Origin of the sequence: Nonomuraea terrae, from assembly GCF_044465245.1 — a bacterium.
GTDB lineage: Bacteria > Actinomycetota > Actinomycetes > Streptosporangiales > Streptosporangiaceae > Nonomuraea > Nonomuraea terrae.
In genome coordinates this window covers 1,083,736-1,139,127 of the sequence record NZ_JBITLL010000005.1, presented here as the reverse complement: position 1 = coordinate 1,139,127, position 55,392 = coordinate 1,083,736, and the positions used below count along the sequence as shown (strand labels likewise).

Annotated in this window: 53 protein-coding genes and 2 tRNA genes (1 of these 55 only partly in view); 39 read left to right on the top strand and 16 right to left on the bottom strand. The window is 71.7% G+C overall.

Annotated features, from left to right (window positions below; translation table 11 throughout):
* Both nhaA and ACIBP6_RS29000 read right to left on the bottom strand, forming a co-directional pair.
* Positions 1–1,570, bottom strand: the 5' portion of a protein-coding gene (gene nhaA / locus ACIBP6_RS29005; protein ID WP_397057040.1) for a Na+/H+ antiporter NhaA. 227 nt of this gene lie to the left of the window's left edge; 1,570 of the gene's 1,797 nt are visible here — the first part of the coding sequence; its start codon is at positions 1,568–1,570; the stop codon falls past the left edge of the window.
* 27 nt (positions 1,571–1,597) lie between these two features.
* Complete coding sequence (locus ACIBP6_RS29000) at positions 1,598–2,284, bottom strand: GAP family protein (protein ID WP_397057039.1); 687 nt, start codon at positions 2,282–2,284, stop codon at positions 1,598–1,600.
* A 159-nt stretch (positions 2,285–2,443) separates the two neighbouring features.
* Here ACIBP6_RS29000 and ACIBP6_RS28995 point away from each other — a divergent pair, with 159 nt between their 5' ends.
* Positions 2,444–2,824, top strand: coding sequence for a hypothetical protein (locus ACIBP6_RS28995; protein WP_397057038.1), 381 nt, complete (start codon positions 2,444–2,446; stop codon positions 2,822–2,824).
* Here the strand turns inward: ACIBP6_RS28995 and ACIBP6_RS28990 are convergent.
* On the bottom strand, positions 2,800–3,294 hold the full coding sequence (locus ACIBP6_RS28990) for a DUF523 domain-containing protein (protein ID WP_397057037.1): 495 nt from the start codon (positions 3,292–3,294) through the stop codon (positions 2,800–2,802). The two genes, ACIBP6_RS28995 and ACIBP6_RS28990, sit on opposite strands and share 25 nt — an antisense overlap.
* Before the next feature lie 163 nt (positions 3,295–3,457).
* On the opposite strand from ACIBP6_RS28990, the gene ACIBP6_RS28985 reads away from it, so the two are divergent.
* From ACIBP6_RS28985 to ACIBP6_RS28965, 5 genes are all read left to right on the top strand, one after another.
* Complete coding sequence (locus ACIBP6_RS28985; RefSeq protein ID WP_397057036.1) at positions 3,458–3,820, top strand: hypothetical protein; 363 nt, start codon at positions 3,458–3,460, stop codon at positions 3,818–3,820.
* Entirely contained in the window at positions 3,817–4,194 is a 378-nt protein-coding gene (locus ACIBP6_RS28980; protein WP_397057035.1) for a hypothetical protein, read from the top strand. Before ACIBP6_RS28985 ends, ACIBP6_RS28980 begins: the two co-directional genes overlap by 4 nt.
* Before the next feature lie 31 nt (positions 4,195–4,225).
* Positions 4,226–4,852 carry an SRPBCC family protein gene (locus ACIBP6_RS28975; protein WP_132616269.1) on the top strand — a complete coding sequence of 209 codons (627 nt, stop codon included), beginning with the start codon at positions 4,226–4,228 and terminating at the stop codon, positions 4,850–4,852.
* A gap of 155 nt (positions 4,853–5,007) precedes the next feature.
* Positions 5,008–6,222: a CynX/NimT family MFS transporter gene (locus ACIBP6_RS28970; RefSeq protein WP_397057034.1), complete on the top strand. Its 1,215-nt coding sequence runs from the start codon at positions 5,008–5,010 to the stop codon at positions 6,220–6,222.
* Between the two features lie 12 nt (positions 6,223–6,234).
* The gene (locus ACIBP6_RS28965; protein WP_397057033.1) at positions 6,235–7,062 is read left to right on the top strand and encodes a metal-dependent hydrolase; all 828 of its coding nucleotides are present in this window, start codon (positions 6,235–6,237) and stop codon (positions 7,060–7,062) included.
* A gap of 6 nt (positions 7,063–7,068) precedes the next feature.
* Here ACIBP6_RS28965 and ACIBP6_RS28960 read toward each other — a convergent pair whose 3' ends face one another.
* Entirely contained in the window at positions 7,069–7,959 is an 891-nt protein-coding gene (locus ACIBP6_RS28960; protein ID WP_397057032.1) for an RNA polymerase sigma-70 factor, read from the bottom strand.
* A 74-nt stretch (positions 7,960–8,033) separates the two neighbouring features.
* On the opposite strand from ACIBP6_RS28960, the gene ACIBP6_RS28955 reads away from it, so the two are divergent.
* A tRNA-Ala gene (locus tag ACIBP6_RS28955) sits at positions 8,034–8,106 on the top strand.
* 20 nt (positions 8,107–8,126) lie between these two features.
* Here the strand turns inward: ACIBP6_RS28955 and ACIBP6_RS28950 are convergent.
* The 4 genes from ACIBP6_RS28950 to pdxR form a co-directional block, all read right to left on the bottom strand.
* A complete protein-coding gene (locus ACIBP6_RS28950; RefSeq protein ID WP_397057031.1) occupies positions 8,127–8,654 on the bottom strand; it encodes an AAA family ATPase in 528 nt (175 codons plus the stop codon).
* Between the two features lie 11 nt (positions 8,655–8,665).
* A complete protein-coding gene (locus ACIBP6_RS28945) occupies positions 8,666–10,117 on the bottom strand; it encodes a pyridoxal-dependent decarboxylase (protein ID WP_397057030.1) in 1,452 nt (483 codons plus the stop codon).
* A 111-nt stretch (positions 10,118–10,228) separates the two neighbouring features.
* On the bottom strand, positions 10,229–10,435 hold the full coding sequence (locus tag ACIBP6_RS28940) for a DUF4236 domain-containing protein (protein ID WP_132616258.1): 207 nt from the start codon (positions 10,433–10,435) through the stop codon (positions 10,229–10,231).
* A 21-nt stretch (positions 10,436–10,456) separates the two neighbouring features.
* On the bottom strand, positions 10,457–11,854 hold the full coding sequence (pdxR, locus tag ACIBP6_RS28935; protein WP_397057029.1) for a MocR-like pyridoxine biosynthesis transcription factor PdxR: 1,398 nt from the start codon (positions 11,852–11,854) through the stop codon (positions 10,457–10,459).
* A gap of 76 nt (positions 11,855–11,930) precedes the next feature.
* Here pdxR and ACIBP6_RS28930 point away from each other — a divergent pair, with 76 nt between their 5' ends.
* On the top strand, positions 11,931–12,677 hold the full coding sequence (locus ACIBP6_RS28930; RefSeq protein ID WP_397057028.1) for a metallophosphoesterase: 747 nt from the start codon (positions 11,931–11,933) through the stop codon (positions 12,675–12,677).
* Between the two features lie 60 nt (positions 12,678–12,737).
* Here the strand turns inward: ACIBP6_RS28930 and ACIBP6_RS28925 are convergent, their stop codons facing one another.
* On the bottom strand, positions 12,738–16,139 hold the full coding sequence (locus ACIBP6_RS28925; protein WP_397057027.1) for an alpha-L-arabinofuranosidase C-terminal domain-containing protein: 3,402 nt from the start codon (positions 16,137–16,139) through the stop codon (positions 12,738–12,740).
* A 272-nt stretch (positions 16,140–16,411) separates the two neighbouring features.
* On the opposite strand from ACIBP6_RS28925, the gene ACIBP6_RS28920 reads away from it, so the two are divergent.
* The 11 genes from ACIBP6_RS28920 to araA all read left to right on the top strand — a co-directional run bounded on the left by ACIBP6_RS28920 (position 16,412) and on the right by araA (position 30,106).
* Positions 16,412–17,404 carry an ABC transporter substrate-binding protein gene (locus tag ACIBP6_RS28920; protein WP_397057026.1) on the top strand — a complete coding sequence of 331 codons (993 nt, stop codon included), beginning with the start codon at positions 16,412–16,414 and terminating at the stop codon, positions 17,402–17,404.
* A gap of 169 nt (positions 17,405–17,573) precedes the next feature.
* The gene (locus ACIBP6_RS28915) at positions 17,574–19,082 is read left to right on the top strand and encodes a sugar ABC transporter ATP-binding protein (protein WP_397057025.1); all 1,509 of its coding nucleotides are present in this window, start codon (positions 17,574–17,576) and stop codon (positions 19,080–19,082) included.
* A complete protein-coding gene (locus tag ACIBP6_RS28910) occupies positions 19,083–20,096 on the top strand; it encodes an ABC transporter permease (RefSeq protein WP_397057024.1) in 1,014 nt (337 codons plus the stop codon).
* Entirely contained in the window at positions 20,093–21,076 is a 984-nt protein-coding gene (gene yjfF / locus ACIBP6_RS28905) for a galactofuranose ABC transporter, permease protein YjfF (protein ID WP_397057023.1), read from the top strand. Before ACIBP6_RS28910 ends, yjfF begins: the two co-directional genes overlap by 4 nt.
* Before the next feature lie 194 nt (positions 21,077–21,270).
* Entirely contained in the window at positions 21,271–22,389 is a 1,119-nt protein-coding gene (gene chvE, locus ACIBP6_RS28900; protein ID WP_397057022.1) for a multiple monosaccharide ABC transporter substrate-binding protein, read from the top strand.
* Positions 22,390–22,449: 60 nt separating this feature from the next.
* A complete protein-coding gene (mmsA, locus tag ACIBP6_RS28895; protein WP_397057021.1) occupies positions 22,450–23,979 on the top strand; it encodes a multiple monosaccharide ABC transporter ATP-binding protein in 1,530 nt (509 codons plus the stop codon).
* A gap of 5 nt (positions 23,980–23,984) precedes the next feature.
* Positions 23,985–25,244, top strand: a complete 1,260-nt coding sequence (mmsB, locus tag ACIBP6_RS28890; RefSeq protein ID WP_397057020.1) for a multiple monosaccharide ABC transporter permease — start codon at positions 23,985–23,987, stop codon at positions 25,242–25,244.
* Positions 25,245–25,309: 65 nt separating this feature from the next.
* Positions 25,310–26,293, top strand: a complete 984-nt coding sequence (locus ACIBP6_RS28885; RefSeq protein ID WP_397057096.1) for a LacI family DNA-binding transcriptional regulator — start codon at positions 25,310–25,312, stop codon at positions 26,291–26,293.
* Between the two features lie 68 nt (positions 26,294–26,361).
* A complete protein-coding gene (araB, locus tag ACIBP6_RS28880) occupies positions 26,362–28,011 on the top strand; it encodes a ribulokinase (protein ID WP_397057095.1) in 1,650 nt (549 codons plus the stop codon).
* Complete coding sequence (locus tag ACIBP6_RS28875) at positions 28,008–28,655, top strand: L-ribulose-5-phosphate 4-epimerase (protein ID WP_397057019.1); 648 nt, start codon at positions 28,008–28,010, stop codon at positions 28,653–28,655. Before araB ends, ACIBP6_RS28875 begins: the two co-directional genes overlap by 4 nt.
* Complete coding sequence (gene araA / locus ACIBP6_RS28870) at positions 28,652–30,106, top strand: L-arabinose isomerase (protein WP_397057018.1); 1,455 nt, start codon at positions 28,652–28,654, stop codon at positions 30,104–30,106. Before ACIBP6_RS28875 ends, araA begins: the two co-directional genes overlap by 4 nt.
* 6 nt (positions 30,107–30,112) lie before the next feature.
* Here araA and ACIBP6_RS28865 read toward each other — a convergent pair whose 3' ends face one another.
* A complete protein-coding gene (locus ACIBP6_RS28865; protein ID WP_397057017.1) occupies positions 30,113–30,460 on the bottom strand; it encodes a PLD nuclease N-terminal domain-containing protein in 348 nt (115 codons plus the stop codon).
* Positions 30,461–30,518: 58 nt separating this feature from the next.
* On the opposite strand from ACIBP6_RS28865, the gene ACIBP6_RS28860 reads away from it, so the two are divergent.
* From ACIBP6_RS28860 to ACIBP6_RS28815, 10 genes are all read left to right on the top strand, one after another.
* A complete protein-coding gene (locus ACIBP6_RS28860) occupies positions 30,519–31,763 on the top strand; it encodes an FAD-binding protein (protein WP_449595271.1) in 1,245 nt (414 codons plus the stop codon).
* Positions 31,764–31,853: 90 nt separating this feature from the next.
* Positions 31,854–32,636 (top strand): LLM class flavin-dependent oxidoreductase, encoded by a 783-nt coding sequence (locus tag ACIBP6_RS28855; protein ID WP_397057015.1) that lies wholly within the window; start codon positions 31,854–31,856, stop codon positions 32,634–32,636.
* Between the two features lie 36 nt (positions 32,637–32,672).
* Positions 32,673–33,065 (top strand): DUF3224 domain-containing protein, encoded by a 393-nt coding sequence (locus tag ACIBP6_RS28850; RefSeq protein WP_397057014.1) that lies wholly within the window; start codon positions 32,673–32,675, stop codon positions 33,063–33,065.
* A gap of 200 nt (positions 33,066–33,265) precedes the next feature.
* On the top strand, positions 33,266–34,351 hold the full coding sequence (locus tag ACIBP6_RS28845) for a methyltransferase (protein WP_397057013.1): 1,086 nt from the start codon (positions 33,266–33,268) through the stop codon (positions 34,349–34,351).
* Between the two features lie 142 nt (positions 34,352–34,493).
* A complete protein-coding gene (locus tag ACIBP6_RS28840) occupies positions 34,494–35,513 on the top strand; it encodes a type III polyketide synthase (RefSeq protein WP_397057012.1) in 1,020 nt (339 codons plus the stop codon).
* A complete protein-coding gene (locus ACIBP6_RS28835) occupies positions 35,513–36,022 on the top strand; it encodes an isoprenylcysteine carboxyl methyltransferase family protein (protein WP_397057094.1) in 510 nt (169 codons plus the stop codon). The genes ACIBP6_RS28840 and ACIBP6_RS28835 overlap by 1 nt, the downstream gene beginning before the upstream one ends.
* On the top strand, positions 36,019–36,561 hold the full coding sequence (locus ACIBP6_RS28830; RefSeq protein WP_397057011.1) for a TIGR03086 family metal-binding protein: 543 nt from the start codon (positions 36,019–36,021) through the stop codon (positions 36,559–36,561). Before ACIBP6_RS28835 ends, ACIBP6_RS28830 begins: the two co-directional genes overlap by 4 nt.
* 161 nt (positions 36,562–36,722) lie before the next feature.
* Positions 36,723–38,144, top strand: coding sequence for a vWA domain-containing protein (locus ACIBP6_RS28825; RefSeq protein ID WP_397057010.1), 1,422 nt, complete (start codon positions 36,723–36,725; stop codon positions 38,142–38,144).
* A gap of 29 nt (positions 38,145–38,173) precedes the next feature.
* The gene (locus tag ACIBP6_RS28820; protein WP_397057009.1) at positions 38,174–39,019 is read left to right on the top strand and encodes an alpha/beta fold hydrolase; all 846 of its coding nucleotides are present in this window, start codon (positions 38,174–38,176) and stop codon (positions 39,017–39,019) included.
* Between the two features lie 46 nt (positions 39,020–39,065).
* Positions 39,066–39,138, top strand: a tRNA-Ala gene (locus ACIBP6_RS28815).
* A 143-nt stretch (positions 39,139–39,281) separates the two neighbouring features.
* On the opposite strand, the gene ACIBP6_RS28810 is transcribed toward ACIBP6_RS28815, so the two are convergent.
* The 3 genes from ACIBP6_RS28810 to ACIBP6_RS28800 form a co-directional block, all read right to left on the bottom strand.
* Positions 39,282–40,142, bottom strand: coding sequence for a pyridoxamine 5'-phosphate oxidase family protein (locus ACIBP6_RS28810; protein ID WP_397057008.1), 861 nt, complete (start codon positions 40,140–40,142; stop codon positions 39,282–39,284).
* Complete coding sequence (locus ACIBP6_RS28805) at positions 40,142–40,585, bottom strand: VOC family protein (protein WP_397057007.1); 444 nt, start codon at positions 40,583–40,585, stop codon at positions 40,142–40,144. Before ACIBP6_RS28805 ends, ACIBP6_RS28810 begins: the two co-directional genes overlap by 1 nt.
* A gap of 85 nt (positions 40,586–40,670) precedes the next feature.
* Positions 40,671–41,240: a CGNR zinc finger domain-containing protein gene (locus ACIBP6_RS28800; protein ID WP_397057006.1), complete on the bottom strand. Its 570-nt coding sequence runs from the start codon at positions 41,238–41,240 to the stop codon at positions 40,671–40,673.
* 106 nt (positions 41,241–41,346) lie between these two features.
* Here ACIBP6_RS28800 and ACIBP6_RS28795 point away from each other — a divergent pair, with 106 nt between their 5' ends.
* Both ACIBP6_RS28795 and ACIBP6_RS28790 read left to right on the top strand, forming a co-directional pair.
* Complete coding sequence (locus ACIBP6_RS28795; RefSeq protein WP_397057005.1) at positions 41,347–41,958, top strand: acyl-CoA-like ligand-binding transcription factor; 612 nt, start codon at positions 41,347–41,349, stop codon at positions 41,956–41,958.
* Positions 41,959–41,968: 10 nt separating this feature from the next.
* On the top strand, positions 41,969–43,426 hold the full coding sequence (locus tag ACIBP6_RS28790; protein WP_397057004.1) for an FAD-dependent monooxygenase: 1,458 nt from the start codon (positions 41,969–41,971) through the stop codon (positions 43,424–43,426).
* Here ACIBP6_RS28790 and ACIBP6_RS28785 read toward each other — a convergent pair.
* Both ACIBP6_RS28785 and ACIBP6_RS28780 read right to left on the bottom strand, forming a co-directional pair.
* On the bottom strand, positions 43,423–44,250 hold the full coding sequence (locus tag ACIBP6_RS28785; protein ID WP_397057003.1) for an SAM-dependent methyltransferase: 828 nt from the start codon (positions 44,248–44,250) through the stop codon (positions 43,423–43,425). The genes ACIBP6_RS28790 and ACIBP6_RS28785 overlap by 4 nt on opposite strands.
* A 45-nt stretch (positions 44,251–44,295) precedes the next feature.
* Positions 44,296–45,243 (bottom strand): GlxA family transcriptional regulator, encoded by a 948-nt coding sequence (locus ACIBP6_RS28780; RefSeq protein WP_397057002.1) that lies wholly within the window; start codon positions 45,241–45,243, stop codon positions 44,296–44,298.
* 71 nt (positions 45,244–45,314) lie between these two features.
* Here ACIBP6_RS28780 and ACIBP6_RS28775 point away from each other — a divergent pair, with 71 nt between their 5' ends.
* Together ACIBP6_RS28775 and ACIBP6_RS28770 are read left to right on the top strand one after the other, a co-directional pair.
* Positions 45,315–46,580 (top strand): MFS transporter, encoded by a 1,266-nt coding sequence (locus ACIBP6_RS28775; protein ID WP_397057001.1) that lies wholly within the window; start codon positions 45,315–45,317, stop codon positions 46,578–46,580.
* Positions 46,577–47,233, top strand: a complete 657-nt coding sequence (locus ACIBP6_RS28770; RefSeq protein WP_397057000.1) for a peptidyl-tRNA hydrolase — start codon at positions 46,577–46,579, stop codon at positions 47,231–47,233. Before ACIBP6_RS28775 ends, ACIBP6_RS28770 begins: the two co-directional genes overlap by 4 nt.
* On the opposite strand, the gene ACIBP6_RS28765 is transcribed toward ACIBP6_RS28770, so the two are convergent.
* Positions 47,223–48,191 carry a DUF3616 domain-containing protein gene (locus ACIBP6_RS28765; protein ID WP_397056999.1) on the bottom strand — a complete coding sequence of 323 codons (969 nt, stop codon included), beginning with the start codon at positions 48,189–48,191 and terminating at the stop codon, positions 47,223–47,225. The genes ACIBP6_RS28770 and ACIBP6_RS28765 overlap by 11 nt on opposite strands.
* A 167-nt stretch (positions 48,192–48,358) precedes the next feature.
* On the opposite strand from ACIBP6_RS28765, the gene ACIBP6_RS28760 reads away from it, so the two are divergent.
* The 6 genes from ACIBP6_RS28760 to ACIBP6_RS28735 all read left to right on the top strand — a co-directional run bounded on the left by ACIBP6_RS28760 (position 48,359) and on the right by ACIBP6_RS28735 (position 54,951).
* Positions 48,359–49,186 (top strand): hypothetical protein, encoded by an 828-nt coding sequence (locus tag ACIBP6_RS28760; RefSeq protein ID WP_397056998.1) that lies wholly within the window; start codon positions 48,359–48,361, stop codon positions 49,184–49,186.
* 35 nt (positions 49,187–49,221) lie between these two features.
* Positions 49,222–51,204, top strand: coding sequence for an ATP-dependent zinc metalloprotease FtsH (ftsH, locus tag ACIBP6_RS28755; protein ID WP_397056997.1), 1,983 nt, complete (start codon positions 49,222–49,224; stop codon positions 51,202–51,204).
* Positions 51,205–51,271: 67 nt separating this feature from the next.
* Positions 51,272–51,874, top strand: coding sequence for a DUF937 domain-containing protein (locus ACIBP6_RS28750; protein ID WP_397056996.1), 603 nt, complete (start codon positions 51,272–51,274; stop codon positions 51,872–51,874).
* Positions 51,875–51,890: 16 nt separating this feature from the next.
* A complete protein-coding gene (locus ACIBP6_RS28745; RefSeq protein ID WP_397056995.1) occupies positions 51,891–52,472 on the top strand; it encodes a Maf family protein in 582 nt (193 codons plus the stop codon).
* 10 nt (positions 52,473–52,482) lie between these two features.
* On the top strand, positions 52,483–53,223 hold the full coding sequence (locus ACIBP6_RS28740) for an EI24 domain-containing protein (protein WP_397056994.1): 741 nt from the start codon (positions 52,483–52,485) through the stop codon (positions 53,221–53,223).
* A gap of 564 nt (positions 53,224–53,787) precedes the next feature.
* Positions 53,788–54,951 carry a DUF4192 domain-containing protein gene (locus ACIBP6_RS28735; protein ID WP_397057093.1) on the top strand — a complete coding sequence of 388 codons (1,164 nt, stop codon included), beginning with the start codon at positions 53,788–53,790 and terminating at the stop codon, positions 54,949–54,951.
* Positions 54,952–55,392: the final 441 nt, after the last annotated feature.

Sequence of the window (55,392 nt, the reverse complement as noted above, 5' to 3'; positions counted from 1 at the left end):
GCTGGTTGTCGTAGAGGATGTCGTGCATCTCCCAGAAACGGTCCGCGTCGGCCGCGGCCTCGGCGACGATCGCCGCGGGCGCGGCCCGTGGGTGCAGGGTGCGCAGCGGGAAGTGCCGGAAGACCAGCCGCACGTCGGGGTTCTTCCTGAGGATCTCCTCCAGGATCGGGTGGAGGCGCCCGCAGTAGGGGCATTCGAAGTCGGCGTACTCCACGATCGTCACCCGGGCCTTCGCGGGGCCGCGTACGTGGTCGCCGGGGCCGACCGGCACGGACAGGGTGACAGGGAGCTCCTCGGCGGGCTCGGAGTCGGGCGGCGCGCAGACGCCGCCGCGGTCCCACGCCAGCTTGAAGATCACCCACCCCAGCGCGGCCGACAGCAGCGACCCGGCCAGGATGCCGATCTTCGCCTGGTCGTGCAGGACGGAGTCCTCGAAGGCCAGGTCGACGATGAACAGCGCCACGGTGAAGCCGATCCCGGACACGGCGGCCCCGCCCAGCAGCTGCCCCCACACGAGGTTGCCCGGCAGGGTCCCCCACCCGAGCCGCAGCGGCAGCCACGTGCCCAGCGAGATGCCGACGAACTTGCCGAGCAGCAGCCCCAGCGCCACGCCGATGGCGACCGGCGAGGTGGCCGCCGCCCGCAGGGTCTCGCCGTCGAGCCGCACCCCGGCGTTGGCCAGGGCGAAGATCGGCACGATCACGTAGCTGCTCCACGGGTGCAGCCGCAGCTGCAGCCGTTCGTTGACGGAGACGGCGCGCTGCACACGGCGCGTGGCCTCGCGAGCGGCCCGGGCGCTGGGGGTGCTGGTGAACTCCTGGACGGCCTCCCCGGCCAGCAGCAGCTTGTGGTCGGTGGGCACGTACACGAAGACGAGGATGCCGAGCGCGATGCCGATCAGCGTCGGGTGGATGCCGCTCTGCAGGGTGGCCACCCACAGGGAGAAGCCGAGCACGATGTACGCGGGCGCCCGCCAGATCTTCAGCCACCGCAGGGTCACGATGGCGGCCAGCAGCAGCACGGCCAGGAGCAGCGCGGGGACGGACAGGCGATCGGTGTAGAAGATCGCGATGATCATGATCGCCAGCACGTCGTCCACGATGGCCAGCGTCAGCAGGAATGCCCGCAGCGGATCGGGGCAGCGCGCCCCGACCACGGCCAGCAGGCCGAGCACGAACGCGGTGTCGGTGGCGATCGGCACGCCCCAGCCGCCGGCCGCCGGCCCGCCCGCGTTGAGCAGCAGGTAGACGCCGGCCGGGACGAGCATGCCGCCGAAAGCCGCGACGGCCGGCACGGCGACCAGCCGGCGGTCGCGCAGCTGCCCGAGCCGGATCTCGTAGGAGACCTCCAGCCCGATGAGGAAGAAGAAGACGGTCATCAGGCCGTCGTTGACCCAGTGGCGCAGGTCGAGCGAGAACGCGGCGTCGCCGAAGGAGATCCCCATGTGCGTGTGCCAGAACGCCTCGTAGGTGTGGCCCCATGGCGAGTTCGCCCACACCAGGGCCAGCACGGTGGCGGCCAGCAGCACACTCGTGCTGCCGGCCTCCGTTCTCAGAAACGCCCGCAACATGACAGATCTCCCCCCGGAGATCTGATCCTAGGCGGGCTGGAAGAACAGGTAGGACGCCGCGTCGCGGGCCAGCAGGAAACCGACGATCGCCAGCGCCCATCCCGCGGCCGACACCGAGTGCCTGGTCAGCCAGTCGCGCAGCCGCTCCAGCCGCGGCTCCAGCCGCTTCCCGGCCGCCGCCCGCACCCCCATGATCACCAGAATGGGCAGGACCATGACCAGCACGTACGCCGCCAGCACGGGCAACCACTGCGCCGCCGTCAGCCCGGAGGTGGTCATCAGGCCGATCGCCGCGAGGTACGGGACCATCGTCGCCACCTCCACCACCCCGGCGGTCAGCCCGAGCGTCACCATCGTCGCCGGGCCGCCGGCCCGAGGCTGGAACGTGGTGGACTTGCCGCGTTTGGCCCGGCGCTTGGGGTCGAACCGGAAGCTCAGCACGAACAGCCCCACCCCGACGACGAGTTGCGCGATGTACCCGGGCCGGCTGTGCAACAGGTCGCCGAAGCTCTCCAGCGCCGTCGACAGCCCGAGCATGAGCGCCACGCCCACCAGGAAGTAGAAGACCGTCACGGTGGCCAGGTAGACGAACAACCGCGGTGTCCGCGACCTGTCCATCGTCAGCATGAGCACCAGGGGGACGCCGAGGGTGCCGAAGCTGGTGCTGTCGACCAACGCCAGCGCTGCCAGGCCGAGGAGCAGTCCGATCGTCATACGGCCATCATCGTGATCAGGGTGGTGGCCTGCCTCCTCCGGCGGGCGGAACCTGGCGTACATCCTTCTTCCCATCAGGACGTCTACGGCGGACGGCGTAGCCGGGTGACCTCCCAGGAGACGACGACCCCGCACCCGCGGCGGTGCCACCGTGGGGTCATGGACGCACTCCGCCGCGCGCTCGGCGCCATCGCGTTGATCTGCGCGCTCTCTTTCGTGGCGTTCGCGCTGCTGCACTCCGGGGTCGCGCTCGGTCCGGTGCGCGAGCCGGTGATCGTGCCCGCCGTCGTCGTCGAGACCGTCTGCGCCGTCGCCGGGCTCACCGGCGCGTACGGCGCGCTGGCCCACCGCCGATGGGCCTGGGACGGGCTCCTGTACGGGTACGCCGTCGCCCTCGGCGGGGTGACGCTGGGGATCCTCGCGGTGGCCCTCGGCCCGGGGGAGCCCCGCGCGCTGCTCCTCTGGTATCACGGCACGACGGCGGCCCTGCTCGCCGGCGGCCTGACCGGGGCGTTCTACGTTTCGAGGGTGCGCAGGTAGGAGGCCGCCTCGGCGAGCCGGTCCTCGGTGAAGACGCGGATGCCGTGGCGTTCGAGCAGCGCCGTCGTGACGCCCTGGCCCGGGGCGCGCCGCCCGGTGAACGTGCCGTCGTAGACCGACAGCGCGCCGCACGACGGGCTGCCCTCCTTGAGCACCGCCATCCGGGCGCCGTGCGTGCGCGCCGCCGCGAGCGCCGCCCGCGCCCCCGCCAGGAACTCCTCCGTCACGTCGGCCCCGTCGGCGGTCAGCACGCGAGCCGCACCGTCGAGGACGGCCGCCCCGCCGGCGCCGCCCTCGATCTCGGCCGCGGGCCGGGGGACCGGCAGCCCGCCCGACACCTCCGGGCAGAACGACACCAGCCGCCCCTCCTCCCGCCACCCGGCGAGGCAGGCGTCGGAGCTCGTCTTGGCGCGGCCGTCGTAGCGCACCTTGCGGCCCATCAGGCAGGCGCTGACGAGGATTTTCTGCACGTCTTCGATCCTATGAGCGCGACCGGCACCAGCGGGACGCCCGGCCCGGCCGGCGCCCATGATCGAGCACGACGTACGCGGGGCGGGCGCCGGCTTCGAGCGGGCTCCGCCAGGTGCTGGACGGAATCGAGGGCGAGCCACCCGGGCGATAACCTTGGCGGCGATGAACACCATCGTCTCCACGATCGTCATCGCCGGCGCGCTCGTGCTCATGCTGGCGAGCCTGATCGCCGCCTTCCGCAACCGGCCGATGGGCATGGTGCTGCTGGTCGGCTTCGCCGTGCTCGAACTCGCCGTGCTGGTGCAGGCGGGCTTCGTGATCGCGGCGGTGGCCGGCGGCGGCGGTCCCGCCGACAAGGTGACGTTGTTCGGCTACGTCGGCGGCCAGGTGCTGATCCCGCCCGCCGGGGTGTTCCTGGCCCTGGCCGAGCGCAGCAGATGGGGCACGGCGATCCTCGCCGTCGCCGGGTTCGCGATCGCGGTCATGAACGGCCGGCTGCTGCAGATCTGGCAGGGCATGGCATGACCGTCCCCATCGGCTCAGGGCCGGGGCGTGCGCTGATCGCGGTCTACGGGCTGTTCTCCCTGGCCGCCGGGGCGCGGGCGGGCGTGCAGATCGCCATGAGGTTCGGCGAGGCGCCGCTGGCCTATTCGCTGTCGGCGTTCGCCGCGGCCGTCTACATCCTGCTCACCGTCGCGCTCTGGCGCGGCGCGCGGCGCCTCGCGCTCGCCGCGCTCGGCGTCGAGCTGGCCGGCGTGCTCATCGTCGGCACGCTCAGCGTGCTCGACCCGGCCGCCTTCCCCGACGCGACCGTGTGGTCCGGCTACGGCCAGGGCTACCTGTTCATCCCGCTCGTGCTGCCGCTCGTGGGCCTGTACTGGCTGCTGCGCAGGCGTTAACGCCCGCGGCGCCCGGGCAGGGGCTCATCACATGAGCACGATCGAGCACTCAGAAGACGTCAGGGTCCCCATCAGGGTGGCCTACAACCAGTGGACGCAGTTCGAGAGCTTCCCGGAGTTCATGGAAGGCGTCGAGTCCGTCAAGCAGCTGAGCGACACGCGTACGGCGTGGGTGGCGGAGATCGCCGGCGTCAGGCGCGAGTTCGAGGCAGAGATCACCGAGCAGCACCCGGACGAGCGGGTCTCGTGGCGCAGCCTCGACAAACCCCGTCAGTCGGGCGTGGTGACGTTCCACCGGATCGACGACGGCACCACCAGGGTGACCCTCCAGATGGAGTACGACCCCGAGGGCATCGCCGAGACGGCCGCCGACTGGCTCCAGCTGGTCCGCATGCGGGTCGTCGGGGACATGAAGCGGTTCAAGCAGTTCATCGAGTCGCGCGGCGGCGAGACCGGCGCGTGGCGCGGCGACGTGCCCGGCCCGCACCAGCGCGACGACGTGCCGGGGTCGCACCAGCGCGGCTCCACGTACGGCGGTGACCAGCCCGTTCCGCCCGGCACGGTGGGCGGCGACCAGCCGCCGGGCGGCACGCTGCCGCCTCCTGGACCGATGCCCCCTGGCGGGGAGCCGCCGCAGGGCCCGCGACCCGTCCTGTGACGCGGTTTTCCGACGAGACCCCCGCCCGGTGGGCGGGGGTCTCGTCGTTTTCGTGCGGCGCCGGGGGATTTGACAGCGGATCGGAATAAATCTAAGTTTCCGGCCTGTTACGGCAGTTATTCATCCCATGATTCGATGAGTAGAGGAATGTCTGAATGAGCGCGCTGGTCCCCGAGTCCCGAGGCAGACCCGGCTCCCTGGCCTGGCTTGTCGTCCTGGGGATCGTCCTTGCGGCGCTCAACCTGCGTACCGGCGTCACCAGCGTCGGGCCGGTGCTCGACGAGATCGCCCGGACGCTCGGCATGTCGAGCGTCGGCACCGGACTGCTGACCACACTGCCCGTGCTGGCCTTCGCCGGCGTGGGCGCGGTCACCCCGGGGCTGTCGCGGCGCTTGGGCGAGCACCGGCTGCTGCTGCTCGCCCTGGTCACGCTGGGCGTGGGGCTGCTGGTCAGGGTGCTGGTCGACTCGGCCGCGGTGTTCCTGGTGAGCAGCGCGGTCGCGCTGTCCGGCGGCGCCGTCGGCAACGTGCTCATCCCGACGCTGATCAAGCGTCACTTCCCGGCCCGTACCGGGATCATGACCACCGTCTACACCACGGCCCTCGCGGTGGGCACCATGCTGGCCGCCGCGGCCACCGTGCCGATCGAGAACATGTCAGGCGACTGGCACGTCGCGCTCGGGGTGTGGGCGGCCCTGGCCGCCGTCGCCGCCATTCCGTGGCTTGCGCTGTTGCGCAGTGAGCCGGAGCGGGACACGGGCGGCCAGGACGAGGGCATCCGCGGCCTGCTGGGGAGCCCGCTGGCCTGGACGATCGCGATCTACTTCGGCACCCAGTCGATGATCGCTTACATCATGTTCGGCTGGCTCGCCACCATGCTCGGCGACCTCGGGTACGACAGCGCGCAGGCCGGACTGATCGTCGGGATCTTCACCGCGCTGAACATCCCCGTCTCGATGTTCGTGCCCTCGGTGGCCGGCCGCTTCCGCGACCAGCGGCCGGTCGTGGTGGGACTGGTCGCGTTCTACGTGATCGGGTTCGCCGGGCTCTGGGCCGGGCCGGCGTCGCTGGCGCTGGTCTGGGTGGCGTTCGTGGCGGTCGGCATGGGGTCGTTCCCGCTGGCGCTGATGATGCTCGGGCTGCGCACGCGGACGCCGGAGACCACGGCCGCGCTGTCGGCGTTCGGCCAGAGCGCCGGCTACCTCATCGCCGGCGCCGGGCCGCTGCTGGTGGGCGTGCTGCACGACGCGACCGGCGGGTGGGCGCTGCCGTTCACGCTGATCTTCGTGGTGATCGCCGCGCAGCTCGTCACCGGCCTGTACGCCGGCCGTGACCGCTACCTGGAGGACGAGCGGCGCGCCAGGCGCTGAGACAATTCCCGGATGGAATCCACGCTCGTCACCTTCCCCGAAGGCCGCACCAGCGGCCGCTCCCCGATCGTCGGGGCCGTGCCGGTGGGGGAGCGGCACGGCCTCGTCGTCGCCGAGACGCCGTTCCACCCCCTCGACCACACCTGGCCCGACCAGCCCGCCGACCGCGGCACGATCGGCGGCCTGCCGGTCGCCGACTGCGTGACCGGAGCCCGCTCGGCCGACGGAGAGGTCCTCATCGGTGAGGCGATCCCGGTGCGGCGGGGCGCCGAGGGATGGCAGTGGCTCGTCGTCCACGTGACGGAGACCCCGCTGCCCGTGGGCGCCGAGGTCGACCTGGAGGTCGACGCGGGTTTCCGGGCGGGGCTCTCGGCCGGTCACACCGCCTGCCACCTCGCCGCGCTCGCGCTCAACGCGGCCCTGGCCGGCCGCTGGCGCAAGGAGACGAGGACCGACGCGCTCGGGCATCCCGACTTCGACCAGGCCGCGATCACGTCCTCGCGGATCAGCCCGTACGGCAGCGTCGACGTCTACCGGCTGGGCAAGTCGCTGCGCAAGAAGGGCTTCGCGGCCGACGACCTGGACCCGGCGAAGGTCGCCCAGGAGGTGAACGACCTGCTGCAGGCGTGGGTGGCCGCGGACGCGCCGGTCCGCGTCGAGGTGCCGGGGCCGGAGCTGACGGCCCGCCGCACGTGGCACTGCTCGCTGCCGGACGGGGAAGCCTCCATCCCGTGCGGCGGCACCCACGTCGGGCACACGTCCGAGCTGGGCCGGGTCGAGGTCGCCCTGACCCTGGACGACGCCGCCCTCACCATGCGCACCACCTGCGGACACGGCTGACCCGCGTCAGGCGGTGGCGAGGTGAGCCAGTTTGTCGGGGTTGGCGATGAGGTAGATCGTGGTGATCCTGCCGTCCGACACCAGCAGCGAGAGCACCGTGATCACCTGGTCGCCGGCCGAGATCACCACCGCCGGGGCGCCGTTGACCTGCGCCACCTCGAACGCCAGGTCCGGGACCTCGGCCAGGCCGATCGAGGCCATGAAACGCGCCATCTCCCTCGGCCTGGTGATCGAGGTCAGGAAACGGCCGACGTGGTCGGCGCCCGTGATGACGCGCAACGGCGCGCGCGCCTTGCCGCCGCCGTCGCTCACGATCGCCACGTCGTCGGCCAGCAACCGGATCAGCCCGTCCAGGTCCCCGGCCCCGGCCGCGTCGATGAACCGCTCGGTGATCCGCCGGCGTTCGCCCCGGTCGACCTCGAAGCGCGGCCGTTTGTCGCGTACGTGCTCGCGCGCCCGCCGGGCGAGCTGCCGGGTGGCCGCCTCCGACCGGCCGATGATCTCCCCGATCTCCGCGAACGGCAGGTCGAACGCCTCCCGTAACACGAACACGGCCCGCTCCAGCGGCGACAGCGTCTCCAGCACCACCAGCAGCGCCAGCTCCACGGAGTCGGCCAGCTCGGCGTGCTCGGCCACGTCGGGCTCCGTGCCGATCGGCTCGGGCAGCCACGGCCCGATGTACGACTCCCGCCGGGACTTCGCCCACCGCAGCCGGTCGATCGCCAGCCGCGTGGTCACCCTGACCAGGTACGCCTTGGGGTCGTTGACGTCCGCCTCGTCCACCCCCGACCAGCGCAGCCACGCCTCCTGGACGACGTCCTCGGCGTCGGAGACGCTCCCCAGGATCCGGTACGCGACACCCACCAGCAGGCCGCGGTGCTCCTCGAAGGTCGACATGAACCTAAGACGTATCACGAACGCTCCGGCGTGACACGGGGGCTCCGGAACCCCTGTACACTTGGTGATCGCAAGGGGCTATGGCGCAGTTGGTAGCGCGCCTCCATGGCATGGAGGAGGTCTGGGGTTCGAATCCCCATAGCTCCACTCCTTGTTCCACCGGCACCTCACCTCTCGTGGTGAGGTGCCTCTTCGTTTTCCGGCCGGTCGTAGCGCGCCAGCTCGGCGTCGTCCGGTGGCTCGAAGATCGCGGCGCCCTGTTCGAGCATGGCGCGGGTGATCGGCACCGTGCCCCACCCGTGGCGCGCCTCCACGCGGCGCCACAGCTCGTCCAGCGGGGCCGTGAGGTAGTGGAGCTCGACGGCCGCCCCCAGCGCGCGGGCGGCCAGGCGCAGCTCCTCGCGCTCGGACCGCGCCCAGAAGCCGTACTCCAGGATGACCGTCCGGCCGAGCGGCAGCAGGTCGCGGGCGTGCCGCCAGAGCTGCTTCTCCAGCCGGTCGCGGGCGGCCTCGTCGTGCGGGTCGAGGCCGAGGTGCGCCAGCCACTCGTCCGGGCAGAGCCGCACGGCGGCGCGCTCGGCGGCCAGGCGGCGGGCCAGCGTGGTCTTGCCCGCGCCGGGCAGGCCGCAGATCAGGATCAGCCGTCCGGGACGGCGGGCCGGCCCGTTCACCGTGCCGTTCACCGTGCCCTTCACCGTGGGCCCGTTCACTGACGGGTGGCGGCGAGGGCGGCGTGTTCCTCCCGGACCCGGTCCCAGGCGGACTTCACGTGGTGGTGTTCCGTGGCGACGCCGCCGACGGCCATGCGCAACACCACGCGGCCGGCGATCTTCGTGTGGGTCAGGTAGAGGGAGTCGCCGGCGTTGAGCCGGTCCATCAGCCGCGTCGTGGCACGGTCTGCCTCGTCCGGGGGCATCCCGGGCCACAGGGGGCGGAAGCACACCAGGCCGAGGGGATGCGGCTCGTGCACCTCGAAGCCGGGCTCGGCGGAGATCCACGAGGCCAGCTCCTGCGCCAGCGCGACGCCCGAGCGGATGTGCGCGCGCAGGCCCTCGGCGCCGTACCAGCGGATGACCGACCACAGCTTCAGCGCGCGGAAGCGGCGGCCGAGCGGCACCTGCCAGTCGCGGTAGTCCACGACCGAGCCGGAGGAGGTGGCCGCGTTCCTGAGGTAGTCGGGCAGGATCGACAACGCGCCCAGCAGCGGAGCGCGGTCCGCCGTCCAGAGCACGGTGCAGTCGAAGTTGGTCAGCAGCCATTTGTGCGGGTTCGTGGAGTAGGAGTCCGCGTAGGCGGCCACGCCGTCGTTGATCCACCGGAACTCGGGGCAGACCGCCGCGACCCCGGCGTACGCGGCGTCCACGTGCAGCCAGACGCCGCGCTCGCGGCACACGTCGCCGATGGCGGCCACCGGGTCGATGGCCGTGGTGGAGGTGGTGCCCACGGTCGCGCACACCATCGCCGGCACGGCGCCCGCCGCCTCGTCGCGCTCCAGCAGTGTCCGCAGGTGGGCGGGGTCCATGGCCATCGTGCGCGGGTCGACGTCCACGACGCGTACGCCCGCCGCGCCCAGGCCCGCGATCCGCGCGGCCTTCTCCAGTGACGAGTGCGTCTGCGACGACACGTAGAGGGTGTAGCGGCGGTCGATCCCCTCGGACGCCACCCGGCCGCCGCCGGCCCGGTGCAGCGCCGCCAGCAGCGCCACCAGACAGGCGCTCGACGCGGAGTCCTGGATGACACCGCCGCCGCGCCCGTCGGTGCGGAAGTGGTCGGGCAGGCCCAGCAGGTCGGCCAGCCAGTCCACCACCACGGTCTCCAGCTCCGTGCACGCCGGGCTCGTGATCCAGAGCATCCCCTGCACGCCGAGCCCGCTCGACAGCAGGTCGCCCAGGATGGACGGGCCGCTGGCGTTGGACGGGAAATAGGCGAAGAAACCCGGATGCTGCCAGTGCGTCACGCCGGGCAGCAGGACGCGCTCCACGTCCGCCAGGACGGCCTCGAACGGCTCGCCGTGCTCGGGCGGCCACTCCGGCAGGGCGCGCCGGATCTCACCCGGCTCCACCTGGGACATCACGGGACGGGACTCGATGCCGGCGAGATAGTCGGCGATCCAGTCCACGACCTGCTTGCCGTGGCGGCGGAACTCTTCGGGGGTCATGTGACGGCTCATCCGTGCACTTTTCCCGCATCTCGAAAGGGTGAAAAGGGACGGGCCGGAGGTTTTCACCTCCGGCCCGTCTATCTCAAGCGGTCGAAGGACCGCCGAAGGTCAGTAGTGGCGCGGGTAGCCCCTGCTCTTGCCGAACGTCTTGCCGATGTGGAAGCCGCCGGGCAGGCGCACGCTCACGTGACGGCGGCCGTCGGGATAGGTCGAGACGTGGAAGCGCCGGTTGCCGTAGCTGTGGCCGACCCCGTGCCGCGACAGGTTGATCCGGAACGGCCCGACTTTGATTGACTTCCGGTAGTGCCAGCCCATGTCACCCCTCCGCCGTGTGCTTCACCCGGACAACGAGCGTGCGGCGCGCCGGGTTCCCGCGAGCGTCTCGGCGAGCGCGGCGAGCGCGTGCGGGTAGGCGCGTTCGGAGGGCGCGGCGTACCCGATGAGCAGGCCGTCGTGGCCCGCGTCGTGCCAGAGCGGGGACGCCGGGCGCAGGGCGATGCCGCGATGCTCGCACGCGGCCAGCACCTCCGCCTCCGACGGGCCGCCCTCGGGCAGCAGGAGGAGGGCGCGCAGGCCCGCCGCCACGCCGGGCAGCCGCGCGCCGGGCAGCGCGTCGCGCAGGCGGGCGCGCAGCAGGTCGCGGCGGCGTCGGTAGCGCAGGCGGGCGGCGCGGATGTGCCGGTCGTAGTCGTGCGTCTCGATCAGCCTGGCGAGCACCAGCTGGCCGAGCACCTCGGTGTGCGCGTCGGCGTACAGCTTGGCCTCGGTGACCTGGCCGATCAGCGCGGGCGGCACCGCCATCCAGGCCAGGCGCAGGGCCGGCGCGAGGGACTCCGACGTGGTGCCGCAGTAGACCACCCGGTCGGGCGCCGTGGCCTGGAGCGCGCCGACGGGCTGCCGGTCGTAGCGGAACTCGCCGTCGTAGTCGTCCTCGACCACCAGGCCGCCCCACGCGCGCAGCGCGCGGCGGCGGCGGGGGTGCAGGGGGACGCCCATCGGGTACTGGTGCGCGGGCGTCACGACCGCCGCCGCGATCTCGGGGGTCAGCAGGTCGGTACGGGCGCCGAGCTCGTCCACCGGCAGCGGGACGATCTCGCACCCGGCGCGCGAGACCACCTCGCGGTAGAAGTCGTGGCCCGGGTCCTCCATGGCGACGGTGCCGCCGACGACCCTGGCGAGGAGGTTGAGCGCCTGGACGAACCCCGTCGTGACCACGATCAGCTCGGGATCGGCGAGCACCCCGCGGGTCCTGGCGAGGTAGCCGGCGAGCGCCGCCCGCAGCTCGATCCGGCCACGCGGGTCGCACGGGCCCAGCACCCCGGCGGGCGCGGTCGCCAGCACGTGCCGCGTCGCCCGCAGCCACGCGCGGGCCGGAAAGGCGGACACGTCGGGCTGCCCCGGCCGCAGATCGTGTACCGGCTCGCCATCCGCGCCCGGAGGGATCCGCGCGGGCTCGACCGGGGTGGTGGCCGGGAGGGCCACCTCGGTGGCGGCGCCGGGGCGGCTGGTCAGGTAGCCCTCCGCGACGAGCTGGTCGTACGCCGCCGTCACCGTGCCGCGGGACAGCCGCAGCTCGGCGGCGAGGGAGCGGGTCGAGGGCAGCCGGGCGCCCGGCAGGAGGCGGCCGTCCCTGATCGCCCGGCGCAGCGCGTCCTCCAGCGCCCGCCGCCGCCCGCCCTGCGAGGAGAGCTCCAGATGCAGGTCCACTCCCGAACTGGCCCAATCTTCCGGCACAGGATCGGATCTTACGGCTGGTCCGGTGCCGGTCCTAGCGTGGGTCGTGCCTCGAAGAACCGGAAGGACACATCACATGATCGTGATCGCTCACCTGAGCGACATCCACATCGGCGCCACCCCTGAGAGCGCCGGACGTGCCGACGCCGTCATGCGCACGCTCGACGCGCTGCCCCACGACCTCGACGCCGTCCTCGTCACCGGCGACATCGCCGACCACGGGCTGGACGAGGAGTACGAGACCGCGGCCAAGCTGCTCGCCTCGCGGCATCCCGTCCTGGCCGGGCCGGGCAACCATGACGTGCGGGCCGTGTTCCGTCGTGTGCTGCTGGGGGAGGAGGGCGGGGACGGGCCCGTCAACCAGGTGCTGCGTACGGAGCGGGCGGTCTACGCGATGTGCGACTCGTCCATTCCGGGTGACGACGCCGGGCATCTCGACGACGAGACGCTCGGGTGGCTGCAGGGAGTGCTGGACGGAACGGAACTGCCGGTCTTCGTGGCCTTTCACCACCCGCCGGTGAGGCTGCACAGCCCGGAGGCGGACGGGATCCGGCTGCTGCGGCCGGAGCGGCTGGAGTCGGTGCTGGCGGGGCGTTCGAACGTGGCGGGGGTGCTGGTCGGGCATGCCCACACGGCCGCGGCCGGCACGTTCGCCGGGCGGCCGTTGCTCGTGGGCGGGGGCGTGGTCTCCACGCTCAAGCTGCCTTGGGAGGGTGGCGTGGGGTTCGACGCCTGTCTGGACCACGACCTTCCTCCGGTGATCGCGTTCCATGTCCTGGACGAGGACGGGGGCCTCACCACCCACTACCGCGTGGTCCCGTAGGGGCCGGAGAGGCGAACCGTCGGGGGTGCGGCCGGCGCCCGCACCCCCGACGGTTCGCGGTCAGCGTTCGGTCAGGGGGATGAAGGTCACCGAGTGGGCCGGGAAGTCGTAGGTGAAGGTCGAGGAGAAGCCGCTCTGGTGGTGCCGGACCGGAGAGATGCGGTCCGGGTCGGACAGGGAGTTGGTGTCGGAGGGGGCGCCGGTCAGGCTCGTGACCGTGGCGGTGGGGTGGACGCGGGTGGCGCCGAGGTCCACGTTCGCGCGGACGGCGGTGTCCTGGGCGTTGACGACCTTGAGGGTCACCGACTTTCCGTCCCGGGAGACGACCTGGTAGAGGGGCTCGACCCGCGAGTCGTCCACGACGGAGTTGACCTGCTGCCCGTCCAGCCAGGTCGTGATGCGGCGACCGCTGACCTGGATCTTCAGGTGGTGGTCGCGGCCGGTCCGGACGGTGTGGGACGAGGTGGCGATGGACGACTTGCCGCCGTTGACGGCCTTCTCGATGGCCGACTGGGTGTTGTTCCAGCCGCCGACGTTCCACCAGTAGAAGGTGCCGGTGTCGCGCACCCCGAACATCACCAGGAAGCCCTCCGCGCCGGCGGTCTTGCGGGCGGTCACCTCGATCGTGTAGTCCGACCAGTCGGCCGAGCCGGCGGTGGAGCGGGCGTCCGCGATCTGAGCGGTCTGCACGTACGCGCCGTCCTGGACGGCCCACGTGCCCAGGCCGGGCGTCCAGTTACCGGCGCCGGCCGAGAAGTCGTCGGCCAGCAGCACGGTGCCGTCCGCGGCGGTGACCTTCACGTCGTCGTAGCGGACGGCGGTGTTCCAGGAGCCGAGGCCGACGGCGCCGGTGATGTCCTCGACGGGCCCGGCCTCGCCCTCGAACGCGCTCGGCACCACCCGCTCGCCCACGTTCGTGGCGAACAGGCGCTGGACGTGGTAGCTCGGCGAGCCGTACGCCTCGTCGTTGTCGAACCAGATGAGGTCCGGCGTCCAGTCCACGTAGTCCACGTTGGCCAGCAGCGGCGCGTACGAGGCCAGCTCCACGACGTCGGAGTTGCGCTCGATGCCCGTCATGTACGACGCCTCCGCCAGGGCGTTGTAGAACGTGTTGCCCTGCGAGGCGTACTCGCCCACGAACACCTTGGGGCCCTCGCGGTCGTAGGAGTCGTAGCGGCGGTTGTTGGTCAGGAACCAGCTGGTGTTGTTGTAGTAGTGCTCGTCGACCAGGTCGGCCCGCTGATCGCGGGCGAACTGCCACATCCGGTCGAACCAGGCGCCCTGCGACGTCTGTCCCGAGTTGCTGATGATCTTGATGTCCGGGTACTCGGCCCTGACGGCGTCCGCGAACTTCGGATAGTTCGCGAAGAACTGCTCGTAGATCTCCTCGTTCCCGAGCCCGATGTACTCCAGCCCGAACGGCTTCGGATGCCCCAGCTCGGCGCGCTTCGCGCCCCACTCCGACGTGACCGGGCCGTTGGCGAACTCGATCAGGTCGAGCGTGTCCCGCACCCACCGGGACAGCCCGGCCTCGTCGGTCAGCGGCCGGTTCTCGCCGCAGCCGTTCACGCCCACCGACAACACGGGAAGCGGCTCGGCCCCGAGGTCCTCGGCGAACTGGAAGTACTCGTAGTAGCCGATGCCGTAGCTCTGGTTGTAGCCCCAGAAGTTGAAGTTCGTCGGCCGCTCCTCGACCGGGCCGATCGTCTCCTTCCACTGGTAGATGCGCCGCCGGTCCTGGTTGTCCGCGTACGGGTCGTAGGTGCCGACGTTCGCCACGCAGCCGCCGGGGAAGCGCAGGAACTGCGGCTCCAGGGCCGCGATCATCTTCGCGAGGTCGGCGCGCATGCCGTTCTCACGCCCCTTGAAGGTGTCGCGCGGGAAGAGCGAGACCATGTCGAGGTCGGTCCGCCCGGCCGGGGCCTGGACGACCAGGCGGCCGGCGTCGGTGGTGCCCGACGCGGTGAACGAGGCGGTGTACTTCGCCCAGCCGCCGGCCTTCACCCGCACCGTCGCCCTGCCGAGCACGGTGGAGCCGGCCTCGGCGGTGACCGTCAGCGGGGCGGTGTCCGCGCGCTTGGCCCACAGCGACAGCTCGTAGCGCTCGCCCTTCCGCAGCGGCAGGCCGCGGTTGAACCCGGCGTTGCTCACCCCGGCCGTGCCGTCGCCCGTCACGTCCAGCCGCAGGTAGTGGCGGTTGTTCGGGTTGAGCGGCTGCTCGGAGGAGATGGCGGGCGTCGCGGTGGCGCCGCGCTCGGCCTCGCTCCAGGCCGTCAGCCCGGTGTAGGAGGGCTCGTCGACCGCGTTGAACTCGAACGAGCGGTTCTGCACCAGCTCGGCGTAGAGGCCGCCGTCGGCGGCGTGGTTGATGTCCTCGTAGAAGACGCCGTACAGGTCGGGGCTCACCTTGGTGCCCGGCGCCCGGGTGTCCACGGTGAGCTCGCCCGAGGTGTAGCCCTCGATGCGGAACTTGTCCGCGTCTGTGCCCATGACGAGCCGCCCGTCGCTGATCGCGACGCTCCGGCCGCCCGAGGAGAGCGTGACCGTGCCGCCGCCGGCGTCCGTGATCTCGAAGACCGACGCCGTGGAGCTCAGGCGCACCCGGTCGGACGCCCGCAGGTAGCGGCCTGTCGCGGCGTCCTTGAGCCGTACGCCGTCGCCCGAGGGCTCCGCCGTGAAGGCGAGAGCGGCCATCGGCGCCTTCGCCGAGGCCCGCACCGAGCCGGACCGCTCGGCCGACAGGTACGGCAGCGCCCTCGCGCGCAGCGTGAACGTCCCCTCAGGAACGACCCGCTCGCCCTCGGCCGCCTTGATCGCGAAGTAGTCGAACGTCGCCCGGACGGAGGTGCCGTTCTGCGCCGACAGCCCGAAGAGCCCGACCTGCCCGACCGTCAGCCGGGCGGTCATCCGGGCCGCCTCGGACCAGGCCGTGCCGTCCCAGTAGGAGGAGACGAACTCGTCGCCCGTCCGCGCCAGCTTGACGATCTCGGCCGTGGAGCCGGGACGGGGCGCGAAGGACGAGGTGAAGGCGGCGCCGACCTCGGTGGCCGTCTCGATCACCGGCCCGCCGGCGGACCCGACGTGCGCCAGCCCGGTCCGTACGTAGTCGTCCCACCCCTGCCAGGCCAGCAGGCCCGCGCTCTGGTAGTCCAGCGTGACCGGCGCGCTGAGCTTGACGACGGCCTGGAAGTCGCCGTCGGGGACGTCCACGAGGAAGAGGTTCCTGGCGTTGTTGGTGCCCTGGTGCGTGTCGCCGGTGAGGGTGTCGAGGTGGAGAGCTCCGCCCGACAGGCTCCATCTGGAGTCGTCGGGGGACAGGATCGACCAGTCCTCGCTGAGCGTGGTGCCGTCGAACTGCTCCACGACGGCGCCTTCGGGGATCGGCTCCGCGACCGAGGCCGCGGGCGTCGGTGGTGCCAGCAGGCCCGCCAGGAGCAGGACCGATGAGGCGATACGCAGCATGGGTGGGGGGCTCCTCGGGTGTTAGCGCTAACAGAACGGAGAGCGTCAACGTCTGCGATTCGCGACCAGTCAAGAGTCGCGTGAAGTACCCGTCAAGACGGTTCTCCATAGCCCCGCCGTAACGTGAAGGATCCCTTGACGAGACCCGTTGTTAACGTTCACAGTCAGGCCAGGCGCCGAAAGAGGCACACGTTCATCCCGTACACGCAGGACGCATAAGGCGGCGGTCCGCCTTGCCGATGTTAGCGTTCACAGGAGAAGGGACCCCCCACGTGTTGAAGAGGATCTCGGCGATGGTGCTGGCCGGGCTCACCGCGATGTCCCTGGCGGCATGCGGCAGCGGCGGCAGCGGTGGCAGCGGCGGTTCCGGCGGTTCCGGCGGCGCGGACCCGATCACCATGGGCTTCGCCCAGGTGGGGGCGGAGAGCGGGTGGCGTACCGCGAACACCAAGTCCGTGCAGGACGCGGCCAAGAGCGCGGGCGTCACGCTCAAGTTCTCCGACGCCCAGCAGAAGCAGGAGAACCAGATCAAGGCCATCCGCTCCTACATCCAGCAGCGGGTGGACGTCATCGCCTTCTCTCCGGTGGTCGAGTCGGGCTGGGACACCGTGCTCAAGGAGGCCAAGGACGCCAACATCCCCGTGATCCTCACCGACCGGGCGGTGGACTCCCCTGACGCGAGCCTGTACAAGACGTTCCTCGGCTCGGACTTCGTCGAGGAGGGCAGGAAGGCCGGGCAGTGGCTGGTGGAGGAGTACAAGGACGCCACCGAGACGGTCAACATCGTCGAGCTGCAGGGCACGACCGGCTCGGCGCCGGCGAACGACCGTAAGGCCGGGTTCCAGGAGATCATCCAGGCCGACCCCAAGTTCAAGATCGTCGCCTCGCAGACCGGCGACTTCACCCGGGCCAAGGGCAAGGAGGTCATGGAGGCCTTCCTGAAGGCGCATCCGGACATCGACCTGCTCTACGCGCACAACGACGACATGGGCCTCGGCGCGATCGAGGCCATCGAAGGGGCCGGGAAGGTGCCCGGCCAGGACATCAAGATCATCACCGTGGACGCCGTCCGGGACGGGATGCAGGCGCTCGCCGACGGGAAGATCAACTTCATCGTGGAGTGCTCGCCGCTGCTCGGGCCGCAGCTCATGGACCTGGCCAAGAAGGTCGTGGCGGGGCAGCAGGTGCCGGCTCGGGTGGTGACCGAGGAGACCACGTTCACGCAGGACCAGGCCAAGCAGGTCCTGTCCACTCGCCAGTACTGATTCGCATCGGCCCGCACTCCGGCTGAGGCCACTCGGGGGCGGAGTTCCCCCGTACGTGAGGTGGGTTCGGCTGGATCGGGATGGGGGCGGCGGGCTTCTGCTTTCGGGTGGAGGCCGCGGCCCGCTTGCGGCACGTCGGGCGGATGGAGAGAGGGGTGAGGAGGTGGAGATGGGTGAAGCCGCGGCGGTTTTGACGATGAAGGGGATCTGCAAGCGGTTTCCGGGGGTTACCGCGCTGGACGGGGTGGACCTGCGGCTGCTGCCCGGCGAGGTGCATGCGCTCATGGGAGAGAACGGGGCGGGCAAGTCCACACTGATCAAGGTGCTCACCGGGGTGTATCCGGCAGACGCGGGCACGGTCGAGCTCGGCGGCGCGACCGTCGCGTTCGGGGGGCCGCTGGAGGCGCAGCGGGCCGGGATCAGCACCGTCTACCAGGAGGTCAACCTCTGCCCGAACCTGTCCGTGGCCGAGAACATCCTGCTCGGCCGCGAGCCGCGCCGCCGCGGCCGCATCGACTGGAAGCGCATGCGGGTCAGGGCCGCCGAGCTGCTGTCGCGGCTGGAGCTCGGCCTCGACGTGTCGGCGCCGCTGTCGTCGTGCTCGCTGGCCGTGCAGCAGATGGTGGCGATCGCGCGGGCGATCGACGTGGACGCGCGCGTGCTGATCCTCGACGAGCCCACCTCCAGCCTCGACGCCGACGAGGTGGCCCAGCTCTTCCGGGTGCTGCGGCGGCTCAAGGAGCAGGGCATCGCCATCCTGTTCGTCTCCCACTTCCTCGACCAGGTCTACGAGATCTCCGACCGGATGACGATCCTGCGCAACGGCCGGCTCGTGGGGGAGTACCCGACCCGCGAGCTCAGCCCCGTGCGCCTGGTCGCCAAGATGATCGGGCAGGAGCTGGCCGCGCTGGAACGCCTGCACGGCGAGCACAAGACGTTCGACCGGCCGCTGGTCGAGGCGCGCGGCGTCGGCAGGGCGGGCGCCGTCGAGCCGTTCACCCTCACCGTCCACGAGGGCGAGGTCGTGGGCCTGGCCGGGCTGCTGGGCTCGGGACGTACGGAGGTCGCCCGGTTGTTGTTCGGCGCCGACCACGCGAGCACGGGCGAGATCACGGTCGGCGGGACACCGGTGTCGCTGCGCACGCCCCGCGCGGCCATGAACCACAAGATCGCGTTCTGCTCGGAGAACCGCAAGGAGGACGGGCTCATCCCCGACCTCACCGTGCGCGAGAACATCATCCTCGCCCTCCAGGCCACCCGCGGCTGGACCCGTCCGGTGCCGCGCGAGCAGCAGGACGAGCTGGTCAGCCGGTACGTCCAAGCCCTGAAGATCAGCCCGCCCAACCCCGAGCAGCTCGTCCGCAACCTCAGCGGCGGCAACCAGCAGAAGGTCGTGCTGGCCCGGTGGCTGATCCTCGCGCCCCGGCTGCTCATCCTCGACGAGCCCACCCGGGGCATCGACGTCGGGGCGAAGGCCGAGATCCAGCGGCTGGTCGCCCAGCTGTCCGACGGCGGCATGGCGGTGCTGTTCATCTCCGCCGAGCTGGAGGAGGTGCTGCGGCTGAGCCACAAGGTCGAGGTGCTGCGCGATCGGCGCCTGGTGGCGGAGCTGCCCAACGACGACCGGCTGACCACCGACGTCCTGATGGAGACGATCGCGAGCGGAGGTCGAGCCTAGGTGAGGCGCCTGGTCTGGCCGGCGGCGGTGCTGGTGCTGCTGCTGGCCCTGAACGTGTTCTTCACGCCCAGCTTCTTCTCGATCCAGGTCAGGGACGGCCACCTGTACGGCAGCCTGATCGACATCCTGCGCTTCGGCGCACCGCTGATCCTGGTGGCGATCGGCATGACGCTGGTGATCGCCACCGGCGGCATCGACCTGTCGGTGGGCTCGGTCGTGGCGATCTCGGGGGCGCTGGCCTGTCTGCAGATCAGCCAGGACGCCGGGCTGTTCACCGCGGTGGTGCTGGCGCTCGGGCTCTGCCTGCTGCTGGGGGCCTGGAACGGGTTCCTGGTCGCGGGCATCGGCATCCAGCCGATCATCGCGACGCTCATCCTCATGGTGGCCGGGCGGGGCCTGGCCCAGCTCATCACCGGCGGGCAGATCATCACGGTCAACAGCCCGGCGTACAAGATGATCGGCGGCGGCTACTGGCTGACCGTGCCGTTCGGGATCGTCATCGTGGCCGTGGTGCTGGCGGTCACCGCGTTCCTGACCAGGCGGCTGGCGCTGGGCATGCTGATCGAGTCGGTCGGCGGCAACGCGGAGGCGAGCCGGCTCGCCGGCATCCGCTCGCGCGGGATCATCGTCATGGTCTACGCGTTCGCCGCCCTGTGCGCGGGCGTGGCCGGGCTGATGATCAGCTCGAACGTCTCCAGCGCCGACGGCAACAACGCCGGCCTGTGGATCGAGCTGGACGCCATCCTGGCCGTGGTGATCGGCGGCACGTCGCTGGCCGGCGGCCGGTTCTCGCTGGCCGGGACGGTGCTGGGCGCGCTCATCATCCAGACCCTGACCACGACGATCTACTCGATCGGCGTCCCGCCGGAGACCACGCTGCTGTTCAAGGCGCTGGTGGTCGCGGCCGTCTGCCTCATCCAGTCGCCGTCGTTCCGCGAGAAGGTGTTCCACCGGCGCGGACGCGCGGTCGCGCCCGCCCCGGCCACGGACGAGAAGGTGCGGGTGACCACGTGAGCACGCTGACGCTCGGCCGCGGGCGGGTGCCCGCGAAGTATCTGCCGGTTCTGGTGACCGGGTGCCTGTTCGTGGCGATGTTCGCGGCGGGCGGGATCCGCTACGAGGGGTTCGCCAGCGGGCAGGTCGTGCTGAACGTCTTCATCGACAACGCGTTCCTGCTGGTGGTCGCGATCGGGCTGACGTTCGTGATCCTCACCGGGGGCATCGACCTGTCGGTCGGGTCGGTGGTCGCGTTGTCGACGATGATCGCGGCCGGCCTCATGGAGGGGCCGGGGTGGCCGCCGTACCTGGTGATCCCGCTGGTGCTGGCCGTCGGGTCGGGGCTGGGGCTGGTGATGGGGTACATCGTGCACGCCTTCGACATCCAGCCGTTCATCGTGACGCTGGCGGGCATGTTCCTGGCCCGGGGGCTGTGTTACACGATCGGCACCGACTCGATCCCGATCGCCGACCCGGCGTTCACCGTGTTCGCCCAGACCAGGATCGACCTGTTCGCCGACCTGTGGATCTCGCCGAGCGTGGTCATCGCCGTGGTGGTGGTGCTCGTGGCGGCGTACGTGCTGCACTACACCCGCTTCGGCCGGACGGTCTACGCGACCGGCGGCAACGAGCAGTCGGCGCTGCTCATGGGGCTGCCCGTGGGGCGGACGAAGATCGCGGTCTACACGATCAGCGGGTTCTGCTCGGCCCTCGGCGGGCTGCTGCTGTCGTTCTACATGCTCTCGGGTTACGGCCTGCACGCCGTCGGCATGGAGCTGGACGCGATCGCGGCGGTGGTCATCGGCGGCACGCTGCTGACCGGCGGCAGCGGCTTCCTGCTCGGCACCGTGCTGGGCGTGCTCGTGCTCGGCCTGATTCAGACGATCATCAGTTTCGAGGGGACGCTGCTGTCCTGGTGGACCAAGATCTTCATCGGAATGTTGCTCTTCGTCTTCATCGTCCTGCAACGCCTGTTCTCCGGAGGGTCACGGCGCTGACCTGCATGAAAAGTTACCGGAACGTTTCCGCCAGGTTAGCTTCAACCGTTGACATAGACGTTGTTAACGATAACAATCGGCGGAACGAACGGGGACTTTCGTTCCATTTGTCACGTTCCGTGAGCGAGTTCTTCACTCTAACCGGCAGCCGCCGCGTCCAGCGCTGCCGCGACCCCCATCGCAAGGAGATCACAATGAGGTTGGGACGAATCGGGGGCGTGGTGTCCGCCATCGCGCTCGCCGTGACCATGACGGCGTGTGGCTCGAGCACGAAGACCGTCGACGCCGAAGCCTCCGGGTCCGCGGCGGCCGGCAACGCGGGCGCCCTGATCGGCGTCACCATGCCCACCAAGTCCTCCGAGCGCTGGATCCATGACGGCGACAACGTCAAGAAGCAGCTCGAGGCCCTCGGCTACAAGGTCGACCTCCAGTACGCCCAGGACGACATCCCGACGCAGGCCAACCAGATCGAGAACCAGATCACCAAGGGCGCCAAGCTCCTGATCATCGCCTCGATCGACGGCACCGCCATCACCTCCCAGCTTCAGCAGGCGGCCGACGCCAAGATCCCGGTCATCGCCTACGACCGGCTGATCCGCAACAGCGAGAACGTCGACTACTACGCCACGTTCGACAACGCCAAGGTCGGCGTGCAGCAGGCCACCTCGCTGCTCAAGGGCCTGGGCGTCGAGGACGGCGAGAAGGGTCCGTTCAACATCGAGCTGTTCGGCGGCTCGCCCGACGACAACAACGCCACGTTCTTCTGGAACGGCGCCATGTCGGTGCTCCAGCCGAAGATCGACGACGGCACGCTCGTGGTGAAGAGCGGCCAGACCGACTTCAAGACCGCGGCCATCCTGCGCTGGGACCCGGCCACCGCGCAGAAGCGCATGGAGGACATCCTCACCAAGACCTACACCGGCGGCACCAAGGTCGACGGTGTGCTCTCGCCGTACGACGGCCTGTCGATCGGCATCCTGTCGGCGCTCAAGAGCTCCGGCTACGGCACCGCGGGCCAGCCGTACCCGATCGTGACCGGCCAGGACGCCGAGCTCGCCTCGATCAAGTCGATCATCGCCGGTGAGCAGTACTCCACCATCTTCAAGGACACCCGCAAGCTCGCGGAGCAGACCGTGAAGATGGCCGACGCCGTGCTGAAGGGCCAGCAGCCCGAGGTGAACAACACCAAGGACTACGACAACGGCACCAAGGTCGTGCCCTCGTACCTGCTCGACTCCGTGATCGTGGACAAGAGCAACTACCAGGAAGAGATCGTCGGAGCCGGTTACTACACCGAGGACCAGCTCAAGTAAGGGCCTGCCCCGGGGAACGGCGAGCGGCCGTCCCCGGGGCTCTCCCTGAGCGAGGGGCATATGACCGAGCACATCTTGCGGATGAGCGGGATCACCAAGACGTTCCCCGGCGTCAAGGCGCTGCAGGACGTCAACCTGTCGGTCCGACGGGGCGAGATCCACGCCATATGCGGGGAGAACGGCGCCGGCAAGTCGACGCTGATGAAGGTCCTGTCCGGGGTCTACCCGTACGGCGAGTACGAGGGCGAGATCCTCTTCGAGGGCGAACGCTGCGAATTCGGCAGCATCCGCGACAGCGAACGCGCCGGCATCGTCATCATCCACCAGGAGCTGGCGCTCAGCCCGCAGCTGTCGATCGCGGAGAACGTCTTCCTCGGCAACGAGCGCGCCAGGCGCGGCCTGATCGACTGGAACCGCACCAACTACGAGGCCGCCGAGCTGATGCGTCGGGTCGGCCTCGACGAGAACCCGACGACGGCGATCGCCGACATCGGCGTCGGCAAGCAGCAGCTCGTCGAGATCGCCAAGGCGCTGGCGAAGGAGGTGAAGCTGCTCATCCTCGACGAGCCGACCGCGGCGCTCAACGACGACGACTCGGCCCACCTGCTCGACCTGCTGCGCGGGCTGCGGGACGAGGGCATCACCTGCGTGATCATCTCCCACAAGCTGAACGAGGTGACCGCCATCGCCGACTCCGTCACGATCATCCGTGACGGCCGGACGATCGAGACCCTCGACATGGCCGAGGACCACGTGACCGAGGACCGCATCATCGCCGGCATGGTCGGCCGCGCACTCGACAACCGTTTCCCGCCGCACGAGCCGACGATCGGCGGGGAGGCGCTGCGCATCGAGGACTGGACCGTCTACAGCCCCAGCCAGCCCGGCCGGAAGGTCGTGGACGGCGCGTCGCTCACGCTGCGCCGCGGCGAGATCGTGGGCCTGGCGGGCCTGATGGGCGCCGGGCGCACCGAGCTGGCGATGAGCGTGTTCGGCCGCACGTACGGCGTGAACATCTCCGGCAAGATCTTCAAGGACGGCAAGCCGGTCGAGATCCGCAACGTGCAGGACGCGATCAGGCACGGCCTCGCCTACGCGACCGAGGACCGCAAGCGGTACGGGCTCAACCTCATCGAGGACATCAAGCGCAACATCAGCGCGGCCGGACTCCAGGGGCTGGCCAAGCGCGGCTGGGTCAACGAGTACGAGGAGTACAAGGTCGCCGAGGAGTTCCACAAGAGCATGAACATCAAGGCGCCCAGCGTCGACAGCGTCGTCGGCAAGCTGAGCGGCGGCAACCAGCAGAAGGTCGTGCTCTCCAAGTGGATCCTGACCGAGCCTGACGTGCTCATCCTCGACGAGCCCACCCGGGGCATCGACGTCGGCGCCAAGTACGAGATCTACACGATCATCAACCGCCTCGCCGACGAGGGCAAGGCCGTGCTGGTGATCTCTTCGGAGTTGCCTGAGCTGCTGGGCCTGTGCGACCGCGTCTACACCCTCTCCGAGGGTCGCATCACCGGCGAGGTGCCGCGCCGGGAAGCCACGCAGGAACGTCTCATGCACCTCATGACCAAGGGACAGGAGTAGCTCAGATGAGCAGCATCACGCCCGCCGACGTGGAGGTCGGCGCCAAGGGCGACGGGGGAGCGCCACGGCAGCCGGGCCGGGTGTCGCTCGGCGGCCTCTCGCTCAACCTGCGATCGAGCGGTATCTACATCGCCTTCGCCCTGATCATCGCGCTGTTCTCGGTGCTGACCGACGGCGCGCTGCTCACGCCGCAGAACATCTCGAACATCATCGTCCAGAACTCCTACGTCCTGATCCTCGCGATCGGGATGATCCTGATCATCATCGCCGGTCACATCGACCTGTCGGTCGGCTCGGTGGTGGCGGTCACGGGAGCGCTGTCGGCGGTCCTCATGGTCAACATGGGCTTGCCGTGGCCGCTGGCGCTGCTGATCACGCTCGTGGCCGGCGCGCTCATCGGCGCCTGGCAGGGGTACTGGATCGCGTACTTCGGGATTCCGGCGTTCATCGTGACGCTGGCCGGCATGCTGCTGTTCCGCGCACTGACCCTGACCGTGCTGGGCAACCAGGGCATCGGCCCGTTCCCCGACCAGGTCCGTACGCTGGCCAACGGCTTCACCAACGGCTACCTCGGCAACATCGGCCTCGGCCCGCTCGGCGGCGCCGACCTGTTCAGCCTGCTGATCGGCCTGGTGGCGATCGCCGGCATGTTCGCCTCCCAGTGGCGCAGCCGCAACGCCCGCAAGGGTTACGGCCAGACGGTCGAGCCGATGGCGCTGTTCGTGCTCAAGCTGGCGGCCGGCGCGGCGCTGATCCTCTTCCTGGTGGTGCAGCTGGCCCGGTTCAAGAACCTGCCGTGGGTGCTCGTGCTGCTGGCGGTGCTCGTCCTGGCCTACTCCCTGATGGCCAACCGCACGGTCTTCGGCCGGCAGATCTACGCCATCGGCGGCAACCTCCAGGCGGCCGTCATGTCCGGTGTGAAGGTCAAGTCGGTCGTCTTCTGGATCTTCGTGAACATGGGCGTGCTGTCGGCCATCGCCGGCATCATCTTCGCCGGCCGCCTCAACCAGGCGGGCCCCACGGCGGGCAACAGCTTCGAGCTGGACGCCATCGCGGCGGCCTTCATCGGCGGCGCGGCCGTCCAGGGCGGCGTCGGCAAGGTCGTCGGCGCGATCACCGGTGGCCTGATCATGGCGGTCATCAACAACGGCATGTCCCTGATCGGCTCGCCCAGTGAGCGCGTCATGCTCGTCAAGGGCATCGTCCTGCTCGCCGCCGTCGCCTTCGACGTCTGGACCAAGCGCAGGGCCGGAGTTACGCGCTGAAATAAGATCCTCGAAGCCCAGGGAAAGGAGAGACCGTGACGACCCCCAAGCGCCGCCTGCCGGTCATGGCCGACGTGGCCAGGGAGGCCGGCGTGTCGCACCAGACGGTCTCCCGGGTGCTCAACCACCACCCGAACGTCCGGGCCGACACCCGCGCCCGGGTGGAGGAGGCGATCACCCGGCTGGGCTACCGGCGCAACCTCGTGGCCCGTGCCCTGGTCACCAAGCGGTCGCGGACCCTCGGCGTGGTGAGCTTCGACACCACGCTGTACGGCCCGGCCAGCACGATCTACGGCATCGAGCAGGCGGCCAGGACCGCCGGCTACTTCGTCAGCATCGTGAGCCTGAAGTCGATCGACAGCGACAACGTGCGCGACGCCATCGGCTACCTGACGGAGCAGGGCGTCGACGGGGTCGTGGTGGTGGCGCCGCAGCGCTCGGCCTGGCGCGCCCTGGACAACCTGCCGTCCGGCATGCCGGCGGTCGCGGTCGAGGGCATGCACAACGCCTGCGTGCCGGTGGTCTGCATCGACCAGGTCCAGGGCGCCAGGCTCGCCACCCGCCACCTGCTCGACCAGGGCCACGAGACGGTCTGGCACGTCACCGGCCCGACCGACTGGCTGGAGACCGAGGGCCGGATCGCGGGCTGGCGCGCGGTGCTGGAGGAGGCGGGCAGGCCCGTGCCCGAGCCGCTGGCCGGCGACTGGAGCCCGCGGGCCGGCTACGAGGCGGGCAAGAGCCTGGCCGCGATGAAGGGCGTCACGGCGATCTTCACGGCCAACGACCAGATGGCACTCGGCGTGCTGCGCGCCCTGTCGGAGAAGGGGGTGCGCGTTCCCGACGACATCAGCGTGGTGGGCTTCGACGACATCCCGGAGTCGGAGTTCTTCTCCCCGCCGCTCACCACGGTCAGGCAGGACTTCGCCGCGGTGGGCCGGCAGTGCATCGAGGTCCTGCTGCGGCAGATCGACATGGGACCGGCCACGGCCGAACGGCTGGTCGTGCCGCCGGGCTTCGTCGTCCGGTCGAGCACGGCCCCTGCTCGATAGGGCGGTCAGGTAGATGATGGGCATGCCCCCGGAAACCCCTGGAGTTCAATGTGAACGCTAACAGTTACGTGGTCGGAGTGGACTTCGGCACGCTCTCCGGCCGTGCCGTCGTCGTCCGCGTGAGCGACGGCGCGGAGCTGGGCAGCGCCGTGCACGAGTACGCCCACCGGGTCATCGAGCACGAGCTGCCCGGCTCCGGCGTGCGCCTCGGGCCCGACTGGGCGCTGCAGTCGCCGCAGGACTGGATCGACGTGCTCAGCAACGCCGTCCCCCAGGCGATCGCCGCCGCCGGTGTACGTCCTGAGGAGATCGTCGGCATCGGCACCGACTTCACGGCCTGCACCGTGCTGCCCACCACGGCCGACGGCACCCCGCTGTGCTTCGAGACGCCCGACGAGCCGCACGCCTGGCCGAAGTTGTGGAAGCACCACGCCGCCCAGCCGCACGCCGACCGGATCAACGAGCTGGCCGCGCGCCGCGGCGAGGGCTGGCTGCCGCGCTACGGCGGCAAGATCTCCTCGGAGTGGGAGTTCGCCAAGGCCCTGCAGGTCCTGGAGGAGGCCCCCGAGGTGTACGCCAGGGCCGAGCGCTGGATCGAGGCGGCCGACTGGATCATCTGGCAGCTCACCGGCGTCGAGAGCCGCAACATCTGCACGGTCGGCTACAAGGGGATCTTCCAGGACGGCGCGTACCCGTCCGAGGAGTACCTGGCCGAGCTCGACCCGGGCTTCGCCGGCTTCGTCGGCAAGCTCGCCACCGGCGCGGTCGGCGAGAAGGTCGGCGGCGTCACGCTGGCCCACCTCGGCGGGCTCGCCGGCCGGGTGACCGCCCGGGCGTCCGCGTGGACCGGCGTCCCCGAGGGCGTCGCCGTGGCCGTCGGCAACGTCGACGCGCACGTCACGGCCGCCGCCGCCGACGCCGTCAGGCCCGGCCAGATGGTGGCCATCATGGGCACCTCGACCTGCCACATCATGCCGAGCGACCAGCTCGCGGAGGTGCCCGGCATGTGCGGCGTCGTCCGCGACGGCATCGTGCCCGGCCTGTGGGGTTACGAGGCCGGGCAGTCCGCGGTCGGCGACATCTTCGCCTGGTTCGTGGACAACCACGTCCCCGCCTCCTACGTGGCGCAGGCCGGCGAGCAGGGCCTGCACGCGTACCTCACCACCCTGGCCGAGAAGCAGGAGGTCGGCGAGCACGGGCTCGTCGCGCTCGACTGGTTCGGCGGCAACCGCTCGGTGCTGGTCGACCACAACCTCTCCGGCGTGATCGTCGGCCAGACCCTGGCCACCAAGCCGGAGGACGTCTACCGCGCGCTCATCGAGTCGACCGCGTTCGGCACCCGGATGATCGTGGAGACGTTCGAGCGGGCGGGCGTGCCGGTCGAGGAGTTCATCGTGGCCGGCGGGCTGCTGAAGAACCCGTTCCTCATGCAGGTCTACGCCGACGTGCTGCGCCGGCCGCTGTCGGTCATCGGCTCCGACCAGGGGCCCGCGCTCGGCTCGGCGATCCACGCCGCCGTCGCCGCCGGGGCCTACCCGGGCATCGAGGAGGCCGCCGCGGCCATGGGCAAGCGCACCGAGAACGCGTACGTGCCCGACACGGCCCGCGCCGACGCCTACGACCGGCTCTACGCCGAGTACCGCCGGCTCCACGACTTCTTCGCCGACGGGCGGATGCTGCACACCCTCCGAGCGATCAGGAACGAGGCAAGCAAGTGAGGAAAATCGTTGCGGACCTGCATGCCGAGCTCGTCCGCTACAACCTGGTCGCCTGGACGGCCGGCAACGTCTCGGGGCGCGTCCCCGGTGCGGACCTGTTCGTCATCAAGCCGTCGGGCGTCTCCTACGACGAGCTGACGCCGGAGAACATGGTCGTCTGCGACCTCGACGGCAACCTCGTGGAGGGCGAGCACGCCCCGTCCAGCGACACGGCCGCGCACGCGTACGTCTACCGCAACATGCCCGAGGTCGGCGGCGTCGTGCACACCCACTCCACCTACGCCTCGGCCTGGGCGGCGCGCGGCGAGGCCATCCCGTGCGTGCTGACCGCGATGGCCGACGAGTTCGGCGGCGAGATCCCGGTGGGCCCGTTCGCGCTGATCGGCGACGACTCCATCGGCCAGGGCATCGTCGAGACGCTCAAGGGCCACCGCTCCCCGGCGGTCCTCATGCGGAACCACGGCGTCTTCACCATCGGCAAGGACCCGAAGGCCGCGGTGAAGGCCGCCGTCATGTGCGAGGACGTGGCCCGCACGGTGCACGTGGCCCGCCAGCTCGGCACCCCGCTGCCCATCGCGCAGGACGACATCGACCGCCTGTACGACCGCTATCAGAACGTCTACGGACAGAGGAGCCCGCGTTGAAGATCTGGTTTCTGACCGGCAGTCAGGGACTGTACGGCGAGGACACGCTGCGTCAGGTTGCCGAGCAGTCGCAGGGCATCGCCGCGCAGCTCCCCGTCGAGGTGGAGTGGAAGCCCGTCCTGACCGACGCCGCGGCCATCAGGCGGATCATGCTCGACGCCAACGCCGACGACGCGTGCGCCGGCGTGATCGCGTGGATGCACACCTTCTCCCCGGCCAAGATGTGGATCGCCGGGCTCGACGCGCTGCGCAAGCCGCTGCTCCACCTGCACACGCAGGCCAACGTGGAGCTGCCGTGGAGCACCATCGACATGGACTTCATGAACCTCAACCAGGCCGCCCACGGCGACCGCGAGTTCGGGTTCGTCCAGACGCGGCTCGGCGTGCCGCGCAAGACCGTGGCCGGACACGTCAGCGACCCCGCCGTGGCCGAGCGCATCCTGGCCTGGGAGCGCGCCGCCCGGGGCGCAGCCGAGCTGCGCACGCTGAAGCTGGCCCGCTTCGGTGACAACATGCGCGACGTCGCCGTCACCGAGGGCGACAAGGTCGAGGCGCAGCTGCGCTTCGGCGTCTCGGTCAACACCTACGGCGTCAACGACCTGGTCGAGGCCGTGGACGCGGCCTCCGACGCCGACGTGACGGCGCTGGTCAAGGAGTACGCCGAGCAGTACACCGTGACCCCCGAGCTGCTCGGCGAGCGGAGCGAGTCGCTGCGCTACGCCGCCCGCATCGAGCTGGGCCTGCGGAGCTTCCTGGAAGCGGGCGGGTTCAAGGCGTTCACCACGAACTTCGAGGACCTCGGCGGGCTGCGCCAGCTGCCCGGCCTGGCCGTGCAGCGGCTCATGGCCGACGGCTACGGCTTCGGCGGCGAGGGCGACTGGAAGACCTCGGTGCTGCTGCGCACGCTCAAGGCCATGACGCCGGGCGGGACCTCCTTCATGGAGGACTACACCTACAACCTCACACCCGGCAACGAGCTCATCCTCGGCGCCCACATGCTGGAGGTCTGCCCGTCGATCGCGGCCGGCCGGCCGTCGTGCGAGATCCACCCGCTCAGCATCGGCAACCGGGAGGACCCGGTGCGGCTGGTGTTCGACGCCGAGCCCGGCCCCGGCATCGTCGTCGGCCTGGCCGACATGGGCGAGCGGTTCAGGCTGGTGGCCAACGAGATCGACGTTGTGGCGCCGCCGGAGCCGCTGCCCAAGCTGCCGGTGGCCCGCGCGGTGTGGCGCCCGCGGCCGAACCTGCGCACCTCGACCGAGTCGTGGCTCACCGCCGGCGCGCCGCACCACACGGTGCTGTCGAAGGCCGTCGGCCGCGAGGAGCTGACCGACCTGGCCGAGATGCTGGGCGTGGAGCTGGTGGTCATCGACGCCGACACGACGACCGAGCGGCTGACGAAGGAGCTGCGCTGGAACCAGGCGTACTACCGCCTGGCCCAGGGCTTCTAGTCGCTTCTAGTCGTCGTCCTGCTTCTTCGGGGCGTTCCTGCGCTGCTCCTCGGCGCGCTCGCGGCAGCGGCGCAGGAACTCCTCGTCGTCGTCGGGGTCGGTGGCGGCGAAGCGGCCGGGGCGGTCGTACTCGGGGAAGGCGCTCGGCCGGGCGGTGGCCGGGCGCAGCCGCTCGGGGCGGCCCGCCACCAGCCAGGCGACCGAGCCGATCAGCGGCAGGAAGAGCACGATGATCACCCAGAGGGTCTTCTGCAGGTTGCGGCAGAGCTCCTCCGGCGTGGTGATCGCCTCGAAGAGGCAGTAGAGCCAGAGCACGAGCGTGGCCAGGCCGGCGGCCTGGGAGAGATAGAGCACCGCACACCTCCGTCAGCGGCACCAGAACCTAGCGGGCACCGGCTGTGCTGACAAGCGGATGTTCTTGAGGAACCTGCTGTGGGAAGGTAAGGCCGTGACGCTGACCAATTGGGCGGGAAACACCGTCTTTCAGGCTAAAGACGTCCATCATCCGGTTTCGCTGGACGAGCTCCGGCGGCTCGTCGCCTCCTCGCCGCGCGTGCGGGCCCTGGGCAGCGGACACTCCTTCAACCACGTCGCCGACACCACGGGCGAGCTGGTCGTGCTGGACCGGATGCCCGAACGGGCGGAGATCGACGCCGCGGCGGCCACCGTGCGGGTCGGCGGCCGCGTGACGTACGCGCGGCTCGCGCCGCTGCTGCACGAGGCCGGGTTCGCGCTGGCGAACATGGCCTCGCTGCCGCACATCTCCGTGGCGGGCTCGGTCGCCACCGCCACGCACGGCTCCGGCGACGCCGTCCCGTGCCTGGCCGCCGCCGTGTCGGGGATCGAGCTCGTCACGGCCGACGGCTCGCTGCTGTCGCTCTCGCGCGGCGACGCCGACTTCCCCGGATCGGTCGTCGCGCTCGGTGCCCTCGGCGTCGTCACCTCGCTCACACTGGACCTGGTGCCCGCCTTCGAGCTGCGCCAGTACGTCCGCGACGGCCTGCCCCTGGACGCCCTCGACCACTTCGACGCGATCATGTCGAGCGGCTACAGCGTCAGCCTGTTCACCGACTGGCGCGACACCCGCGTCTGGGTCAAGCGCGCCGAGGAGCTGACCGACCCCGACTGGTACGGCACCCGCCCCGCCGACGGCCCCCGCCACCCGCTGCCCGGCATGCCGGCCGACAGCTGCACGCAGCAGCTCGGCGTCCCCGGCCCCTGGTACGAGCGGCTGCCGCACTTCCGCGCCGACCACGAGCCCAGCGGCGCCGGCGACGAGCTGCAGTCGGAGCTGCTGCTGCCGAGGGAGAACGCGGTCGCGGCGCTGCGCGCGCTGTTCGCGATCGGTGAGCGCATCCGGCCGGTCCTGCACATCTCCGAGGTACGCTCGATCGCCGCCGACGAGCTGTGGCTCAGCCCGTTCCGCGGGCGCGACGCCGTGGGCGTGCACTTCACCTGGAAGAAGGACGTCGCCGGGGTCATGCCGGTGCTGGAGCTGGTGGAGGAGACGCTGGCGCCGTACGGGCCGCTGCCGCACTGGGGGAAGCTGTTCACCCGGTGGCCCGCGTGCCCCGACGACTTCCGTGAGCTGGCGCGCCGGCTCGACCCGGACGGCAAGTTCGCCAACGACTTCACCCGGCTACTGCTGGCGGAGTAGGCCGTTCCCGGCGCCGTGCGCCTCACGAGGTAGCCGGTCACCGGTCCGGAGGACGATGCGGCGGCCGTGCCCGTGGGCGATCGTGAGGGCATGACGAATCATCCGTTCAGGTTCGGCGTGGTCGGCTGGCAGGCCCCCGGCGCGGCCGCGTGGACCGGCCTGGCCCGCCGGGCGGAGGGCCTCGGATACGCGACCTTCCTGGTGCCCGACACGCTGGCCACGCAGGCGCCGTTCACCGCCGTCGCCGTCGCCGCGACGGCCACCACGACCCTGCGCGTCGGCACGTACGTGCTCAGCGCCCCCAACCGGACGCCGGCGGCCGTGGCGTGGGAGACCGCCACCCTGCAGACGCTCACCGACGGCCGGTTCGAGCTGGGTCTCGGCGCCGGCCGGCCGGACGCCGAACGGGACGCGGCCACGCTCGGCGTCGCGTTCGGCACGCCGAGCCGGCGCATCGAGCGGCTCTCCGACACCATCGACGCCGTGAAGGACGTGCGGATCATGGTGGCCGCGTCCGGCACCCGGCTGCTCAGGCTGGCCGGGCAGAAGGCCGACACCGTGGCGCTGGGCGTGCCGCCGCAGACCACCGAGGAACAGGTGGCGGCCAAGGTGGACGAGCTGTACGAGCTGGCCGGCGACCGTTTCCCCGCGCTGGAGCTCAACATGAACCTGGCCTGCGCCGGCACCGAGCCGCCGGACTGGGCGCTCGCCCGCTTCGGCCGCACCGGCACCGGCATCCTGACCGGCACCGCCGCCGAGATGGCCGACACCCTTCTGCGCCGCAGGGACCGGCTCGGGGTGTCCTATGTGACGGTGAACGCACAGTTCATGGACGACTTCGCGCCCGTCGTGGAGCGTCTCGCGGGTACCTGACGTGATGTGACAGGTACGACCGGCATGCTCCTTCCCATGACCGCAAAGGGAACCTTCGAGACCGCCGGCTGGACCCCGCAACCGCCGTTCGACGACCGCGACGGCGTCACGCTGGGGGTCGTGACCCTCACCAAGACCTTCGAGGGCGACCTCGCCGGCACGAGCGTCGTCACGATGATGGTGGCGACCACGCCGGTGGAGGACTCACGCTCGTACGTCGCCCTCGAACGCGTCGAGGGCACCCTGGACGGCCGGGCCGGCGGCTTCGTCGTCCAGCACAACGCGGTGAGCGACCGTGGCGGGCAGTCGCTGCGGGTCTCGGTCGTGCCCGACTCGGCGACCGGCGAGCTGCGGGGGCTGCGGGGCGAGCTGGACATCACCATCGACTCTGACGGCACCCACCACTACACGTTCGACTACACCCTCTGACGGCCGGCCACGGGAGCTCGCCGCGGATCCTCCGGACGGAAGCGTCGCGGGGGACCCAGGGCGGTGGCGCCGTCACTCATGCTCGACGCCCCCCGGGGGCCAGAGGGTGTCTTCGTGGTCCGGGTGGGCCGCCGGCTCGACGACGGGCCGGGCGAAAAGAAGTGGCCATGAGGCGCGACTCGTGAAACGGTCGGGGTCTGATGATCCGGTGGACCGAGGCGGGGGTTGAGCGATCGGCGGTCTGGCGTTCGGCGCTGGGTGTGCCGCCGCCTGGGCGCGTCGTCCTGGCCGACGACCGGATGCGGGCCGCCACCGCGTACCGGCTGGCCTCCGAGGGCACCGCGCTGCTGTGGCGCGGTGACTTCCACAACGCGCGCCAGTTGCTCGCCGCGCTCGGCCGCCGCTGCAAGCCGGCCCCGCCCGGCGGCGGCTTCCACCGCCACCGCCAGGCCCGCGCGCAGCGCGCGCACACGCTCGGCATGCTGCTCGTCCCGTACGCCGAGGGGCACGTCGTGGAGTTGCCCCGCGCGCCGGACGTCCGTGATGCCTGCGCCGAGGCGTACGGCGCCGACGCGTCCCCGGCGGTCGGGCAGCTGCGTGAGCTGCTCGGCGTGATCGGCGCGCATGAGTGGCGCAAGAAGGGCGTGCTGGTGCCGGCGCTCGGCGCCCGCATCCACCCCCACTACGGTGTGTTCCCTCCGACCAGGGCCGAGTACGTCGATCTGGTGGACCGCGCGCCGCTGCCCGGCGACCGGCTGGCGTTCGACGTCGGCACGGGCACCGGCGTGCTGGCGGCCGTGCTGGCCCGGCGGAGCGTCCGCCGTGTCGTGGCCACCGACATCGATCCGCGTGCGGTGGCCTGCGCCGCGGACAACGTCGCCCGCCTCGGGCTGACCGGACGGGTCGAGGTGACGCGGGCCGACCTCTTCCCGCCGGGCCGCGCCCCGCTGATCGTCTGCAACCCGCCGTGGCTGCCCGTCAAGCCCGCCTCCGCGCTCGACCAGGCCGTCTACGACCCCGGCGGCCGGATGTTACGCGCCTTCCTGGCCGGGCTGAGCGCGCACCTGGAGCCACAGGGCGAGGGCTGGCTCATCCTGTCCGACCTGGCCGAACACCTCGGCCTCCGCACCCGTGCCGAGCTCCTGGAGGAGTTCGCGCAGGCCGGCCTGCGCGTCACCGGCCGGCTGGACACCACCCCGAACCACCATCGCCCCCGCGACCCCGCCGACCCCCTGCATGTGGCGCGCAGCGCCGAGGTCACGTCCCTCTGGCGCCTGACCTCCTGACGCCGGCTCACCCCGAGCGGCGCACCTGCGCCGTGCCGTTCCTCACTCCTGCTGGAGGACGGAAGCGACGCGGGCGGGGAGGGCGTGGCGGCGTGAAGTGGTTCGTATGTTAGGCGGGCCTGCTTTGCGGCAGGAGAGATATATGCATATTGCGGGGGTACAGACCGTTTTGCCCGATCACCGCTACGAGCAGGCGGAGATCACCGAGGCGTTCTCCCGGCTGACCGAATGCGACGAGGAGCTGCTGAAACGATTTCACGCGGCCACCGGCGTCCAGGGACGCAACCTGGCCCTCCCGCTGGACGGCTACGCCAAGCTCGACTCGTTCGCCCGGGCCAACGACGCGTACGTCGAAGCGGCCCTCGACCTCGCCGAGCAGGCCATGCGCGGCGCGTTGAAGAAGTCGGGCATGCGGCCCGAGAAGATCGACCACCTGGTGCTCTGCTCCACCACGGGCCTGGCCACGCCGTCACTCGACGCGAGACTGGCGCAGCGGGTGGGGTTGCGTCCTGACGTCAAGCGGGTGCCCGTGTTCGGGCTGGGCTGCGCGGCCGGCGCGTCCGGGCTCTCCCGGCTGCACGACTACCTGCGGGGCTGGCCCGACCACGTCGCGATGCTGGTCTGCGTCGAGCTGTGCTCGCTCACCATCCAGCGCGACGACACCTCGATCGCGAACCTCATCGCCAGCGGCCTGTTCGGCGACGGCGCGGCGGCCGTCGTGGCCACCGGACGCGGGCACGGCCCGGAGGTCGTCGCCACCCGCAGCAAGCTCTACCCCGGCACCGAGCACCTCATGGGCTGGGACGTCGGCGAGCGCGGCTTCCGCATCGTGCTGGACGCCGAGCTGACCGGCTTCGTCGAGCAGGTGCTGGCCGCCGACATCAAGCGGTTCCTGGCGGACTACGGCCTGACGCCCGACCAGGTCCCCACCTGGGTCTGCCACCCAGGCGGCCCCAAGGTCATCGAGAAGATCGTGGACACGCTCGGCATCCCGCCGCGGGCCCTCGACCTGACCTGGCGCTCGCTGCGCGAGCACGGCAACATGTCGTCGGTCTCGGTGCTGCACGTTCTTCAGCAGACCCGCGGCCGCTCCGGCGCCCCCGCCGTCCTGATGGCGCTGGGCCCCGGATTCTCCGCCGAGCTGCTCCTGCTGCACTGGTGATGGCGTACGCGCTGCTCATCGGCCTGGTCGTGCTCGAACGGCTGGCCGAGCTCGTGGTGGCCCGCCGCAACCTGGCCTGGGCCAGGTCGAAGGGCGGCGTCGAGTACGGCAGGCGCCACTACCCCTGGATCGTCGCCGCCCACGTCGCGCTCCTGGTGGCGGCGCCCGCCGAGGTGTGGCTGCTCGACCGGCCGTTCGTGCCGGTGCTCGGCTGGCCGATGCTCGCGGTCGTCGTCCTGGCCCAGGGGCTGCGCTGGTGGTGCATCGGCACGCTCGGCCGGCGGTGGAACACCCGCGTCGTCGTGGTGCCCGGGATGCCGCTGGTCGACCGGGGGCCGTACCGGTGGCTGCGGCACCCCAACTACGTCGCCGTGGTCGCGGAGGGGATCGCGCTGCCGCTCGTCCACTCGGCGTGGCTGACGGCGCTGGTGTTCACCGCGGTGAACGCGGTCCTTCTCACGATTCGTGTGCGCGTGGAGGATTCGGCCCTGGCACTCTGTAGGTCATGAACGAGACGCTGACGATGATGCGCGAGGCCGCCGCGCGCACCTCCGCGCTGGTCGAGAGCCTGCGCGACGACGAGCTCGGGCTGCCCACCCCGTGCGCCGCCTATGACGTCAAGTCCCTGATCGCCCACCTGGAGTGGGGCGCCGACCTGTTCGTGTCGCTGGCCGGCGACGGCGGGATGCCCCCGCAGCACGAATACACCGGCGACTTCCGCGAGCGGGCCGAGCGGATGCTCGCCGCCTGGGAGGCTCCGGAGGCGTGGGAGGGCGCCAGCCGGACCATGGGCCTGCCGAAGCCGGTGCTCGCCAACATGGCGCTGACCGACCTGGTGGCCCACGGATGGGATCTCGCCAAGGCGACGGGGCGCGACTACGAGGTGGCGGAGAAGACGGCCGCGGTGCTGCTGGAGTTCGGCTCGAAGATGGCGCCGACGGGCCGCGAGAGGGGCGCGTTCGGCCCGGAGGTGCCGGTGCCGGCCGACGCGCCGGTGCTCGACCGGTTCCTCGGCGTCATCGGGCGTGACCCGGCCTGGAAGGCGTGATCCCGCCGTTCTGACCGCCGGGGCCGGTGGCCGCGATCACGTGTTGATCGCGGTTCGCGCTCACTTGCGTCACCGGCCCGGCCACCGCGTACGGCGTTCCGTCGTACGCGGTGGAGGTGGTTGAAATGAAATTTCGTCCTTTAGCGGTCGGGATCGGATTAGTGTCCCTGCTGGGCCTCGCGGCCTGCGCCGGTGGCGAAGGCACGACCAGCGGCGTGCGCGCCCCCATCAGCCAGGACGCGCAACGGAACTCCCCGGCCCCCGAGCGGGCGGACGGCGAGCAGGACACGACCACGGCGCAGATCTCCACGTTCGCCCTCGACGTGGACACCGCCTCGTACGGCTACGCCCGCCGCGCACTGCAGGAGGGCCGCCGTCCGGCGCCCGCCGAGATCCGCCCCGAGGAGTGGGTCAACGCCTTCCGCCAGGACTACGCGCAGCCGCCGGACGACGGGTTCACCGTGCACGTGGACGGCGCGCGGCTGCCGTCACGCGACGAGGCCGTGCTCCGCGTCGGCCTGCAGACGCGCTCCTCGGCGGCGGCCGAGCGGCGGCCCGCCAACCTCACGTTCGTCATCGACGTGTCGGGCTCGATGGCCGAGGCCGGCCGCCTGGACCTGGTCAGGTCGGCCCTGCGCACTCTGCTCGACGAGCTCGGGCCCGGTGACCAGGTCTCGATCGTCTCCTTCAGCGACGAGGCCGAGGTGCTGGCCTCGATGACCCCGCTGACCGCCAGGGACGAGTTGTCCGCCGCGGTGGACCGGCTCGTCACCCAGGGCGGCACCAACCTGGAGGCCGGGCTGGTGGCCGGCTACGAGGAGGCGTCGAAGGGGTTCCGCACGGCCGCCACGAACCGTGTCATCGTGCTCTCCGACGGCCTGGCCAACCAGGGCAGCACCGAGTGGCAGGCCATCCTCGACCGGGTCGAGGAGCACGCCGCCAGGCGGGTCACGCTGCTCACGGTCGGCGTCGGCCGTGAGTACGGCGACGAGCTGATGGAGCAGCTCGCCGACAACGGCGACGGCCTGGCCGTGTACGTCGGCACCGAGGAGGAGGCCGCCGAGGTCTTCACCACGAAGCTCCCCGCCACGATCGAGCTGCGCGCCCGTGACGCCAAGGCGCAGGTCGTCTTCAACCCCTCGGTCGTCGAGAGCTACCGTCTCGTCGGCTACGAGAACCGCGCCCTGGAGGCCGAGGAGTTCCGCGACGACAGCCGCGACGGCGGCGAGATCGGCCCCGGCCACTCCGTCACCGCCCTGTACGCGCTCACGCTCAAGCCCGGCGCCGACGGCCAGCTCGCCCAGGCCACCGTGCGCTGGCAGGACCCCGACACCCGGGTCGCGTCGGAGGCCGGCGCCACCCTGCGCTCGGGCGAGCTGGCCGCCTCACTCACGGACGCGCCCCTGCGCCTGCAGGTGGACATGGTGGTGGCCGCGTTCGCGGAGCACCTGCGCGAAGGAGAGGCGTTCGGGCTGGACCTGGCCGCGCTGGGCGAGCACGCCGAACGGCTGGCCCCCGCCACCGAGGACCCCATGGTGGCGGAGCTGCGCACGCTCATCGACCGCGCGAAAACGGCTGGCTGACGGCGGGGCCCGTCCGGCAGGCTGTCCGCATGGATGTCACGCCTCCCGCCCGGCTGGGCCGGGTCGCGCTGCCCGGCGGCCGGGCGCTCGGCTGGGCCGAGTGGGGCCCCGCGTCCGGCACGCCGGTCGTGCTCTGCCCGGGAGCGGGCACGAGCCGGTGGCTCGGCTTCGGCGCCGGCGTCGTCGAGGAGCTCGGCGTCCGGCTCGTCTCGTTCGACCGGCCGGGGCTCGGCGTCTCCGACCCTGACCCCGGCCGCACGCTCGAGTCCTGGCCGGCCGACGTGGCGGCGGCCGCACGCGAGCTCGGGCTGGGCGAGCTTCGGGTGGTGGGGTTCTCGCAGGGGGCGCCGTTCGCGCTGGCGTGCGCCTGGATCGCGCGCCGGGTGGCGGTCGTGTCGGGGGCCGACGAGGTCGCGTCCTGCCCCGAGGCGCTCCCGGAGGGGCCGCGGGAGCTCGTGGAGCTGACGGCCGCCGATCCGGTGAGGGCCGAGGCGGTCTTCGCCCGGCTCACGCCCACCGTGCTGTGGGACATGATCGTGCCGGGCAGTCCCGCCGTCGACCGGGCCGTCTACGAGCAGCCCGCCTTCGCGCGCGCCTACCGGCGGGCCATGGAGGAGGCCTTCGCCCAGGGCCCGGCCGGGTACGCCCGCGACACCGTGCTGGCGATGGGCCGCTGGCCGTACGCGCTGGAGAAGGTGCCGGTGCCCGTCGACCTCTGGTACGGCGAGCTGGACACCTCCCATTCGCCCGACCGGGGACAGACCCTGACCAGGCGCATCCCCGGAGCACGCCGCCACCTCGTGCCAGGCGTGGGCGGCGCGGTGTTGTGGACACACGCCCGCGAGATCATCCAGACGCTCCTGGGCGATGCGTGACTGTGCTCGGAACGTCGCGAAGTGGGCTACACTCGTACACGCACGAGGGGCTATGGCGCAGTTGGTAGCGCGCCTCCATGGCATGGAGGAGGTCTGGGGTTCGAATCCCCATAGCTCCACCCTTCACGCAGGGCCGTTCCCGTCACCGGGGGCGGCCTTTCGTCATTCTGGAGACCTTCCCGGCCGCCGGAGGCCGAGGAGCTCGACCGGAGTTTCTCGGCGGCGAGCCGTACGCCCGCCACCGGTGCGAAGAGCGCCTCGGCTAGACCGGCGGGTTGAAGCGGTGGTAGCCGGGAGCCGTCCAGGCCGACGGGATCGTGCCGGCGAGGTGGACGTACTCGTCCATCTCGAAGCGCACCACCCGCCGCTCGCCCCACTCCACCCGCGCCCGGCCGGTGAGCTGGAGCGTCTCCCCGCGCTCCCAGTCGGCGAACAGCAGCCCGGCCCCCGGGTCCAGCTCCAGGTTGCCGAGCGTCATGAACATGTTGTTGCCCTGGTAGTCGGGAAAGTCCAGCGAGCGCGGCCCGGTGAGCCGGACGAAGCCGGGATTGCCGCCGCGGTGCGACACGTCCGCACCGAAGCCCTCGGCCCGCGTGGCGACGAAGAACGTGTCGGCCGCCGAGATCCAGGCCTGGTGCCGGCCCTCCAGAATGGTCCCGCGCGCCGGCAGGGAGGGGGTGCCGGGGGCCGAGGTCGGTTCGCGGGTCTGGAGGTATTTGGGGCAGTTCGCATAGACCTGCTCCGTACGGACGACGAGCGTTTCCCCGGCCCGTACGGCGCGGCCGTTCACGCGCATCCTGCGCCGTGTGTGCGGCTCGATGGCCAGCAGGCCGAGGTCGCGCTCGCGCGTGAACAGGCCGTGCAGCGGGTCACCGGCGGCGGGCAGGGCGTGCAGCACGATCGTGCGCTCGCCCCGTGGGTCGGCGAAGCCCCCGGGCCCCGTCAGGGCGGCCGCCCAGATGCGCCCGAGGTCGTCGGCCGCTCCGGCGACGACCATGCGCTGGGCGCGGAGGAACCCCGCCGCCACCTCGGGGATCTCCGGACGGGTGCGCGAGCTGCCGTGACCGCCCTGCCGCACCCCGGCCCGCCGCTGCACGGCGACCTCTCCCGGATGCGACCTCATTAGAAGAACCCGCAGGTCGGCGCGCCCGTGGTGGGTGCGGCCCGGTCGCCGGCGGCGTCGGGGGCGAAGATCTCCAGCCGGATGCCGTCGGGGTCCTCGAAGAACACGCCGCCCGACGAGGCGCCCTCGCCGTGCGGAACGACGCCGTCGTGGTGGATCTTCGCGCCGACGTCCCTGATCACCACCTCCGCCCGCCGCACCGCGTCAAGGTCCGCCACCTGGAACGACAAGTGGTGCAGACCGGGCAGCCCGGCGGCGAAACGGCTCTCGCTCTGCTGCCACAGGGTCAGCACGAGCGTGCCGTCCTGGGCCAGGAACGCGTAGCGCCGCCCGTCCTCCCGGGACTCGCCCGCGACGGTGAAGCCGAAGACCCGCCCGTAGAACTCCTTGGACCTGTCGAGATCGGTGACGTTGAGCCCGATGTGCCCGGTCTGAAAGGACATCCCCTACTCCTCTAACGCATGAAAAGCCGCCTTGCCGTGAGAAACACTATAACGGCAAGGCAGCTAGTTTGGCGTTAGAAGAGGGCTATTTCTTGTGCTCCCGGTAGTGCCGGGCCGCCCGGGCGCGGTTGCCGCACGCGGTCGAGCACCACTCCTGGCGCGGATGCTCCTTGACGAAATAGAGCACGCAGCGGGGGGCCTGGCACGTGCGCAGCGACTCCCGCCCCGGACCGGCGAGGAACTCCACGGCCGCCGTGGCGAGCCGGCCGCGCAGGCGTGCGGACTCGTCGGCCCCCGTGGCGACGGCGGCCAGGGAGGGCCCGCCGTTCCAGCAGAGTTGCGGGGCCGTGGGAGCGGCCAGCGCGGTGGCGTTGACCAGAGCCAGAGACTCCTCGAACGCGGGCAGGCCGGTGGCGTCGGCCCGGCTCGGCGGCCCGGGGGCCACGGCCCTGGCGAACAGCGCCCGGACGGCCTGGCGCAGGCGCAGGGTCTCGTGTCGCAGCTCCTCGTGGGCGGTGAACCCCGGATCGGCGCCCAGGTCGGCGGCGTGCTCGCGGACCCAGGCCGTCATGCCGTCCACGTCTGACAGGAGGTCGGTCATTCCGGTGCGGTCGGCCCTGACCGTGCTGACGAATTCCAGGGCGAGGAAGGACATTGCTCCAATCTAACGTCCGCTCGCCCCTTCGAGCGTGAGACCCGGCCCAGATCTTGCGTGGTCAGAAATTTTGCGCAATCCGCAAGATTTGCCCTAGTCTGTCGGTATGAGCGGGCTGAGAGAGCGGAAGAAGCAGGCCACGCGCGAGGCGCTGATGACGGCCGCCCTCCGGCTGGCCCTCGAACGCGGGCTGGAGCACGTACGCGTCGAGGACATCGCGGCCGAGGCCGGGGTGTCGCCACGGACGTTCAACAACTACTTCTCCAGCAAGTACGAAGCGCTCGCCGCCCGCCACACCGACCGCGTCAGAGCGACCGTGGCGGTGCTGCGCGCCCGGCCTCCCGCGGAGCCCTTCTGGGAGGCGCTGACCGAGGCGATGGTGCGGCCCTGGGAGGCGCACGCGAGCGACGCCGGCGCCGCCCCGCCCCCCGAGCTGCTGGCCGGCATCCGGATGCTGGCCGGCGAGCCGGCGCTGCGCGCGGAGGCGCTGCGGGTGGCGTTCGCCGTCGACGGCGAACTGGCCGCGGCCGTCGGCGAGCGCACCGGCACCGACCCCACCCACGACCTCTACCCCTCCCTGGTCGCCGCCGCGGCGACCTCCGTCGTGCAGGCCGCCGTCGGCCACTGGCTGCGCGCCGACCCGCCGGTCCCGCTGGGGCCGCTGCTGCGCGACGCGCTGCGGGCCCTCGCCGCCGGCCTGCCCGCCCCTTCCGAGTGAGGAGACCTACGTGCACACCGACATCGTCATCTCCGGCGCCGGCCCCAACGGGCTGATGCTGGCCTGCGAGCTGAGCCTCGCCGGGGTCCGTCCCACCGTCGTCGAACGTCTGCCGCGCCGCAGCGACCAGCCCAAGGCCAACGGGATCATCGGCCAGGTCGTGCGATTGCTGCGCCGGCGCGGCCTGGCCGAGGAAGAGGCGCCGCTGCCCGGGTTCGTGTTCGGCGCGATGCCGCTCGACCTCGCCGGGCTCGACGACAATCCGCTGCACGGCATGGGCATCCGGCAGCCCGCCCTGGAGAAGCTGCTCGAACGCCGCGCGCTCGACCTCGGCGTGGAGATCAGGCGCGGGCACGAGCTGACCGGCTTCACGCAGGACGAGCAGGGTGTGACCGTGCGGCTGACCGGGCCCGGCGGCGCATCCGAGCTGCGCACCCGCTACCTGGTCGGCTGCGACGGCGCCCACAGCGCGGTGAGGAAGCTCGCCGGGATCGGCTTCCCCGGCGTCAGCGCGGCCGACGTGGTCAGCCGCACCGCCCACGTCAGCGTGCCCGGCGCGGTGCTCCGGCCCGAGCGGGCCGAGATGGAGGTGCCCGGCGCGGGCACCTTCGGGCTGTACGCCTGGCACCGCACCGAGCGCGGCGCGTACGCGCTGCTGCCCGTCGGACCAGGGGTGCTGACCGTCGCCGCGATGGAGTGGGACGCCGGCGCGCCCGGCGAGGACGTCCCCATGACCATCGCGGAGCTGCGCGAGAGCCTGGCCCGGGTGCTCGGCCGCCACCTGCCGCTGGCCGCCCCCACCGGCCCCGGCCCCCATCTGCTCAGGCGGCTGAACGGCCGCGACACCCGGGTCGCCGACCGCTACCGCGACGGCCGGGTGTTCCTGGCGGGTGACGCCGCGCACGTCCACTCCGCCATGGGCGCCCCCGGGCTCAACCTCGGCCTGCAGGACGCCGTCAACCTGGCCTGGAAGCTGGCCGCCGAGGTGCGCGGCTGGGCCCCGCCCGGGCTGCTGGACACCTACGAGGCCGAGCGCCGCCCGGCCGCGGAACGGGTCGCCGTGCACACCCAGGCCCAGCTCGCGCTCGCCGCACCCGGGCCGGAGGTGACGGCGCTGCGCGAGGTCTTCGGCGAGTTGCTGGCCGACGCGCCCGCCCGCCACCGCATCGCCGCCCTGCTGGCCGGATCCGACGTGACGTACGCGATGCCCGCGCCGCCGCACCCGCTGGTCGGCCGGTTCCTGCCCGAGCTGCCCGCCGGGCCAGCCGCCCAGGCCAGGCCCGTGCTGCTCGCCCCGGCGGCGGAGGGGGTGCGCGTCCGCCACGGGCGCGTCGACGTCGTGCCCGCGGACGGGCCCGACGCCGTGCTCGTCCGCCCCGACGGCTACGTCGCCTGGGCCGGCACGCCGGACGAGACCCTGGAGCGCGCCCTGGCGACCTGGTTCGCCGAGAGCCTGGAGGCCGCCTAGCGTGCGGCGCGCCCGACCCCGGCGAGAATGCCCGGCCTGACCAGGTCGTACGCGCCGCCGGGGGCCGCTTCGGGCGCCCAGTCGGCGACCGGCACGACGCCGGGGCCGAGCGGCTCCAGGCCGTCGAAGTAGGCGGCGATCTGGTCGTGGCCGCGGGTGGCCAGGCCGCCCGCGCCGGTGCCCGCGTAGACCTGCCGGCCTGCGCGGGCGGCGTCCTCGGTGGCGTTTCCGGCGTACAGGTGTGAGAGCACCAGGTGGCAGCCGGGGCGCAGCCGCTCGCGGACGAGGGCCGCGATGCCGGCCGCCTCGGCGTCGTCGGGCACGAAGTGCAGCACCGCCAACATGAGCACCGCGTACGGCTGGGAGAGGTCGAGGTGGCCGGTCACCGCCGGGTCGTCCAGGATCGCGCCGGGATTCCGCAGGTCGCCCTCCACCACAGCGACGTCCGGCAGCCCCGCGACCAGCGCGCGGGCGTGGACCAGCACGGCCGGGTCGTGGTCGACGTAGACGACGCGGGAGCCGGCGACGTGCCGGGCGGCCACCTGGTGCACGTTGTCCTGCGTCGGAAGCCCGGCGCCGATGTCGAGGAACTGGCGCACGCCCGACTCGGCGATCATGCGTACGGCCCGGCCGAGGAAGGCCCGGTTGGCCAGGGCGATCTCGCGGGCGTCGTTGCCCATGCGCCGGCCGAGCTCGATCATCTGCTCGGCCGCCGCGCGGTCCGCCGCGAAGTTCTCCCGGCCGCCGAGGTAGTAGTCGTACATGCGGGCGACGCTGGGCACGTGGGGGTCGATCCCGGGGGGTACACGGTCGGCCTCGGTCATGTGACGGCCTCTCGTTGATCGTTTTGCGCCGATTGTAGGCGGCGGTCAGGCGCGCCGGAAGGTCCGCCGGTAGGCCAGGGGAGGAACGCCGACCGCCGCGTGCAGGTGCTGGCGCAACGAGACCGCCGTGCCGAACCCCGACCGCCTGGCGACCTCCTCCACGCCGAGGTCCGTCGTCTCCAGCAGGTGACGGGCGTGCTGCACCCGCTGCCGGACCAGCCACCGGCCCGGGCTCATGCCGGTCTCGTCGCGGAAGCGCCGGGTGAACGTGCGCACGCTCATCCTGGCGTGGGCGGCCAGCGCGTTGAGATCGAGCGGGACGTCGAGGTGGGCCCGCATCCACGCGCGGGTGGCGGCGGTACCGCCGCCGTCCTGGGGGAGGGGCCGGTCGACGTACTGGGCCTGGCCGCCCTCCCGCCACGGCGGCATGACGCAGCGCCGGGCCGCGCGGTTGGCCACCTCGCTGCCGTGGTCGCGCCTGATCACGTGGAGGCACAGGTCCAGGCCGGACGCCACCCCGGCCGAGGTCAGCACGTCGCCGTCGTCCACGAACAGCACGTCAGGGTCGAGCCTGACCTTGGGGAACAACCGCGCGAAGCGGGCGGCGTCCCGCCAGTGGGTGGTGGCCGGGCGCCCGTCGAGCAGCCCCGCCGCCGCGAGCACGAACGCGCCCGTGCAGATCGACATGATCCGGGGCCTGCCCCGCAGGGCGTCCCGGAGCGTGGTGGAGATCGTGCCGTGTCGCAGCGGAGCACCCCCGTGGATGCCGGGGACCACGACGGTGTCGGCGGTGTCGAGCACGTCCAGGTCGTGGTCCGGCTGGACGGTGTAGCCCGCCGAGCAGCGCACCGGCGCGCGGCCCTCGGAGCAGGTGACGACCTCGTACAGCTTCTCGCCGGACGGTGTCTCCGCCGACCAGAACACCTGGCCGGGCACGCCGAGGTCGAGCGGCGCGAACTGGTCGAGTACGACGACGGCGATCCGATGCGTCATGGCCGGATTCTTGCACATATTGGCTTTCAGGCCACTCGTGCCCCCAGAGCTGGATAAATCAGGATTGGCGGATGACCGTCAGCGTTCCCCCTTCCACCCGGCGCGGCCTCCACCGGGCCTGGTACGTCGCCGCCGTCGCCTTCGTCGCCATCCTGGGCTCGGCCGGCTTCCGCGCCACCCCCGGCGTGCTGATCACCCCGCTGCGGGAGGAGTTCGGCTGGTCGGCCGGCACCATCTCGTCGGCCGTCTCGGTCAATCTGGTGCTCTACGGTCTGACGGCGCCCTTCGCCGCCGCCCTCATGGACCGCTTCGGCATGCGCCGCATCGTCGCCGCCGCGCTGCTGCTGATCACCGCGGGCAGCGCGCTCACCGTCTTCATGACGGCGAGCTGGCAGCTCCTGCTGTTGTGGGGCGTGTTCGTGGGGCTGGGCACGGGGTCGATGGCGCTGGTGTTCGCCGCGACGGTGGTGGACCGCTGGTTCGTCCGGCACCGCGGCCTGGTCACCGGCGTGCTCACCGCGGCGGGGGCGACCGGGCAGCTCGTCTTCCTGCCCGTGCTCGCCCAGCTCGCGCAGGGGCCGGGGTGGCGTTTCGCCTCACTGACCGTGGCCGCCGCGGCGCTGGCGGTGGTGCCGTTCGTGTGGTGGCTGATGCGCGACCGTCCCGAGGACGTCGGCACGACCGCGCTCGGCGCGGACCCGGAGGCGGTCCGTACGGAGTCCGCCCGGGTCAACGCCGCCGTGCGGGCCGTCACCGTGCTCGCCGCGGCGGCACGTACGCGGCCGTTCTGGTTGCTCGCGGCCGGCTTCGCGATCTGCGGGGCGAGCACGAACGGCCTGGTCGGCACCCACTTCATCCCCGCCGCCCACGACCACGGCATGGCCGAGCCCGTCGCCGCCGGGCTGCTCGCGATCATCGGGATCTTCGACATCGCCGGCACGGTCGCCTCGGGCTGGCTCAGCGACCGGATCGACCCCAAGCTGCTGCTCGGCGTCTACTACGGGCTGCGCGGCCTGTCGCTGATGGTGTTGCCCGGCCTGTTCGCCGCCACCACCGAGCCCAGCATGCTGATCTTCATCGTCTTCTACGGCCTGGACTGGGTGGCGACCGTGCCGCCCACGGTGGCGCTGTGCCGGCGGATCTACGGGCCCGACGGGGCCGTGGTGTTCGGCTGGGTGTTCGGCTCGCACCAGGTCGGGGCCGCGATCGCCGCCGTCGGCGCCGGCCTCACCCGCGACCACCTCGGCGCCTACGACCTCGCCTGGTACGCCGCCGGCGCCCTGTGCCTCCTCGCCGCCGGACTCTCCCTGGCGATCGGGCATGCTAGAGGGCGATGAACGAGCTCTTTGTCCTGCCCCTGGTCGTCAGGATCGAACGCGCCACGCCCCCGCAGCGCACCGACGCGCTGGAAGCCGCCGCCATGGCCGTGCTGAGCCTGCTCGACGACCCCGGCGAGTGGGCCGCCGAGCTGCACGCCTGGCAGTCCACCGGCAAGATCCGCAAGGTCGTGCGCCGGGGGAGGGGCGCCGAGTGGCGCCGCGCGCTCGCGCTGCCCGGCCGGACGATCGAGCACCGCACGGCTGAGGTGCGCGTCCACCCGCCCGTCCCGCTGGACGCCTGGCCGCGCGACCTGGCCCGGCTCCAGGTGTCGGGCACCGAGCTGGCCGACACCGAAGAGCCGCCGCCCGCCGAGCCGCCGGTGTTGTGGGAGAACCCGCGCCTCGGCATGTCGGCGGGCAAGGCCATGGCCCAGGCCGGGCACGCCGCCCAGCTCGCCTGGTGGGCCAGTGACGCGGCCGAGCGGGATGCGTGGCGCGAGCGCGGCCTCGCGGTGTCGGTGCGCACACCTCCCGCGCAGGACGACTTCGACGCCCTGGCGGCCGCCGGGCTGCCGGTGGTGCGCGACGCCGGGTTCACTGAGATCGAGCCGGGCTCGTGCACGTTCGTCGCCGACGCGCCCTGGCTGGCCGCCCGCGTCGCTAGACCGTGAACACGTCGGCCAGCACGCCGCCCGCCGGGGTGATCCGCGCGGGCGAAGGGCTGTCGTACACGACCATGAGCCGGCCGTCAGGCAGCCGCACGAGGCCCTCCGGGTGGTCGCAGCCGACGCCGTACGGCAGCTCCAGCACGGTCTCCAGCGCGTCGGCGGGCACCACGTCCTCGCGCCCGGGGCCGGGACGCCAGCGCATCACCCGCACCGGCCCGTCGAGGTCCATGGTCGGCCCGGTGAGCAGCAGCAGCGCGTCGCCGTCCGGGCACATGTCGCGCACCCCGAGCCCGTCGAGCGCGAGAAAATGCTTGCGGTACGGCTCCCCCATCCGCAGCCGCCCTCTGCCCGCCTCCTCCAGCCGCAGCTCCAGCACCACCGCCCAGCCGCGCAGCACCGGCCCGCGCAGCCCTAAGTAGACCCGCCCCGACACGACGGCGATGCCCTCGACGTCGAACCCGTTGTCCTTGCCCGGCAGCGCCAGGAACGGCGCCAGGTGCCGGTCGTCACCCAGGTGGGCGGTCACGTTGCGCGAGCCGGCCAGGATCGCGCCCCGCCCCGGCACGCCGGCGTCGTCCACGGGGAGGCGTACGACGATGAAGCGGTTCTCCTCCCTGATCACGGTGGCCAGCCGGTCGGCGGCCTTGGCCGGGTCCTTCGACTTGACCCGCCGGCGCTTGAGGCTGTGGGAGCCGACCAGCCACAGGTGGCCGTCGTCGAGCGCCATCCCCTCGATGTCGGCCTCGTCGTGCGGTCCCGCCGGGAGGGCGACGTGGTCGGCCAGCGCGAACGTGCGCTGCTCCCCGTAGTGGTCGCCCGTCCACGTGAGGTGTTCGAAGGTGGCGGTCTCGTCGCCGGCGACCCACAGGCCGGTGCGGCTGAGCCGGATCGCCGAGAGATTCGTATGCGTCTCGGCCGCCCGGGAGGCGTGGTCGAAGCGCAGCTCAACCTGATGCACCACGCCATGATTGCACTTCGGTCGCTTCAACAGCGCATTGGCGGGATATGTCGTACGCTCCCGTCGTGCTCCAAGGGGAAGATGAGATCAACGGTTCCGGAGTGAGTACGACGGGCGGGCCTAGAATCCCTGCTTCTCCGCCCAAACGCTCCCGCATCGGTGATATCCGCATGCGGGTGGTGTACCGGGGGCTCGCCGTGGTCGCCGCCGTCGTGGCCGTCGCCGTGACGCTGACCGTGGTGCTGTTCCCGTCGGAGCCGGACGAGGTCGTCGCGCGGCCGGTCACCGCGCCGCCGGCCGCGGCGCTCCCGTCCGGCTCCGCACCGGTCTCCGGCTCCGCGCCCAGCGCGGCGTCGGTCTCCGTCTCTCCCGTGCCGTCGCCGTCTCGTGTGCCGGCGTCTGCCTCGCCCGCGCCGTCTCCTGGGAGCCACTCGCCGACGCCCGGCGCGTCGCTCGCGCCCGGCTACACGGCCATGGAGGCCCTGTACGCCGACCCGCGCGTCCCCCGGCTGACCCGCGACGTCAAGCGCATGTCCCTGCGTCCGACCGGCAAGCAGGTCATCAAGGACAAGCGCACGGGGCTGGCCGCGCCGACGCTGCCCCGGCCGTGGCGGACGTACGGGCCGGCGCCGTTCACCAGCAGGCAGGTGCTGCCGCCGCAGCGCGGCACGAAGCTGCGCGGCATGTTCGTCACCTGCCCGCTGCCGATCATGGAGCAGGAGTCCCCGCGCGACACCGCCCTCCTGGCCGCCCGCTGGACGCTCAACCACCACCCCGAAGGCTCCAAGATCAGCTGGCTCGCGTCCCAGCCGGTCAAGCGCGGCTGGATGCTCGCCTACCGCGTCACGTACGGCAAGCACAGCTCCCGCGCGGCCGTCGTGGTCATGGACGGGGGAATGAGCAAGCCCGGTTTGGCGTTCGTCACAGTGCCTGACTCGCAACGCAAACACTGGCGTGACATCGGCCGCGCGGCGGCGGGGGTGCGTGTTCTAGGCTAGAAAGATCATTGATGCGGCGATTGGGGAGTGACGCCGTGGAACGCTCTGGACCGCCGCAGGCTCCGAACAAGGGCAAGGGCAAGCCGCCCTGGCGCTCGGAAGGCCTGCCCGGCACGCCCGGAGGCAAGCCGAAGATCAACTGGTGGCGTTTCGTCGTCACCCTGCTCGTCGTGTACGCGGCCTTCTTCGTCGTGTCGTCGTTCGTCGACAGCGAGTCCGTCGAGACGATCTCTTACACCGAGTTCACCAAGCAGGTGAACGCCAAGAACGTCAAGGAGATCTACGCCCAGGGCCTGTCGGTCGAGGGCGATCTGCGCTCGGCGGCGACCAACCCGGAGGGCGGCGAGTCCTACGACAGGTTCGCCACCGAGATCCCGGCCTTCGCCAACACCGACCAGCTCGACCAGCAGCTGGCCAACGGCCAGGTCGAGATCACCTCTCAGCCCATCACCCGCGGCTTCTTCTCCAACCTGCTGCTGTCGCTGCTGCCCGTGCTGCTGCTGGCGGCGCTGTGGATCTGGATCATGCGGCGCGGCTCCAGCATGATGGGCGGCGGTCTCGGTGGTCTCGGCAAGTCGAAGGCCGCCAAGCCGGTCGAGGCCGGTCAGGTGCGCGTCACGTTCGAGGACGTCGCGGGCATCGACGAGGTCGAGAACGAGCTCGTCGAGATCGTCGACTACCTCAAGGACCCGGGCAAATACCGCCGGCTGGGCGCCAAGCTGCCCAAGGGCGTGCTGCTCGCCGGGCCTCCCGGCACCGGCAAGACGCTGCTGGCCAGGGCAGTCGCGGGCGAGGCCAAGGTGCCGTACTTCTCGGCCAGCGCCTCCGAGTTCATCGAGATGATCGTCGGCGTGGGCGCCTCCCGGGTGCGCGACCTGTTCGAGGAGGCGCGCAAGGTGGCGCCGTCGATCGTGTTCATCGACGAGATCGACGCCATCGGCCGGGCCCGCGGCGGCGCGGGCGGCGTCGGCGGCCACGACGAGCGCGAGCAGACGCTCAACCAGATCCTCACCGAGATGGACGGCTTCTCCGGCGCCGAGGGAGTGATCGTCATCGGCGCGACCAACCGTCCCGAGATCCTCGACCCGGCGCTGCTGCGTCCCGGGCGCTTCGACCGCACGGTGCAGGTGGGCCTGCCCGACGCGGCCGGCCGCACCGCGATCCTCGCCGTGCACACCCGCGGGGTGCCGCTCGACGCGGAGGTCAGCCTCGACCAGCTCGCCAAGACCACTCCTGGCATGACCGGCGCCGACCTGGCCAACCTGGTCAACGAGGCCGCTCTGCTGGCCGCCAAGCGCGGCAAGGAGAAGGTCACCATGGCCGACTTCACCGACGCGCTGGAGAAGCTGCAGCTCGGCGCGGCCCGCAGCATCGTGATGCCGGAGGAGGAGCGCACGCGCACCGCCTACCACGAGGCCGGGCACGCCCTGCTCGGGATGCTCCAGCCGGGCGCCGACCCGGTCAGGAAGATCTCGATCATCCCGCGCGGCCGGGCGCTCGGCGTCACGCTGTCCACCCCCGACACCGACCGGTACGCCTACGACGAGCAGTATCTGCGCGGGCGCATCACCGGCGCGCTCGGCGGCATGGCGGCCGAGCAGGTCATCTTCGGCGTCATCACCACCGGCGCCGAGAACGACCTCGAACAGGTCACCATGATCGCGCGCGGCATGGTCGGCCGGTGGGGCATGTCGGAGAAGGTCGGGCCGCTGACCATCCTGTCCAACGACGGCCAGCCGCCGCAGGCCTCGCCGGCCACGCTCGCGACCGTCGACGAGGAGGCGCGGCGCATCGTGGACGAGTGCTACGACCGCGCGGTCCGCGTCCTGACCGACAACCGCGACAAGCTCGAGGCCATCGTGGCGGCCCTGCTGGAGCACGAGACGCTCGACGAGGTCGACGCCTACGCGGCGGCGGGCCTGGCGCGTTCGGTGGCCTCCGAGGGGACGCCCGCGCTCCCTGTGTCCGGGAACGGGCATGTGCCCGAGGGAGAGCCCGCCGGTTTTCCGAAGAATTAGGACAATTCGGACGTTGCTTCAGCGCCCCCGAGGGAAGTCTTCCGGGACGAGGGATCGGGGGACTGTCGTGACACTGCATGACGAGCTTCTCGCCGGGCTCGGAGACTCAGGACTGGAACAGGTCGCCGGCATGCTCGACACCGACGCGCTCACGGCCCGCAACGTCCTCGAGGCCGTGTCCGGCGCGATCGTCGGCGGCATGGCACGCAACGCCGAACACCCGGACGGCGCCGAGGCCCTGCGCGGGGCGCTCGACGACCACATGGACACCGATCCGTTCAACGGCGACGTCGCCTCGCTGGCCCGCGACGGGCACAGCATCCTCGGCCACGTCCTGGGCGGCCAGGGCACCGAACAGATCGCGGCGGGCCTCGCCAGGCACGCCGGCGTCGGCACCGGCGCCGTCATGAGGCTGATGCCGCTGATCGCCCCGATGGTCATGTCCCTGCTGGCCAACCGCGCGACAGGCCGCGACATGGACGCCACCACGCTCGCCGACGACCTCCACCGCGAGCAGGAGTCCCTTCCCCGCGTGCTCGCCGACCTGCTCGACGGCCTGCTGGACGGCATCTTCGGCGGCATGTCCCAGCGCACCGGCCTGTACGAGTTCGGTGACGCGGACCGGACCGAGCGCCAGGTGACACCTGGCTCGTCGAACCCCGAGTGGTGACCGGTAGGCTGGGTCGGTGATCGTTCTGGCCTCTGCCTCCCCCGCTCGCCTGGCGCTTCTGCGCAGCGCGGGCCTCGACCCCAAGGTGATCGTCAGCGGCGTCGACGAGGACGCCTACTCCGCCCACACGCCCGCCGCGCTCAGCCTCGTGCTGGCCAAGGCCAAGGCCGAGGCGGTCGCGAGCGGCTTGGCAGAGGGGCTGGTCATCGGCTGCGACTCGATCCTGGAGCTCGACGGCCGCCCGTACGGCAAGCCCGCCTCGAACGAGGAGGTCGTGGAGCGCTGGCGCATGCTGCGCGGGCGCACGGGCCGCCTCGTGACCGGCCACTGCCTCATCGACGTGGCCGCCGGCCGCCAGGTGGCCGAGGTCGCCACCACCGTCGTGCGCTTCGGCCAGCCGTCCGAGGAGGAGATCGCCGCCTACGCCGCCACCGGCGAGCCGCTGGCCCTGGCCGGGGCGTTCAGCATCGAGGGGCGCGGCGGCTGGTTCGTCGAGGGCATCGAGGGCGACCACGGCAACGTCCTCGGCATCTCGCTGCCGCTGCTGCGCGACCTGTTCGCCGAACTCGGCTACGCGGTGACATCGTTCTGGCGCTAGCCTGCCGGGCATGCGATCACTGCGCGACTTCGCCGGCGGCGTCGGTTTCTTCGTCCAGGGTTTCGGATGGGTGTCCAAGCACCCGCGGTGGTGGCTGTTCGGGCTGATCCCCGCGGTGATCTCTTTCGCCGTCTACGTGCTGGCGCTGGTCTTCCTCGGTACGAACGCCGCAGATCTGGCCGCGTTCATGACGCCGTTCGCCGACTCGTGGAGCTGGCGGGAGGCGTTCCGGGCGGTGGTCGGCGTCGCGCTGTTCCTGGGCGGGCTGGCGGTGGCGGTGCTCACGTTCGCGGCGCTCACGCTGACCGTCGGGGAGCCGTTCTACGAGCGGCTGTCGTCGGCGGTCGACGTGCTGGACAACGAGCACGAGCAGCCGTGGTGGCGCACGCTGCCCCGCTCGATCCGCGACAGCCTGGTCACGTTGTTCTATGTGCTGATATTTACGATTCCGCTGTTCTTTCTCGGGTTCATCCCGGTTATCGGGCAGACCGTCGTGCCGGTGTTAGGGGCGCTGGTGTCCGGCTTCTTCCTCACCGTGGAGCTCACGACGCTGTCGCTGGAGCGGCGGGGGATGGCGCGCAAGCAGCGGTTCGCGCTGCTGCGGGGGAACAAGGCGAGCGCGCTGGGGTTCGGGGTGGCGGTGTTCCTGCTGTTCCTGATCCCGCTGGTGGCGGTCATCGCCATGCCGGCCGCGGTCGCCGGCGCCGCCCTCCTCGTCCGCACCCGCATTTCGCCGGTACCTGAACGTTGACGGCAACGCACGGGCCCGCCGTGCACGGCCTCTGACGCCGGACGCTGCCGTTGTGGGGCATTCGGCCTTGGCGGTCGACGCGGGCGGCCGCGGACGCCCGGGACGGTGTCGATGAAGCTCCCTTGGGTGGCCCGTACAAGCCAGGCTCCCTTGTAGGGGTGCCTGGCGCCGCGTCGGCCACAGCCGCCTGTCCACAGGCTGGATCCTCGATCGCGCCGTCGTACACAGAACACGTTGCACCGCCGCGGGAACGGCGCGGCAGCGGGCACGCTTGCGGCCATGACGACCAACCGTTCAATCTCCACCCCGCCTCCGCCCCCGCCCGCTCCCCTCCGGCCGCTCACGCCTTCGACCCCGCCTTCAACCGCCGCTGTAGGGCCGGCGACCCCTTCGGATTCGTCTTCGGTCGCTCCCGCACGGCCGGCCGAGCGTTCCGGCCCGTCATCGGGTGTTCGCACGAAGCCCGCTGAGCCGGCCGGCGCGTCCTTCGGCGCTGTCACTCCGTCGGCCGAGGCTTCCAGCCCGTTCTTCGGCGTTTCCGCAGGGGACCTCGGGTCTTCCGCCCTGGCCGGCGAGGCTTCCGCTCCGCGCTCAGGGGCTTTCGCCCTGGCTTCCGCCGTCCCCGACCCGCCTCCGGTCTCTGCCTCTGGGTGGCCGTTCGACGCGCCGGAGCCGTGTCTCACCCTGACCAGCCCCACCGACATCCTCGCGGCCGTCCCGTACCTCGTCGGCTTCCACCCGACGAGCAGCCTGGTGGTCATCGGCCTTGCGGCGGGCCGGGCGAAGATGGTGGCGAGATGGAGCCTGCCGCTCCCGCCCGGCACCCTCGACGCCATGCTGCCCCTCTTCGAGAGGGAGGCGGTCACCGGCATCGTCATCGTCGGCTACGGCCCAGGTGAGCTGGTCACGCCGGGCGTCGACGAGACGAGGCGGCTGGCCGCCGGTGCGGGGGTTCATGTGGCGGAGGCCCTGCGCGCCCACGAAGGCCGCTACTGGTCCTACGTCTGCGACGTGGCCACGTGCTGCCCGCCGCAGGGCACCCCGTACGACCTGTCCACCAGCCAGATAGCGGCCGAGGCGACCGTGCACGGGCTGGTCGCGCTCCCCGACCGCGAGGCCCTGGAACGCACGCTCGCCCCCGTCACCGGCCCCGTACGCGTGGCGATGAGCCGAGCCACAGCCGAGGCGATCGCCGAGCTCCAGGCCAGACTCATGGCCTCGACGGACCTCGACGCGTTCGCGGCCGAGTTCGTGTCCGACGGCTTGGCGAGAGTCCGGTCGGCCCTGCGCGTCCACACCGAGGGCGGACGCCTCCACGACCTCGAAGCCGCCAGGCTCGGCCTCAGCCTGACGCTCATGAGGATCCGCGACGAGGCCTGGACCCTCATGCAGGATTCTCACGTCACACTCTGGAAAGACCTGACCCGCCGCCTGGACCCGCGCTTCGTGCCCCCGGCCGCGTCCCTGCTGGCGATGGCCTCCTGGCGGGCGGGCAACAGCGTCCAAGCCACCGTCGCCCTCGAACGCGCCCTGACCATCGACCCCGGCTACTCGATGGCCCACCTCCTCATGCACGCCCTGCAGAACCTCCTCTCCCCGGAGCTGCTGCGCGACCGCATGCCCACCCCCGCCGAGCTCGACGAGGCCATGGGTCCCGTCAACGCCTCCTGGCTCCTGCCCCTGATCAACCTCATGGACGAAGACGACTCCGTCCCACCCCTGGAATGACCCGACGCCCGCCTCGTTCCGCGAGGACGCCCGGCCCCGACCCCTCGTTCCGGCCTCGCCTTCGCATCCGACACCATCCGTGCGCGCTCGCCGGCCGGGAGCGGGCCCGGGACCACGGCGACCGCGCCCAGACGACGTCGGTTCGTGCAGACGACCCGGCCAGACGGCCGATAGCACCCCAGGACACTCTGCCCGGCCCTCGGCCGCGACTTCCGCCACCAGCACTCTGGAGCTGTTCAGCGACATCACCGCCCAACACCGCGACAATCCGGCGCAGGCCGCCCGACAGGTCATGCCGCACAGGAAGCCCCGCATCCGAACGGCCGAGCGGCTGGCTGCTCGGCACGCCGTTCACCGACAACAATCCTGTGCGGGCCGCTCGGTTGTCATGCCGCGCAGGATGGCCCGTGTCCGTACGACCGAGGGGCTGGCTGCTTGGCA

Excerpts from the sequence above, each read along its gene's own strand:
- ACIBP6_RS29000 (WP_397057039.1), bottom strand. The coding sequence starts at position 2,284 with ATGACGATCGGACTGCTCCTCGGCCTGGCAGCGCTGGCGTTGGTCGAC.
- ACIBP6_RS28995 (WP_397057038.1), top strand. The coding sequence starts at position 2,444 with ATGGACGCACTCCGCCGCGCGCTCGGCGCCATCGCGTTGATCTGCGCG.
- ACIBP6_RS28985 (WP_397057036.1), top strand. The coding sequence starts at position 3,458 with ATGAACACCATCGTCTCCACGATCGTCATCGCCGGCGCGCTCGTGCTC.
- ACIBP6_RS28980 (WP_397057035.1), top strand. The coding sequence starts at position 3,817 with ATGACCGTCCCCATCGGCTCAGGGCCGGGGCGTGCGCTGATCGCGGTC.
- ACIBP6_RS28975 (WP_132616269.1), top strand. The coding sequence starts at position 4,226 with ATGAGCACGATCGAGCACTCAGAAGACGTCAGGGTCCCCATCAGGGTG.
- ACIBP6_RS28970 (WP_397057034.1), top strand. The coding sequence starts at position 5,008 with ATGAGCGCGCTGGTCCCCGAGTCCCGAGGCAGACCCGGCTCCCTGGCC.
- ACIBP6_RS28965 (WP_397057033.1), top strand. The coding sequence starts at position 6,235 with ATGGAATCCACGCTCGTCACCTTCCCCGAAGGCCGCACCAGCGGCCGC.
- ACIBP6_RS28960 (WP_397057032.1), bottom strand. The coding sequence starts at position 7,959 with ATGTCGACCTTCGAGGAGCACCGCGGCCTGCTGGTGGGTGTCGCGTAC.
- ACIBP6_RS28945 (WP_397057030.1), bottom strand. The coding sequence starts at position 10,117 with ATGACCCCCGAAGAGTTCCGCCGCCACGGCAAGCAGGTCGTGGACTGG.
- ACIBP6_RS28940 (WP_132616258.1), bottom strand. The coding sequence starts at position 10,435 with ATGGGCTGGCACTACCGGAAGTCAATCAAAGTCGGGCCGTTCCGGATC.
- ACIBP6_RS28930 (WP_397057028.1), top strand. The coding sequence starts at position 11,931 with ATGATCGTGATCGCTCACCTGAGCGACATCCACATCGGCGCCACCCCT.
- ACIBP6_RS28925 (WP_397057027.1), bottom strand. The coding sequence starts at position 16,139 with ATGCTGCGTATCGCCTCATCGGTCCTGCTCCTGGCGGGCCTGCTGGCA.
- ACIBP6_RS28915 (WP_397057025.1), top strand. The coding sequence starts at position 17,574 with ATGGGTGAAGCCGCGGCGGTTTTGACGATGAAGGGGATCTGCAAGCGG.
- chvE (WP_397057022.1), top strand. The coding sequence starts at position 21,271 with ATGAGGTTGGGACGAATCGGGGGCGTGGTGTCCGCCATCGCGCTCGCC.
- mmsA (WP_397057021.1), top strand. The coding sequence starts at position 22,450 with ATGACCGAGCACATCTTGCGGATGAGCGGGATCACCAAGACGTTCCCC.
- mmsB (WP_397057020.1), top strand. The coding sequence starts at position 23,985 with ATGAGCAGCATCACGCCCGCCGACGTGGAGGTCGGCGCCAAGGGCGAC.
- ACIBP6_RS28885 (WP_397057096.1), top strand. The coding sequence starts at position 25,310 with ATGGCCGACGTGGCCAGGGAGGCCGGCGTGTCGCACCAGACGGTCTCC.
- ACIBP6_RS28860 (WP_449595271.1), top strand. The coding sequence starts at position 30,519 with ATGTTCTTGAGGAACCTGCTGTGGGAAGGTAAGGCCGTGACGCTGACC.
- ACIBP6_RS28855 (WP_397057015.1), top strand. The coding sequence starts at position 31,854 with ATGACGAATCATCCGTTCAGGTTCGGCGTGGTCGGCTGGCAGGCCCCC.
- ACIBP6_RS28850 (WP_397057014.1), top strand. The coding sequence starts at position 32,673 with ATGACCGCAAAGGGAACCTTCGAGACCGCCGGCTGGACCCCGCAACCG.
- ACIBP6_RS28845 (WP_397057013.1), top strand. The coding sequence starts at position 33,266 with ATGATCCGGTGGACCGAGGCGGGGGTTGAGCGATCGGCGGTCTGGCGT.
- ACIBP6_RS28840 (WP_397057012.1), top strand. The coding sequence starts at position 34,494 with ATGCATATTGCGGGGGTACAGACCGTTTTGCCCGATCACCGCTACGAG.
- ACIBP6_RS28835 (WP_397057094.1), top strand. The coding sequence starts at position 35,513 with ATGGCGTACGCGCTGCTCATCGGCCTGGTCGTGCTCGAACGGCTGGCC.
- ACIBP6_RS28830 (WP_397057011.1), top strand. The coding sequence starts at position 36,019 with ATGAACGAGACGCTGACGATGATGCGCGAGGCCGCCGCGCGCACCTCC.
- ACIBP6_RS28820 (WP_397057009.1), top strand. The coding sequence starts at position 38,174 with ATGGATGTCACGCCTCCCGCCCGGCTGGGCCGGGTCGCGCTGCCCGGC.
- ACIBP6_RS28810 (WP_397057008.1), bottom strand. The coding sequence starts at position 40,142 with ATGAGGTCGCATCCGGGAGAGGTCGCCGTGCAGCGGCGGGCCGGGGTG.
- ACIBP6_RS28805 (WP_397057007.1), bottom strand. The coding sequence starts at position 40,585 with ATGTCCTTTCAGACCGGGCACATCGGGCTCAACGTCACCGATCTCGAC.
- ACIBP6_RS28800 (WP_397057006.1), bottom strand. The coding sequence starts at position 41,240 with ATGTCCTTCCTCGCCCTGGAATTCGTCAGCACGGTCAGGGCCGACCGC.
- ACIBP6_RS28795 (WP_397057005.1), top strand. The coding sequence starts at position 41,347 with ATGAGCGGGCTGAGAGAGCGGAAGAAGCAGGCCACGCGCGAGGCGCTG.
- ACIBP6_RS28785 (WP_397057003.1), bottom strand. The coding sequence starts at position 44,250 with ATGACCGAGGCCGACCGTGTACCCCCCGGGATCGACCCCCACGTGCCC.
- ACIBP6_RS28780 (WP_397057002.1), bottom strand. The coding sequence starts at position 45,243 with ATGACGCATCGGATCGCCGTCGTCGTACTCGACCAGTTCGCGCCGCTC.
- ACIBP6_RS28775 (WP_397057001.1), top strand. The coding sequence starts at position 45,315 with ATGACCGTCAGCGTTCCCCCTTCCACCCGGCGCGGCCTCCACCGGGCC.
- ACIBP6_RS28770 (WP_397057000.1), top strand. The coding sequence starts at position 46,577 with ATGAACGAGCTCTTTGTCCTGCCCCTGGTCGTCAGGATCGAACGCGCC.
- ACIBP6_RS28760 (WP_397056998.1), top strand. The coding sequence starts at position 48,359 with ATGCGGGTGGTGTACCGGGGGCTCGCCGTGGTCGCCGCCGTCGTGGCC.
- ACIBP6_RS28740 (WP_397056994.1), top strand. The coding sequence starts at position 52,483 with ATGCGATCACTGCGCGACTTCGCCGGCGGCGTCGGTTTCTTCGTCCAG.